51 protein-coding genes and 2 pseudogenes (2 of these 53 cut by a window edge) are annotated in these 56,396 nt (G+C 70.9%); 24 read left to right on the forward strand and 29 right to left on the reverse strand.

The window, feature by feature from the left end:
• Both ACSHXN_RS14500 and ACSHXN_RS14505 read left to right on the forward strand, forming a co-directional pair.
• A protein-coding gene (locus tag ACSHXN_RS14500) for an acetyl-CoA hydrolase/transferase family protein (protein WP_355133480.1) crosses the window boundary here: on the forward strand, window positions 1–801 show its 3' portion. 492 nt of this gene lie to the left of the window's left edge; 801 of the gene's 1,293 nt are visible here — the last part of the coding sequence; its start codon lies off the left edge, out of view; it ends in the stop codon at window positions 799–801.
• Between the two features lie 73 nt (window positions 802–874).
• Window positions 875–2,083: an acyl-CoA dehydrogenase family protein gene (locus ACSHXN_RS14505; protein WP_355133478.1), complete on the forward strand. Its 1,209-nt coding sequence runs from the start codon at window positions 875–877 to the stop codon at window positions 2,081–2,083.
• A gap of 273 nt (window positions 2,084–2,356) precedes the next feature.
• Here the strand turns inward: ACSHXN_RS14505 and ACSHXN_RS14510 are convergent, their stop codons facing one another.
• Window positions 2,357–5,152 (reverse strand): helix-turn-helix transcriptional regulator, encoded by a 2,796-nt coding sequence (locus tag ACSHXN_RS14510; RefSeq protein ID WP_438303213.1) that lies wholly within the window; start codon window positions 5,150–5,152, stop codon window positions 2,357–2,359.
• A 255-nt stretch (window positions 5,153–5,407) separates the two neighbouring features.
• Between ACSHXN_RS14510 and ACSHXN_RS14515 the strand changes: the two genes are divergently transcribed.
• A complete protein-coding gene (locus ACSHXN_RS14515; RefSeq protein ID WP_355803212.1) occupies window positions 5,408–6,607 on the forward strand; it encodes an epoxide hydrolase family protein in 1,200 nt (399 codons plus the stop codon).
• A gap of 369 nt (window positions 6,608–6,976) precedes the next feature.
• On the opposite strand, the gene ACSHXN_RS14520 is transcribed toward ACSHXN_RS14515, so the two are convergent.
• Together ACSHXN_RS14520 and ACSHXN_RS14525 are read right to left on the reverse strand one after the other, a co-directional pair.
• Window positions 6,977–8,035, reverse strand: a complete 1,059-nt coding sequence (locus ACSHXN_RS14520) for a zinc-dependent alcohol dehydrogenase family protein (RefSeq protein ID WP_438303214.1) — start codon at window positions 8,033–8,035, stop codon at window positions 6,977–6,979.
• 233 nt (window positions 8,036–8,268) lie between these two features.
• Entirely contained in the window at window positions 8,269–8,712 is a 444-nt protein-coding gene (locus tag ACSHXN_RS14525) for a hypothetical protein (protein ID WP_355133470.1), read from the reverse strand.
• 120 nt (window positions 8,713–8,832) lie between these two features.
• On the opposite strand from ACSHXN_RS14525, the gene ACSHXN_RS14530 reads away from it, so the two are divergent.
• Window positions 8,833–9,723: a LysR family transcriptional regulator gene (locus ACSHXN_RS14530; protein ID WP_356293813.1), complete on the forward strand. Its 891-nt coding sequence runs from the start codon at window positions 8,833–8,835 to the stop codon at window positions 9,721–9,723.
• A 27-nt stretch (window positions 9,724–9,750) separates the two neighbouring features.
• Here ACSHXN_RS14530 and ACSHXN_RS14535 read toward each other — a convergent pair whose 3' ends face one another.
• From ACSHXN_RS14535 to ACSHXN_RS14580, 10 genes are all read right to left on the reverse strand, one after another.
• Entirely contained in the window at window positions 9,751–10,560 is an 810-nt protein-coding gene (locus ACSHXN_RS14535) for a universal stress protein (protein ID WP_355133466.1), read from the reverse strand.
• 723 nt (window positions 10,561–11,283) lie between these two features.
• Window positions 11,284–11,676, reverse strand: a complete 393-nt coding sequence (locus ACSHXN_RS14540; RefSeq protein ID WP_355133464.1) for a hypothetical protein — start codon at window positions 11,674–11,676, stop codon at window positions 11,284–11,286.
• Entirely contained in the window at window positions 11,676–14,027 is a 2,352-nt protein-coding gene (locus ACSHXN_RS14545) for a DUF4132 domain-containing protein (RefSeq protein WP_438303215.1), read from the reverse strand. Before ACSHXN_RS14545 ends, ACSHXN_RS14540 begins: the two co-directional genes overlap by 1 nt.
• A complete protein-coding gene (locus tag ACSHXN_RS14550; protein WP_438303216.1) occupies window positions 14,024–14,524 on the reverse strand; it encodes a DUF7737 domain-containing protein in 501 nt (166 codons plus the stop codon). The genes ACSHXN_RS14545 and ACSHXN_RS14550 overlap by 4 nt, the downstream gene beginning before the upstream one ends.
• A 189-nt stretch (window positions 14,525–14,713) precedes the next feature.
• On the reverse strand, window positions 14,714–14,836 hold the full coding sequence (locus ACSHXN_RS14555) for a hypothetical protein (RefSeq protein WP_438303217.1): 123 nt from the start codon (window positions 14,834–14,836) through the stop codon (window positions 14,714–14,716).
• Window positions 14,837–14,882: 46 nt separating this feature from the next.
• A complete protein-coding gene (locus ACSHXN_RS14560) occupies window positions 14,883–15,983 on the reverse strand; it encodes a calcium:proton antiporter (protein ID WP_355133458.1) in 1,101 nt (366 codons plus the stop codon).
• Window positions 15,984–16,849: 866 nt separating this feature from the next.
• Complete coding sequence (locus ACSHXN_RS14565; RefSeq protein WP_356106921.1) at window positions 16,850–16,984, reverse strand: hypothetical protein; 135 nt, start codon at window positions 16,982–16,984, stop codon at window positions 16,850–16,852.
• A gap of 124 nt (window positions 16,985–17,108) precedes the next feature.
• Window positions 17,109–18,188 (reverse strand): WxL protein peptidoglycan domain-containing protein, encoded by a 1,080-nt coding sequence (locus tag ACSHXN_RS14570; RefSeq protein ID WP_438303218.1) that lies wholly within the window; start codon window positions 18,186–18,188, stop codon window positions 17,109–17,111.
• A 75-nt stretch (window positions 18,189–18,263) separates the two neighbouring features.
• Window positions 18,264–20,219: a metallophosphoesterase family protein gene (locus ACSHXN_RS14575; RefSeq protein WP_355133454.1), complete on the reverse strand. Its 1,956-nt coding sequence runs from the start codon at window positions 20,217–20,219 to the stop codon at window positions 18,264–18,266.
• Window positions 20,220–20,346: 127 nt separating this feature from the next.
• The gene (locus ACSHXN_RS14580) at window positions 20,347–21,552 is read right to left on the reverse strand and encodes a HupE/UreJ family protein (protein WP_438303219.1); all 1,206 of its coding nucleotides are present in this window, start codon (window positions 21,550–21,552) and stop codon (window positions 20,347–20,349) included.
• Between the two features lie 172 nt (window positions 21,553–21,724).
• Between ACSHXN_RS14580 and ACSHXN_RS14585 the strand changes: the two genes are divergently transcribed.
• Entirely contained in the window at window positions 21,725–22,411 is a 687-nt protein-coding gene (locus ACSHXN_RS14585) for a hypothetical protein (protein ID WP_355133450.1), read from the forward strand.
• Window positions 22,412–22,837: 426 nt separating this feature from the next.
• Here ACSHXN_RS14585 and ACSHXN_RS14590 read toward each other — a convergent pair whose 3' ends face one another.
• Window positions 22,838–23,380, reverse strand: coding sequence for a L,D-transpeptidase (locus tag ACSHXN_RS14590; protein ID WP_438303220.1), 543 nt, complete (start codon window positions 23,378–23,380; stop codon window positions 22,838–22,840).
• Window positions 23,381–23,559: 179 nt separating this feature from the next.
• On the opposite strand from ACSHXN_RS14590, the gene ACSHXN_RS14595 reads away from it, so the two are divergent.
• Window positions 23,560–23,796 carry a hypothetical protein gene (locus ACSHXN_RS14595; RefSeq protein ID WP_059128896.1) on the forward strand — a complete coding sequence of 79 codons (237 nt, stop codon included), beginning with the start codon at window positions 23,560–23,562 and terminating at the stop codon, window positions 23,794–23,796.
• Window positions 23,793–24,014 (forward strand): MarR family transcriptional regulator, encoded by a 222-nt coding sequence (locus ACSHXN_RS14600; protein WP_355133446.1) that lies wholly within the window; start codon window positions 23,793–23,795, stop codon window positions 24,012–24,014. The genes ACSHXN_RS14595 and ACSHXN_RS14600 overlap by 4 nt, the downstream gene beginning before the upstream one ends.
• 105 nt (window positions 24,015–24,119) lie before the next feature.
• On the opposite strand, the gene ACSHXN_RS14605 is transcribed toward ACSHXN_RS14600, so the two are convergent.
• The gene (locus ACSHXN_RS14605; protein ID WP_438303221.1) at window positions 24,120–25,088 is read right to left on the reverse strand and encodes a winged helix-turn-helix transcriptional regulator; all 969 of its coding nucleotides are present in this window, start codon (window positions 25,086–25,088) and stop codon (window positions 24,120–24,122) included.
• 14 nt (window positions 25,089–25,102) lie between these two features.
• On the reverse strand, window positions 25,103–25,789 hold the full coding sequence (locus ACSHXN_RS14610) for a TetR/AcrR family transcriptional regulator (RefSeq protein ID WP_355133442.1): 687 nt from the start codon (window positions 25,787–25,789) through the stop codon (window positions 25,103–25,105).
• On the opposite strand from ACSHXN_RS14610, the gene ACSHXN_RS14615 reads away from it, so the two are divergent.
• Complete coding sequence (locus ACSHXN_RS14615) at window positions 25,788–26,108, forward strand: EthD domain-containing protein (protein ID WP_438303222.1); 321 nt, start codon at window positions 25,788–25,790, stop codon at window positions 26,106–26,108. The genes ACSHXN_RS14610 and ACSHXN_RS14615 overlap by 2 nt on opposite strands.
• Before the next feature lie 65 nt (window positions 26,109–26,173).
• Here the strand turns inward: ACSHXN_RS14615 and ACSHXN_RS14620 are convergent, their stop codons facing one another.
• Complete coding sequence (locus ACSHXN_RS14620) at window positions 26,174–27,103, reverse strand: SDR family NAD(P)-dependent oxidoreductase (protein ID WP_438303223.1); 930 nt, start codon at window positions 27,101–27,103, stop codon at window positions 26,174–26,176.
• A 46-nt stretch (window positions 27,104–27,149) separates the two neighbouring features.
• Window positions 27,150–28,037 (reverse strand): SDR family NAD(P)-dependent oxidoreductase, encoded by an 888-nt coding sequence (locus ACSHXN_RS14625; protein WP_438303224.1) that lies wholly within the window; start codon window positions 28,035–28,037, stop codon window positions 27,150–27,152.
• A 72-nt stretch (window positions 28,038–28,109) separates the two neighbouring features.
• On the opposite strand from ACSHXN_RS14625, the gene ACSHXN_RS14630 reads away from it, so the two are divergent.
• On the forward strand, window positions 28,110–29,030 hold the full coding sequence (locus ACSHXN_RS14630; RefSeq protein ID WP_355133436.1) for a LysR family transcriptional regulator: 921 nt from the start codon (window positions 28,110–28,112) through the stop codon (window positions 29,028–29,030).
• Window positions 29,031–29,836: 806 nt separating this feature from the next.
• On the opposite strand, the pseudogene ACSHXN_RS14635 reads toward ACSHXN_RS14630, so the two are convergent.
• A pseudogene (locus ACSHXN_RS14635) lies at window positions 29,837–30,067 on the reverse strand (hypothetical protein); the annotation flags it as partial.
• 332 nt (window positions 30,068–30,399) lie between these two features.
• Window positions 30,400–31,365: a LysR family transcriptional regulator gene (locus tag ACSHXN_RS14640; RefSeq protein WP_438303225.1), complete on the reverse strand. Its 966-nt coding sequence runs from the start codon at window positions 31,363–31,365 to the stop codon at window positions 30,400–30,402.
• Window positions 31,366–31,499: 134 nt separating this feature from the next.
• Between ACSHXN_RS14640 and ACSHXN_RS14645 the strand changes: the two genes are divergently transcribed.
• The gene (locus ACSHXN_RS14645; protein ID WP_438303226.1) at window positions 31,500–32,744 is read left to right on the forward strand and encodes an MFS transporter; all 1,245 of its coding nucleotides are present in this window, start codon (window positions 31,500–31,502) and stop codon (window positions 32,742–32,744) included.
• A gap of 110 nt (window positions 32,745–32,854) precedes the next feature.
• Here ACSHXN_RS14645 and ACSHXN_RS14650 read toward each other — a convergent pair whose 3' ends face one another.
• The 4 genes from ACSHXN_RS14650 to budA all read right to left on the reverse strand — a co-directional run bounded on the left by ACSHXN_RS14650 (window position 32,855) and on the right by budA (window position 38,122).
• Complete coding sequence (locus tag ACSHXN_RS14650; protein WP_438303227.1) at window positions 32,855–33,436, reverse strand: hypothetical protein; 582 nt, start codon at window positions 33,434–33,436, stop codon at window positions 32,855–32,857.
• A gap of 257 nt (window positions 33,437–33,693) precedes the next feature.
• Window positions 33,694–35,379, reverse strand: coding sequence for an alpha-keto acid decarboxylase family protein (locus ACSHXN_RS14655; RefSeq protein WP_355133428.1), 1,686 nt, complete (start codon window positions 35,377–35,379; stop codon window positions 33,694–33,696).
• Between the two features lie 91 nt (window positions 35,380–35,470).
• Entirely contained in the window at window positions 35,471–37,156 is a 1,686-nt protein-coding gene (alsS, locus tag ACSHXN_RS14660; protein WP_355803263.1) for an acetolactate synthase AlsS, read from the reverse strand.
• 156 nt (window positions 37,157–37,312) lie between these two features.
• Window positions 37,313–38,122, reverse strand: coding sequence for an acetolactate decarboxylase (gene budA / locus ACSHXN_RS14665; protein ID WP_355133424.1), 810 nt, complete (start codon window positions 38,120–38,122; stop codon window positions 37,313–37,315).
• Window positions 38,123–38,607: 485 nt separating this feature from the next.
• On the opposite strand from budA, the gene ACSHXN_RS14670 reads away from it, so the two are divergent.
• Window positions 38,608–40,236 (forward strand): esterase-like activity of phytase family protein, encoded by a 1,629-nt coding sequence (locus ACSHXN_RS14670; RefSeq protein ID WP_355133422.1) that lies wholly within the window; start codon window positions 38,608–38,610, stop codon window positions 40,234–40,236.
• A 120-nt stretch (window positions 40,237–40,356) separates the two neighbouring features.
• Here ACSHXN_RS14670 and ACSHXN_RS14675 read toward each other — a convergent pair whose 3' ends face one another.
• Window positions 40,357–41,337 (reverse strand): Ku protein, encoded by a 981-nt coding sequence (locus tag ACSHXN_RS14675; RefSeq protein WP_438306463.1) that lies wholly within the window; start codon window positions 41,335–41,337, stop codon window positions 40,357–40,359.
• A gap of 111 nt (window positions 41,338–41,448) precedes the next feature.
• Between ACSHXN_RS14675 and ligD the strand changes: the two genes are divergently transcribed.
• Complete coding sequence (gene ligD / locus ACSHXN_RS14680) at window positions 41,449–42,330, forward strand: non-homologous end-joining DNA ligase (protein WP_355133418.1); 882 nt, start codon at window positions 41,449–41,451, stop codon at window positions 42,328–42,330.
• A 4-nt stretch (window positions 42,331–42,334) separates the two neighbouring features.
• Here the strand turns inward: ligD and ACSHXN_RS14685 are convergent, their stop codons facing one another.
• Window positions 42,335–43,138: a nuclease-related domain-containing protein gene (locus tag ACSHXN_RS14685; protein WP_356296560.1), complete on the reverse strand. Its 804-nt coding sequence runs from the start codon at window positions 43,136–43,138 to the stop codon at window positions 42,335–42,337.
• Between the two features lie 97 nt (window positions 43,139–43,235).
• On the opposite strand from ACSHXN_RS14685, the gene ACSHXN_RS14690 reads away from it, so the two are divergent.
• From ACSHXN_RS14690 to ACSHXN_RS14715, 6 genes are all read left to right on the forward strand, one after another.
• Window positions 43,236–43,742: a protein-tyrosine phosphatase family protein gene (locus ACSHXN_RS14690; RefSeq protein ID WP_355133414.1), complete on the forward strand. Its 507-nt coding sequence runs from the start codon at window positions 43,236–43,238 to the stop codon at window positions 43,740–43,742.
• A gap of 60 nt (window positions 43,743–43,802) precedes the next feature.
• A complete protein-coding gene (locus tag ACSHXN_RS14695) occupies window positions 43,803–44,516 on the forward strand; it encodes a hypothetical protein (RefSeq protein ID WP_355133412.1) in 714 nt (237 codons plus the stop codon).
• An 8-nt stretch (window positions 44,517–44,524) separates the two neighbouring features.
• Window positions 44,525–45,805, forward strand: coding sequence for a HAMP domain-containing sensor histidine kinase (locus ACSHXN_RS14700; protein ID WP_355133410.1), 1,281 nt, complete (start codon window positions 44,525–44,527; stop codon window positions 45,803–45,805).
• A 46-nt stretch (window positions 45,806–45,851) separates the two neighbouring features.
• A complete protein-coding gene (locus ACSHXN_RS14705) occupies window positions 45,852–47,231 on the forward strand; it encodes an FtsW/RodA/SpoVE family cell cycle protein (protein ID WP_355803277.1) in 1,380 nt (459 codons plus the stop codon).
• Window positions 47,228–48,742 (forward strand): peptidoglycan D,D-transpeptidase FtsI family protein, encoded by a 1,515-nt coding sequence (locus tag ACSHXN_RS14710; protein ID WP_355133406.1) that lies wholly within the window; start codon window positions 47,228–47,230, stop codon window positions 48,740–48,742. Before ACSHXN_RS14705 ends, ACSHXN_RS14710 begins: the two co-directional genes overlap by 4 nt.
• 61 nt (window positions 48,743–48,803) lie before the next feature.
• Window positions 48,804–49,295 (forward strand): DUF3291 domain-containing protein, encoded by a 492-nt coding sequence (locus ACSHXN_RS14715; protein ID WP_383356263.1) that lies wholly within the window; start codon window positions 48,804–48,806, stop codon window positions 49,293–49,295.
• A 26-nt stretch (window positions 49,296–49,321) separates the two neighbouring features.
• On the opposite strand, the gene ACSHXN_RS14720 is transcribed toward ACSHXN_RS14715, so the two are convergent.
• Window positions 49,322–50,434 (reverse strand): ferritin-like domain-containing protein, encoded by a 1,113-nt coding sequence (locus ACSHXN_RS14720; RefSeq protein WP_355803281.1) that lies wholly within the window; start codon window positions 50,432–50,434, stop codon window positions 49,322–49,324.
• Between the two features lie 136 nt (window positions 50,435–50,570).
• Here ACSHXN_RS14720 and ACSHXN_RS14725 point away from each other — a divergent pair, with 136 nt between their 5' ends.
• From ACSHXN_RS14725 to ACSHXN_RS14750, 6 genes and pseudogenes are all read left to right on the forward strand, one after another.
• A complete protein-coding gene (locus ACSHXN_RS14725) occupies window positions 50,571–51,500 on the forward strand; it encodes an AurF N-oxygenase family protein (RefSeq protein WP_355133400.1) in 930 nt (309 codons plus the stop codon).
• Window positions 51,501–51,591: 91 nt separating this feature from the next.
• Window positions 51,592–52,317 (forward strand): TetR/AcrR family transcriptional regulator, encoded by a 726-nt coding sequence (locus tag ACSHXN_RS14730; RefSeq protein ID WP_355133398.1) that lies wholly within the window; start codon window positions 51,592–51,594, stop codon window positions 52,315–52,317.
• Window positions 52,318–52,378: 61 nt separating this feature from the next.
• On the forward strand, window positions 52,379–52,693 hold the full coding sequence (locus tag ACSHXN_RS14735) for a hypothetical protein (RefSeq protein WP_220292503.1): 315 nt from the start codon (window positions 52,379–52,381) through the stop codon (window positions 52,691–52,693).
• A 102-nt stretch (window positions 52,694–52,795) separates the two neighbouring features.
• On the forward strand, window positions 52,796–53,560 hold the full coding sequence (locus tag ACSHXN_RS14740) for a coiled-coil domain-containing protein (RefSeq protein WP_438303228.1): 765 nt from the start codon (window positions 52,796–52,798) through the stop codon (window positions 53,558–53,560).
• A 27-nt stretch (window positions 53,561–53,587) separates the two neighbouring features.
• Window positions 53,588–53,728, forward strand: a pseudogene (locus ACSHXN_RS14745) (hypothetical protein); the annotation flags it as partial.
• A gap of 370 nt (window positions 53,729–54,098) precedes the next feature.
• A complete protein-coding gene (locus ACSHXN_RS14750; protein WP_438303229.1) occupies window positions 54,099–54,992 on the forward strand; it encodes a hypothetical protein in 894 nt (297 codons plus the stop codon).
• 224 nt (window positions 54,993–55,216) lie between these two features.
• On the opposite strand, the gene ACSHXN_RS14755 is transcribed toward ACSHXN_RS14750, so the two are convergent.
• Complete coding sequence (locus ACSHXN_RS14755; protein WP_355133396.1) at window positions 55,217–55,648, reverse strand: SMI1/KNR4 family protein; 432 nt, start codon at window positions 55,646–55,648, stop codon at window positions 55,217–55,219.
• A gap of 199 nt (window positions 55,649–55,847) precedes the next feature.
• Window positions 55,848–56,396: the final stretch of a styrene monooxygenase/indole monooxygenase family protein gene (locus ACSHXN_RS14760; RefSeq protein ID WP_438303230.1), read on the reverse strand. The gene runs 687 nt beyond the window's last position; only the last 549 of its 1,236 coding nucleotides appear in the window; the start codon falls outside the window, past its right edge; its stop codon occupies window positions 55,848–55,850.

Consider the following 56,396-nt stretch of genomic DNA (forward strand, 5'->3'; position numbering starts at 1 on the left):
AACCAGGTCCACATCAGCCAGGTCGCAGGCTGGTGCCGTGCCGACTACGCGCTCGAGGAGACGGTACCGGCGGTACCCGACGAGCGCGACCGGCGCATCGCGGAACTCGTCGCTGAACGCATACGTGACGGGTCGTGCCTGCAGGTCGGCGTCGGCCGGATCCCCAATGCCCTGCTGGCTGCGCTGGCAGATCACCGTCATCTCGGCGTCCATACCGAAGCGATGTCGGACGGGGTGATGAACCTGGTGGAACAGGGCGTCATCACCGGCACGCGCAAGAAGCAGCATCGCAACAAGCACGTCGCCAGCTTCTGCATCGGGACGCGCCGCTTCTTCGACTGGCTCGACAGCAACGCCTCGGTGTCCATGATGCCCGTGGACTGGGTCAACGACCCGCGTGTCGTGGGCAACGAAGCCAACATGGTTGCGATCAATGCCACGAGCGAGGTCGACCTCATGGGTCAGGCCGCGAGCGAGACCATCGCGGGTCGCTACTGGTCCGGCTCGGGGGGCCAGGCGGACTTCTCGCGTGGAGCGCTGTACTCCTCAGGGGGGCAGGCATTCCTGGTCACCCATGCCGCCACCAGCGACGGCACCAGTCGCATCAACGTCGAACTCGGCGACGCGAGCCCGGTCACCACCTTGAAGAACACCGTCGACCATGTCGTCACCGAGTACGGCGTGGCCGAGCTGAGCGGACGCAGCATCTCCCAGCGGGCCTCCGCCCTGATCGCGATCGCACACCCGGATCACCGCGACAGGCTCGCCTTCCAGGCACGTCGCGCCAGGATTCTGCACTGATCCGGGGAGGTCGCCCACCGGTGAACAGGGGCTGCTCCCAAACCGTGCACAGAGAATACGTCCAGGAGCATCGATGAGTGAGACCTCGATTCCCGTGAAAGACATCGCCGTCAAGGACAACGAAAGGGCGCACGAGGAACTGCGCACGCAAGTCCGCAAGCTGTGCCAGACCTTCGACGACGAGTACTGGCGTCGTTACGACCGGGAGCGCGCCTACCCCGAGGAATTCGTCCAGGCCCTCACGGAAGCCGGCTACCTGTCGGCACTCATCCCCACTGAGTACGGCGGGTTGGGGCTAGGGATCACCGAAGCAAGCATCATCATGCAGGAGATCAATCGATCCGGCGGGCACTCAGCGGCCTGCCACGCGCAGATGTACACCATGGGGGCTCTGCTGCGGCACGGCAGCCTTGCGCAGAAGCACCGTTACCTCCCGGAGATCGCGAGCGGTCGACTGCGGCTGCAGGCGTTCTCCATCACCGAGCCGGAGGCCGGATCCAACACCCCGCAGATCCGGACTGCCGCGGTACGTGACGGGGACGAGTACGTTGTCACGGGCCACAAGAACTGGACCAGCCGCATCGCGCAGTCCGACCTTCTGATGCTTCTGGCGCGCACCGAGCCGCTGCCGGATGATCCTGCGGAACGGACCAAGGGCATCAGCCTGTTCCTCGTCGACCTGCGCCGCATCCGCGCCGAACAGCCCGAGACACTGGTTGTCGAGCCGGTCCGGACGATGTTCAACTACGCAACGAACCAGGTCTGGTACAAGGAGATGCGTATCCCCGCCGACAGCCTCATCGGCGAGGAGGGCAAGGGGTTCCGCTACGTCATCGACGGTTGGAACGCCGAGCGGATCCTGCTGGCCTCGGAAGCCATCGGTGACGGCTACTGGTTCCTCGACCGGGCGATCGCCTACGCCAAGGAGCGCAATATCTTCGGCCACCCGACGGGAGCCGACCAAGGAGTGCAGTTTCCTCTTGCCCGCGCGTACACGCAGGTCGCGGCGGCTGACCAGATGCGTACGCGTGCCGCTGCTCTCTTCGACGCCGGTGAGAAATGCGGGGCCGAGTCCAATATGGCGAAGTTCCTTGCAAGCGAGGCGAGTTGGCAGGCCGCCAATGTCTGCCTCGACACCCATGGCGGCTACGGCTTCGTCGACACCTGGGACGTCGAGCGCAAGTTCCGCGAGACGCGCGTCTATCAGGTGGCGCCCGTCAACAACAACATGATCCTGGCGTTCCTGGGCCAGCACGTGCTGGGACTCCCGCGTTCCTACTGAGCACAAGCCCCGCTCGGTACTGTTCCAGTACCCGAGGGTACCCAAAGGCCCCGTCACCAGCGGAAACATTGAGGCCGACGTGCATGCATGCGTACGTCGCCCCGAGCGACCGTATGTCCAGATCCGCAGCCGGGCCTCGACGCGGCCTTGACGCATCGTCGCAGGTGAGCCTCTGCAAAGCGTCGGCTCCCGGACGGCCGGTCCACGACATCGGACAGCAACTGGACGACCGTGGAGGGCCCGCCCCCGACAGCGCAGGCTCTCACGACGTCGTCAGGTCCCCGACGTCCCCGTCTTCGGAGAAGACAGCGCCGAGCGAAGGTGTCTGCGGGAGGTCACGCCGAGCTTGGCGAAGACGTTGCCGAGGTGCCATTCCACCGTGCGTGGGCTGATGAACAGCTGGGCCGCGATCTCGGAGTTGGTGTGGTCTCCGGCCAGCCCGGCGATCTGGGCTTCCTGACCGGTGAGTTCGGTGTCGGCGCCTGCCGTTCGCTTGCGTACCGTCTCTCCCGTGGCCAGCAGCTCCCTGCGGGCGCGCTCGGCGAAGCCATCCGCTCCGAACCGGCTGAACGCCTCGTAGGCGGGGCGTAGTTGGGCACGGCTTTCCTGACGGCGGTTCCGGCGGCGCAGCCACTCGCCGTACAGCAGGCGCGCGCGGGCCAGTTGGACGGCGATGCGGCAGTGGCCGAGACGCTCGATCGCCTCCCGGTAGTGCGCATCGGCGGCCTGGTCGTCGCTCAGCAACGCGCGTGAGCAGGCCGCCGTGCCCAGGGCCCATTCGGTGCCGGTCGCGCGCGTACGCTCGGTGAGGTCGTCCAGTGCCGCCTCACCGACCTCCGGCTGCCCGCTGCGGGCGGCCGCCTCGATGAGTTCGGCGAGCGACCAGCCGAAGAAGCCCAGGTCCTCGTACTGGCATGCGCGCGTCGCGGCTGCCAGCGCGGCGTCGTAGCGGCCGAGTCCGTTGTGGAGCAGCGCGGTCGCGTACTCGGCCAGGCTGAGGACGCGTCCCTCACCCCTGGCACGCACTTCTTCGATGGTGGCCTCTATGAGGTCCAGTGCCGGGGACTCCTGTCCTCGCCAGGCGGCGAGAACCAGGGACGTGTACATCATCGGTACGCCGCCCACCGCCTCCGAGATCGCCGTGGCCTCGTCGATCAGGGCGTCCGCGGTGTCGAATTCGCCGGCGTGGACGTGGGAGCACGCCTGGTAGGTCAGCGCCATCGGAAGGACGGTGAGCGCCCCCGCCTCGCGGGCGAGGCCGACAGCGCCCAGCGCCATCTCGTGCCACGCGTCGTCGTCCCACAGCTCCGGTGCGAGAGGCTCGGGTGCCACGCGGAACGCCAGCCACAGCCAGTGCCTCTCCGCCTCCGTCGCACCGGCCTTCTGCTCCTGCCGGACGACGTGCATCGCATGCCTGAGGGCGGCGACTCCGGCGACGTGGCCGTCGAGGATCCGACCGACGACGCCGTCCAGAAGAACGTCCACCGTCCGCGGCGGCGTCTTCGGCGGCGGGCCGGCGCGAGCAGCCTCGGCCACCTCCCGCAGCCCGGGTCCGTCGCCCAGACGGCCGGCGAAGCTCGCCGCGCCGAGCGTTTCCAGGAGGGTGTCACGGGCAAGGGCCGCGTCGAGAGGTGCCAGCCGGTGTGCGGCATCAAGCAGGAGCCGAGGCGCTGTGCCGCCCCGCACCTGGGAGAAGACCAGCCGGGCCCGCAGTCGCTCGAGTCGGGCGCGCTGGAGGTCGTCGAGGGGGCCGGCCCCCGCGATGGCCAGCAGGGAGTGGGCCTGGTCGGCCCCGCCGGCCTCGATGTGGGCCTGAGCGGCAGCCAGTGCACGGCTGACTCTCCGTGCGGCGTCGGGGGTCAGTTCCGTCGCCTGCTGCAGGAACGAGGCCGCTGCGGCGATTCCTCCCCTGCCCTGGGCCCGGCCCGCCGAGCACTCCAGGTCGACGGCGATGCCCTCGTCGGGCCGGTCGGTGGCGTGAGCGCGGTGCCACGCTCTGCGATCGGGGTCGAGGTGGGGATCGGTGGCCTCCGCCAGCGCCCGGTGCGCCGCCCGGCGGCCCGGCGCGGACGCCCCCCGGTAGACGGCCGAGCGCACCAGGGGGTGGTGAAATCGCACCCTGGTACCGAACTCGACCAGTCCCGCCGCCTCGGCCGACGCTGCGGCATCGACCGGTATCCCCTGCAGGGCGGCTGCGCGCCGCAACAGATCCGCGTCTCCGGTCGGCTCGGCCGCGGCGGTCAGCAGAAGACGCAGGCTGTCCGCCGGAAGGGTTCGGAACCGCTGGTGGAAGGCGCTTTCGATGCGGCTAGCCAAGGGACGCCTGCCGGGCAGCCAGAACCCGCCCGCCAGCTCGGCGGGCGTCAGCGCGTGTGGCAGGTGCAGCAGGGCCATCGGGTTGCCGTGCGTCTCGGCGACGATCCGGTCCCGTACCAGCGGGTCGAGTGGCACGCGGACCGCCGAGGCCAGCAGGGCGCGCGCCTCGTGCTCGCTCAAGCCTTCGACGATCAGCTCCGGCAGGCCGGCCAGCTCATGACAGTCATCGGAATCCCTCAAGGCGAAGATCAAGGCGACCGATTCGGCCACCAGCCGCCTGGCCACGAATGCCAGCGCCTGCACGGACTCCTCGTCCAGCCACTGCGCATCATCGACGAGGCAGGCCAGCGGCCCGTCCTCGGCCGCGCCGGCCAGCAGACCGAGCACAGCCAGACCCACCAGGAACCGATTCGGCGCCTCACCCTTCCGTAGTCCGAACGCGACGGACAGTGCATCACGCTGTGGATCGGGCAACTGGTGGAGCCTGCCCAGCAGGGGTGCGCACAGTTGATGCAGGCCCGCGAAGGGAAGCTCCATCTCCCACTCGATGCCCGCGATGCCAAGGGTGCGGAACCCGACGGCCCGGCCGGCCGTGTGGTCCAGCAACGCGGTCTTGCCGATCCCGGCTTCGCCACGCAGGACCAGGACCGCACTGGTGCCCGCCCGCGCTGTGGCCAGTAGCCGCTCCAGCGCCGCCAGCTCGTGGTCCCGGCCGCGGAGCGCGAGCCGGGATTCCATGGACTGTGCACCCATAGGTCGATCTTCCTGGAGCACGGTTCTGATGCGCTTCGACGCCCTGTTTTGACCGTATTCCCTTTTGGGCGCTTTCAGTAGTTGTACGGGGGTCGGCCCGCCCCGGGGTTCGGCAGTGGTACGGGGGTCGGCCCGCCCCGGGGTTCGGCCACGGGGACACCCCGGGGGTTTCCCTGGGGCGACGCACGCGGACCTGGACGACTGTGGACGGGCCGGCGACAGAGGGTCGCCGACATCGCAAGGAGTACCCCCCACATGTCTGACACTTCCGCATCGACGGCTGTCCGCCCGTTCACGTTCGAGTTCCCCGAGGCGCAGCTCCAGGACCTGCGTGCGCGCATCGAGGCGACGCGCTTCCCCGAGAAGGAGACCGTCGACGATCAGTCCCAGGGCACCCAGCTCGCCACCGTCAGGGAGCTGGCCCGCTACTGGGCGACCGAGTACGACTGGCGCAAGGTCGAGGCGCGGCTGAACTCCTACCCGCAGTTCATCACCGAGATCGACGGCCTGGACATCCATTTCATCCACGTCCGCTCGAAGCACGAGAACGCGCTGCCGGTGATCGTCACGCACGGCTGGCCGGGTTCGATCATCGAGCAGCTGAAGATCATCGAGCCGCTCACGAACCCGACGGCCCACGGTGGTGACGCCTCGGACGCCTTCCATGTGGTGATCCCGTCGATGCCCGGCTACGGCTTCTCCGGCAAGCCGACCGCGTCCGGCTGGGGCCCCGAGCGCATCGCCCGCGCCTGGGGCGAGCTGATGAAGCGCCTCGGATACACCGAGTACGTCGCGCAGGGCGGCGACTGGGGCGCGGTCGTCACCGACCTCATGGGCGTGCAGGAGCCCGAGGGCCTGGTCGGCATCCACACCAACATGCCCAAGGTGATTCCGCCCGCCATCGAGCAGGCCGTCATCGCCGGCAACCCGCTGCCGTCCGACGTCGTCCTCGCCGACGACGAGCAAAAGCGCGCCGTCGAGCAGCTGGACTTCGTCTACCGGCACGTCTACTACGCCTACATGATGGCGTCGCGTCCGCAGTCCCTCACGGCGCTCGCGGACTCCCCCGTCGGCCTGGCCGCCTTCCTGCTCGACCACGACAAGGCCAGCCTGGAGCTGATCACCCGGTCCTTCAACGGAGTGAGCGAGGGCCTGACGCGGGACGACGTCCTGGACAACATCACGCTCTTCTGGCTGACGAACACGGCGATCTCCGCGGCCCGCCTCTACGCGGAGAACACGACTCCGTTCTTCGGTTCGAAGGGCGTCAAGCTCCCGGTAGCCGTGAGTGTCTTCCCCGACGAGCTCTACCAGGCCCCCAGGAGCTGGTCGGAGCAGGCGTACCCGAACCTCGTCCACTACAACAGGCTGCCCAAGGGCGGGCACTTCGCCGCCTGGGAGCAGCCGGAGCTCCTCGTCGGGGAACTCCGCGCGGGCTTCCGGTCGCTTCGATAGTCGACCGTGTCCCGGCCGCCTGCACAGCTGAAGGCCGGAGGGGCGGCCGAGGGTACTCGACCCCGAGTCACTCGGCCGCCCCGCTCAAGGCCCCGTCACCGGCGTTTTCGCCAGTGACGGGGCCTTGAAGCCCGTGCAGCGCCATGCCCCCCGGAAGCGGCCCTGTGCCGAGGTCCGTGACGAGCCGTTGACGGGATCCTGGTCCATCGCCGCGGGTCGCCGACCTCTTCGCACGGTCGGTCCCGGGCCACCACAGAGACAGGGTTCCCGCTCGTCCCCCGGCCGGCCGATCTCATGCGGCCGCCGACTGCTCGGATCACTGGAACGACGAACCGGTCCGAGCGGCCGCGGCCGCCGGCAGACCCCTTGCTACCCACCGTCGTTGTCGCGGCCGTCTTCGAAGACGAAGAGAGGCTTGGCGCCACGTGCGGGTGTTTCGGCGAGCGCGATGGCCTCGGTGAAGCGTTCGAGCGGGAACGGCCGGCCCTGGGGGATGCTCAGCACGCCGTCAGCGACGAGACTGCGGACCTCGGACAGCGCGCGCAGCGCATCCCCGGATGAGGCAGTGCCGAACCAGCGGTTCAGCCAGAAGCCGCGGACCGCCTTGGTCTCGTAGATGACCGAGCGTGCCTGCAGCGGGATCGTCAGCGCCGCCGGGTCGGTCTGCCGATGGGTGGAGAGCGCGCCGTAGACCACGACCTCCCCTCCTGGAGCCAATGCCTGGGACACCTGGGCACCCACATGTCCCGCGACACAGTCGACGGCCTTGCGCACGCCGGCCCGTCCTGCGATCTCAGCCACGCGCCGCACCAGGTCCTCGTCCTCGGTGCAAATGACCTCGTCACCACCGAGCTCTTTGATCTCCTCGACGGCATCGCGTCGCCGCACGACATTGATCGTGCGAATACCCAGATGCCCGGACAGCTGGATGACGAGCCGGCCGACGGTGGAGCCCGCGGCCGTCTGCACCAACCATTCGCCCGGCTCTACGTCGAGTTCGCGCGTCACGAGGAGCAGCGCGGTCAACGGGTTCACGGCGAGTTGGCAGGCGCTGGAGTCGCTCAGATGGTCGGGGACCGGCAGAAGCCTTCGTGTATCGGCTGCAAGGTATTCCTGCCAAGTGCCGGCAACAGGGGGCCCGGGTACCGCCGGGACCGCAACGGCCACCACACGCTCGCCGATCTTCAGCCCCTCCGTATCCGGGCCCAGGGCCTCGATACGACCCACGCACTCCATGTGACCACCCACGGTGGGGAACTCGGGGGCGAAGCCGTAGCGGCCACGCAGCACATGCAGATCGCTGGCATGAATCGGAGTCGCCTTCACCCGGATCAGCGCCTGACCGGCTTCCGGCGTGGGAACGGGCCGGGACTCCAGCCGCAGGACATCGATCGGCTCGCCGACCTTTCCGGCTACGAGCGCGCGCATGGATCGAGGCATGAGAGACCTTTCATCTCCCGGCGCCCGACAAATTCGACGGGCGTTCCGGACAAGAACGATGGTGGGGCCGGATCCACGTCGGCGCTCAGGCTCCGGACCCTTCCTTCTCGATGGAACCGGGCCGTGTATTGAGGGTCATCGACATCGGGCACCCGCCAGCCCTTTACCGACTCACTCGATACGTGAAGCGGTGGGTCAGTGCGGCTCATGGGCAGGACCCGTCAGTCGCGGTCGGCATCCGACGGATCGGCGCAGTACTTCGCGTACTCGGTCCCGGCGAAGTGCTCGCCCAGCTTCCTGGAGAAGTACTGAAGCATCGGCAGCGGACGGTGGTTCATCACAAGGTGCTGCGTCTTGCCCTCTTCGTTCTTGTAGACGACAGCGATATTGGCGATCGGCCTGCCGTCCACAGTCGCCGCGTAGTCCTCGACGAAGCCGTTCTCTCCGTACTTGCCGATGTAGATGAAGTCCTGGAATTCATACAGAGTGCGCGCGTAGGAAAGTATCGCGCGAACGTCCTCGGCCCCGTGAACGGTCCCGTTGAAGACCCCGGCCTCCAGCGTCACATCGTCGGCGAGATTGTCCAGCCAAGGGGGGTAATAGTCCTTGCGCTGCCGTACCGGGTCACCGCTGCCCAGATATGTCGGTGGCGTTCTGTAGGTCATTTTCGGCCTCCTGTATCGGTTGAACTTCCAACAGAATCACTGGACGGAACGGGCACTGTCCAACAGAAGTCATAGACCGCCGCCATCTCGCTGAGAGATACCTCGAGGGATACTCGGAGAGTGGAACTGCGCCAGCTCGAGTACTTCGTGGCCGTCGCGGAGGAAGCGAACTTCACCCGTGCCGCCGCACGGGTGCACGTCGTCCAGTCCGCGGTCTCCACCACGATCAAGAACCTCGAACGAGAACTCGGCACGCCGCTGCTGGAACGCACCCCCAAACGCGTACTGCTCACCGATGCCGGTGCCGCCCTGCTCCCGCGCGCCCACGCCGCACTCGACGCCGCCCGCGACGCCGCAGACGCGGTGGCCGAGGTCCGCGGCGGACTGCGCGGCACACTGCGGCTGGGCGCGATCACCACGATCGGGCTCATCGACCTTCCCGTGTTCCTGGGTGAATTCCACCGGCGTCATCCCGGTGTGTTCCTGCAGACCAGCGCCGCCCCCTCCGGTTCCCGGGGCCTGATCGAAGCCCTCCTCGAACGGCGGCTCGACCTCGCCTTCGTCTCGGGGCCCGGACCGTGCCCGGCCGGCATCACACTGACCGACCTCGCCGCCTCGGTGCTCGACCTCGTCGTGCCCGCCGACCATCCGCTCGCGAAACGCCGCACCGTGTCGATCACCGAACTGGCCGGCCTGGACTTCGTCGACTTCCCCCTGGGCTACAGCAACCGGACCGTTGCCGACCGGGCCTTCGACGCCGCCTCCGTCCCCCATCGCGTCGCCATCGAGATCACCGATCTCACCTCCGGGGTGGCCTGCGTCCGCAACGGACTGGGTGTGGCACTGCTGCCACGGGTCGCCCTCGGCGAAGGGCAGGGCGTCGCCACGCTGGCCGTCGACGACGCCGACCTGGACTGGCAGTTCTCCCTGGCCTCCCCGTCCGACCGCATGCCCGGTGCCGCGGCCCGCACCGTGATCGCGATGGCCCACGAGATGCTCCGGCGAGGGTGAGCGTTCCCTCGAAGATCGCGGCCCTCGTCACGCACCACGGCGGACGACGGCGACCGGGCAGTGTGCGTGGTGCAACAGCGCCTGGCTCACCGAGCCCAGGAGCAGCCCGGCGAAGCCGCCGTGCCCTCTGGCGCCGACGGCCATCAGCTGGGCGCCGCTGCTCGCCTTGATCAGGACCTCGCGGGTTTCGCCGCTCAGCACCTCCTGTGCGACCGTGACGTCCGGATATCTCTCCCGGCGACCGACGACTGCCTGGGCCAGCAACCGCTCCGCGCTCTCGACGCCCATACCGGCCGGCGCGTAATCAGGCAGCCACGCATGCACGGCCCTGATCTCGGCCCCCCGCAACGCCGCCTCGGCGAAGGCGAATTCGACCGCGTTCTCACCTTCGGGGGAGCCGTCGACGGCCAGCACGATCGGCCCGGCGTCATCGGGTTCCTCGCTGACCACGATCACCGGACACCGGCTGTGAGTGGCCAGGGAGACCGCCGTCGAACCCAGCAGCATGCCGACGAAGCCCCCGATGCCCCGCCGGCCGACGACCATGAGGTCCGCGTCTCGCGACTCCGCCGTCAGCACCGCTACCGCACCGCCGGTCATCACGGCATCGGTGACCTCCACCTCCGGCGCGACACTCCGGGCAAGCTCCGCGGAGTCGTGTGCCAGGCGATTGAGCGGCGACGGGTCCAGCGGTGTGTACATGGGCCCGACAGGCCAGCTGAAGCCGTGCACCACACGAAGCGTCGCACGACGCCGCTGTGCTTCCCGTGCGGCCTGCACCACCGCCGCGTCACTCGACGACGAGCCATCCACTCCGACGACGACCAGGCTGCCCACGGCTCCTCCACAGTCACATCAGCGTTCGCTTCCCCCTTGACCACCTCGGTCTCCAAAGCTTTACCGCCGCCGGACGTCGCCGCCAGCCGACCGGGCAACCGGCGGCGGTCGCACCTCTCCGGCCCGGGGCACATCGGCATCGGCGGCTGCGTAGGGTGTCGGGACGGATTCCTTTTGTGCCTTTTGTGGCCAGAGGCGACCGGCTGGTTGCCCAGCCCTCGAGCTATCGGTCGTTCTCGCAGGTCATGAGGCCCTTAAAGGGTCTCCTCATGCCGGCCGGCGGTTCCGGCCCGCTCGGCCGGGCGCGTTGTGCGGGCGGGGATCGTCCGGTCGCGAGGACGACCCCGAGGCGTTGTCCGCCTGCCGGCACCTCACCCGGCATCTGAAACAGGTACTGCACCGCAGTGCCGACTCGTCGGTCGGCCACGGATGACGCGGCGCTGCTGGACGCGCTCCTCCAGCGGCCTCGCCGCGTGGCTCCCGCCGACCCCTGACGCTGTGCCGGCGGTCCTGGGGTCCGTCCGGGGGCGGTCCCGCGGTCCGCCGCCCGGACCACGGGTTGGATCGGCGGCGGCTGGATGCCCCGGACGCACGGCTTCCCCGTGTCGGAGTCTGCGCTTCCCGTCGAGGACGCTCGCCGCCGACCACGTCCCCGCGGCCTCGAACGCTGTCGGTCCGAGGCAGCCACGGACTCCCTTCCCCGCCCTGCGAGCCACCGATCCCTCAACCACCCACCAGCGCAATCAACTTGATGAAGACCAGGTCGGGATCGACGGCCAGATCCACGACTTCGTCCAGGTCCTCGACCTGGCGGTCGCCGGCCAGTACGAAGAAGCCGTTGGCCAGGAAGGCGCGTTCGGCGGTGTCGGCCTGGCGCTGCCGGTCGATGCGGCGCGGCTCGCGAAGTCGGTAGCCGTTCAGTTCGACCTCGGCGTCGTCGGGGCGGACGAGGCCGTTGAAGTGGGTGCTCGGGCGGCTGTTGTGCCGGGCGACCTCCTCGCGGACCCTCAACCGGATCAGCTCCCGTACGGTCATCCGCTCCGGCAGCCCGGCGATCTCCCATGCGGCGACCGGCTTGCCCGTCGCGGTCTCGTCCCGGAACGTCACAGTGGCCATCAGGCACCTCGCTCGATCTGGCGGAGGATCGTCTCGTCGGTGATCTCGGTGTCGGCGGCGAGCAGGAACGCCTTGCTGAGGATCAGGCTCAACCGCTCGTCCTCGAACGGCAGGAACACGTTGCCCGTGCTCTTGCCGCGCGACGGCACGATGCACAGGTAGGAATCGTCCGGTTCCATCAGGATGTTCGCCGAGCCCAGATGGATCCGGTACGAGCGCAAGTCCCCCCGCACGACCAGGAAACGGCCGTCCAACGCGCACCGGGCAGCGATCTTCAAGCGCGGCAGGATCCGCTCCAGCGCCTCCCGGCGCACCTCGGCGCTCGCCGTCAACGCACCGAACGTCGCCGTCCGCCAGTACGCGGCGTAACGGTCCTCGCCCCGGTCGGTCCAGTCGGGATCGGCGGCGATCGACGTCACCCCCACGAACAGATCCACGTCCCGCATCGCCTCGCTGAACACCAACGGGGGTACCTCCGTCAGCGGAACCTCCCGCCATGCGCCCTCCACCCGACGATCGAAGCGCACCTGGTCGGTGGAGGCCAGTTCGTTCTCGCCCGCCCAGTCCGCCCAGCTGTGGAAGAAGCGGACCCGCCACTCCCCCGCCGCGAAGGTGCGCTCGGCCTCGTCGTTGTCGCCGCCGTCCCAGGGTCCCAGCAGGTCGCTGCGCCATCCCCGGGCCCGGAACAGCGCGAACATCCTGCGGTAGTGGACGAGGTGCGCGGCGAATCGGTTGGAGTAGACACGGGTCTGCTCCTCGGCCGGGGTGAGCAGATAGATCTCCCGGAACGCCTGCTTGAACGGCTGCCGAATGTGCCGCTCGCTGAGCAGGTCCCGCCAGGCCCGCACGGCTCGGGTGTCGGAGCGGAGCGGGTGCCACAGCCGTACGGAGGCGTCGTCGGGCGCATCGGGAAGGTGCTCGTCCGTCTCGGGCAGCACGGCCCGCCACTCGCCAGGGGCGACCTCGATCTCCCAGATCAGCCTGCGTACGAGGGTCCGGGCGAGCGGGTGCCCGGCCAGCTCGCTGCGCCACCAGCCGTACGGGTGGACGGCATCGACGGCGAGACCACCCTCCAGCGCTCGGACGAGGGTGACGAGTTGGGCGTTCACCCGCTTCACCAGGTCGCGCAGCTCCTTGACCAGGGCCGCGTGGTCGCGGCGGACCGGAGCCGGGACGCTGCGCAGCGGGCGGCCGTCCTTCTCCCAGGCCAGCGTGGCGGTATCGGTGACCGTGACGACGGCCTGGTAGTCCCCGGCCGTCCGGCGCAGGACGCCGACCGCGGCCGAACCCCCGGGGGAAGCAGTGTCGAACTCCAGCCTCGGCAGCCGCAGTGCCACCTCGGTGCGCTCGGCCAGGGCCGCGTCGACCTTCTTGAGCATCTTGTCGAGTTGCTTGGGCACCCCGGCGTGCCGGACGGTCCGGCGTACGGTGCGGATGGCGGTCACCAGTTCTGGCGTCGGGAAGTCCTGTGCCGCCCGGACGATTTCGTACAGCAGGGCCTGGGACGGAAGTGTCCGTGCCGCCGTCGGGGCGAGGGCGATGCCCGGCAGCAGCCGGTCGAACAGCGCCGGCAGCCAGGGCTCGTCACGCAGCAGCGCCACCCGCAGGACCTGTCCGAGGGAAGCTATTTCCCGGTCCGTGAACGCCTTGTCCGCACGGTACGGGATCTCGCCCGCCCGGATCGCGTCGGTCCGGTCGGCCGCCGCTTCCAGCGCACGGCGGGCAAACGCCACGTAGGCGGGGTTGTCGGCCGACCCGCGCCAGGTGTGCGCGAGCGGCGGGACGAACCTGTGGTCCAGGTCTCTCTCGGACAGCAGCATCCGGTCGGCCGGGGAGAGGCCGGCGATGACGGCCATCTCGTCGGCGACGATGGGGCCCGCATCTCGGGAGAGGCGCTCCACCGCCGCGCACAGTGTCCCCTCACCGGCGAGCCCCGCGACCGCGAGCAGCGCGTACGGCTGACGCACGGTGTCCTTCTTGAGCCAGAACTCGACCAGGGTGCGGGCCGGTCGGGACACGTCGGGCAGGGGACCTGCACAGTGCTCCAGCGCGCCCAGGCCGAGGGCGAGGTCCGCCCAGCCGTGCACCTGGCACTTCTGGACGAGTGCCTCGAACATCGTGCGGCACGCGTCGGGCGTATAACGCGGCTGCCGTTCCCGGGCGGTGCGCTCGACCACGAAGCGGACCATCGTCATGGCGGGCGTGGCCGAGGCGTCCAGCCTGTAGGCCGCCACGAGCAGGCTGCCGAGGTCCTCGTCGGACACCTGCGACAGGTCCGGGTGCCTGTCCTCGTCCTCAAGGATGTGGTCCGGGTCGGTCAGCACGCGCATCAGCCGGGCTGCGAGGTTCATCGGGCGCCCCTCTTGATCTGGCGGAGGATCGTCTCGTCGGTGATCTCGGTGTCGGCGGCGAGCAGGAACGCCTTGCCGAGGATCAGGCTCGACCGCTCGTCCTCGAACGGCAGGAACACGTTGCCCGCGCCCTTGGTGGCGCGGAGCAGCATCACGGCGACCTCGTCGGGCGTCCAGCCCCGCACCCGTGAGATCAGCGACCCGATTTCGGCCTCGTACTGCCACAGGCTCGTGTCGTCGAAGCAGGCGGCCAGCATGAGGCACAGGACCGCGGCCCTGCCCTCCTCGTCCGTGCAGGCCGCGAGTCGTCCGTCGATCTCGGTCCGGGTCGCCGCGCCCTGCGCCCCGGACCGCCGGTACTCGTGACCCATGGAGCGCCGGAACTCGGTCCGTTGATGTTCCAGGAGGTCGACGAGCGAGCGGTCGAGCGCGGCCGACCGCACTGCGTCCAGCCCGTCGTTCCTGCGGGATTCGGCCACCAAGGCGTCGTACAGCATGGCGGGATGATGGCAGGGGGGACTGACAACGCGATCAACTCAGTGAGGCTCCCTGTCCGTTGGCACGTGGTGCTCGGAGCGCGGAGAGGTGTGTGCCGTCGGGCGCGGCCGTATGCCGGGGGTCGTGGACGGGATTCCGGGACATCACCGCCGGTCAGGGCAAGCAAAGATCCTTTGCCGCACCCCGGTTCAGCCGGCCTCGGCCGCGTTGCAGCACCGCGGGTAGGCGGCCGGCTGTGGCACGTCGGCGTCGCCCCGGTGGGTGAACCGCTGCTCGAAGGACGCGCGGCGCCGGCGGTCGGCGCCCTTCACTCGCGCAAGGCCCTTGTCGGACGCCTTCAGGATCTGCTTCCCGGGTCTAGGGGGCGATCGCCAGCTCCAGATACGCCGCGAACACCACCAGGTGGACACCTCCCTGAAGTGGTGTGGCCCGGCCGGGTACCACCGTCAGCGAGCCCAGGACCACGGTCAGGGCGAGCAGCACCATGTGGACGGGGCCGAGGCCCAGCACGAGCGGTCCGGAGAGCCACAACGACGCCAGGGCGACGGCGGGGATGGTCAGGCCGATACTGGCCATCGCGGAGCCGAGCGCAAGGTTGAGACTCGTCTGGACCCGGTCGCGGCGCGCCGACCGCAGGGCGGCGATGGTCTCGGGCAGCAGCACGAGCAGCGCGATGACCACGCCGACGACGTCCTGCGGCATGCCTGCCGCCGCCACGCCGGACTCGATGGTGGGTGACACGCCCTTGGCCAGTCCGACGACGCCGACGAGGGCGAGGCCGAGCAGGGCGAGGCTGAAGGCCGTGGCGCGGACGGAGGGCGGGTTGGCGTGGTCCTCCGCGGTGATCACCTCTCCGTGCCGGGTGATCGGGAGGAAGTAGTCGCGATGGCGCACGGTCTGGGTCGCCACGAACAGCAGATACATGACCAGTGAGGACAGCGCGGCGAAGGTGAGCTGCGTCGGGGAGAACTCGGGGCCGGGCCTGCTGGTGGTGAAGGTCGGCAGGACCAGGCTGAGGGTGGCCAGGGTCGCCACGGTGGCGAGGGCGGCTCCGGTGCCCTCCGCGTTGAACACCGCGATGCCGTGCCGCAGCGAGGCGACGAGAAGGCTCAGACCCACTACCCCGTTGCAGGTGATCATCACCGCCGCGAACACGGTGTCGCGGGCCAGGGTCGCGCTCTTGGCACCACCGTCCGCCATCAGTGTGACGATGAGCGCCACCTCGATGACGGTGACCGCGACGGCGAGCACGAGTGAGCCGAAGGGTTCGCCGACCCGGTGCGCGACGACTTCGGCGTGATGGACCGCGGCCAGTACGGATCCGGCCAGCACCAGCGTCACCAGGGCGACGACCCCGCCCGGCAGGTCGCGCCCCCAGGTGAAGGCCAGCAGGACCACCGCGATCACCGGCACGGCGGCCGTCCACCCCAACGCGAGTGACCGGATCCCGACGATCATGCAGCGATCCTCGCAGACCCGCCCGGGGCCCGCATTCCATCGGTGCGCGGTGGGGGCGTGCGCCTCGGCACCGGGCAGGACCGCCTTCGAGCGGACCGTGTGCGGCTGCCCGCGCGCTCGCCGGTGCGCCCTCGGACGCCTGTTCGCCCGGTTGCACTCCGCCGGCCAGGGGCCTCGGCGATGTGGGCTGCGTCACTGCCATGGAACGCACTGTCCCAGGATCGGCCTCTCCGGGTCATTCAACAAAAAAGGCACATCAGCCCAAAGGCCCATGTCGTCGACTTCCCCGAAGGTGGGGAGCGCGATCGACGTCGGACGGCAAGGTCGTCCGGGCCGAACAGGACCTCCCGCGTGTACCGGGCCCCGGTCGGTGCGCGCCCGAGGCGGGCCCGCCGGCTTCCGGAGCGCGGGCGCGTCTTCGGCACGCCCCTTGACGGACGTCACCCCGGTCGGCCCGCCACAGGCCGGGCTGTGGTCCCTGCCGGCACGGCGGCCCGTCCGGTGGCCGGGCACGTCGTCCGCGCGAAAGCGTCGGTACGCCCGCACCCGTCGGCGCGGCGCGTCCGACGGCGGCGGCCGGCGAAGGCGGGTGCGGGCGCCGCACCGGAACAAGGCGAAGGCGGGGCGGGCGCCGCACCGGAACAAAGGGCGGGCCGTACGGATCGGACGGCGACCCGCCGTGCTGCCGACCCCGGCCGGGGTCGGCCCCGAGCGGGTCCCGGCGTGGCGCTGTTCGTCCGCCACACCGGGCCCCGGGGTGCGACGTCGGACGGACACGGGGGGGCGGCCGTGCCGGGGTCCGGCCGACCCCTGGCGGAGGGACTCGAAGGCCCGGAGTCCGCCCCTGTCCTCTGCCGGACCTGCGGTCAGGCCAGCAGCTTCGCCCGCAGGGCGTCGATGGTGGCGTCGTCCAGCATCAGGCCCTTGTGCAGGTAGGTGTTGATGTCGCCGTAGATGTGGATGCCGAGGGGCCAACGGGGGCGTGTGCCGCGCTCATCCACTCACGCCCACTTGTCGTCGGCGGGGCAACCGGGCCACCGCCGGGTGAAGTTCAGGGCCCGGGCACCGACGGCGGCTCGGCTCCCGGGGAAACCCCGGTATGACGGGCCACCGCCGGTACGGCGTTCAGCTCTTCTGCGCAGTCCGGCTGGTGAGGGCCTGCTCGACGGCGGTCCGTACGCGCTCGTCCTCCCGCAGCTTGCGGCGCTTGCGGTTGCGGCGGGTGAGGACGACGGCTGCGACGACCGCCGCGATCACCACGACGAGCAGCAGCAACAGCGTCCACGGCACGGCCCACCCGTGGGTCGTCGCCCGGACGGGCTCCAGTGAGGTGGTGGATCCGGAGGCGTCGGTGAGGCGGGGGGTGAGGGTGGCCGTGGCGGTCAGGCTCACTCCGGGTGCCACGCCGTGGACGGGCACCGTCACCTTCCAGGTCTCGCCGGGCAGCAGCTCCGGGGACGGGGCGACACGGCCGGCCTCGGTCCGCAGCCGGCCGAAGGGGCCCTCCAGGGACACCTGCTGATGGGCGGACAGGATGGCGTTGCCGGTGTTGTGGATCGTGTAGGTGACGGTGGCGTCGCCCTTGGCGAACGGATCGAAGGAGCCCGCGTATCCCACATGGAGGTTTTCGATCGTGAGGCGTGGGCTGAGCTTGCCGCTGACCCGCAGCTTGATGCGGATGCCGAGGCGCCGGTCCACGTTGACGCCCTCGGCGTCGTCGGCCTGCCGCAGGGAGGTGAGGATGCCGCCCACGTAGTCGCCGGGCACGGCATGGTCCGGAACGGTGACCGTGAAGGGGATCTGGGCCGACTTGCCCGCCGGGATCACGACACGGTCGCGGTCGGCGCGGACCCAGGCGCCGATACCGACGGACTTCTTGTCCTTGGTGAGCAGGTCGAGCCGGCCCGTGTCGGTGGTGAACCCGTCGGCGGCGTAGACCGCCAGGCTGAGCGGGGTCTTGCTGTGGTTGGCGACGACCATGACGTCCTTGACGTCGCCACCGGGGTTGAGGTCGTAGGCGAAGCTGGACCGGTCGTCGCCGTACCCGTTCGCGGCCGTCCTGACCGTCCAGGTGACGTCGCCGTCCGCGGCGCGAGCGGGTCCGACGCTCAGTCCGGTGATCGCGCATGCGACGAGCAGGGCGAGGACGGCGGTGCGGACGAGGGAGACGACGGTGGTCTTCCGGCGTGGTGCGAGCGCGTACATCTGAGGGTTCTCCTGGCACGGGAGGCGGGGCAGGCCGGCCCGAAGGGGCCTGCCCCGCCGGTGGAACGGGCTGGATCAGCTGCTCAGTGCGGTGATCGTCAGAGTGGCCCGGTAACCGCCCTTGGTGACGGTGTCCGGGATCTTCAGGTCCAGGTCGGCGCCGAGCTTGGCGGTGCCACGGGCGTGGCCCTGGTCCGCCGAACCGATGCCGCGCGAGATGGACAGACCCAGACCGTGGTCGTCGTAGCCGGAGGCCACGGGGTCGCCGGCCTTGGCGCCCGCGCCACCGTCGAGGACGTACGGCGTCCAACCGAGGTAGGAGCCCGAGAACGTCTTGTCGGCGTCACGGAAGTCGCTCACGTTGGCCGAGACCGACCACGGGGCGAGCGAACGGCGGGTGTCCGACACCAGGATCGGGTTGATCTTGCCGCCGGCCTCGAAGTGGTCGCCGTTCTTCTCCGCCGCGGTGCCGAGGTCGACCAGGCCGTTGTAGCCGTCGATCGTCCAGCCGAACTCACCCGGAGCCGGGTTGGGGACGTTGACCTGGAGGTCCTGCTTGTCACCGTGGTACGGGTGCACCGTCACCTTGTCGACGACCGAGCCCACGGGCTGGTCGGCGGAGCACGGCGCGGCATCCGAGTTCGGGGCCGCGCAGGTGCCGCTGCGGAGGTTCTCGACGACGAGCTTGTCGTTCCGCACCTGGACCTTCACGTAGGAGCGGACGTGCTCCTGGTTCTGGACCGAGTTGTACCAGTAGTTCTTCGGGTTGAGCGGGTCGGCGCCGTTGCCGGCACCGCTCGTCCCGCTGTTGTCCGGCGTGGTGATGTCGTAGTACTTCGAGCCCGAGGCCGAGTTGCCCGTCACGTAGAGGACACCACCGGGACCGGGGTAGACATCGGCGGCGCCCGGCTGCTCGGCCGGGTTCGCCTTCTCGCCGTTCTTGATCAGGTAGCTACGGGAGTAGCTGTGGTCGTGACCCTGGAGGACCATGTCGACGCCGAGCTTGGAAAACGTTGTCGGGAAGTCGACACGACGCGTCTTGTTGTCGCCGTCCTTGGCGTGACTGGCCGGCGAGTAGATCGCGTGGTGGTAGACGAGGACCTTCCACTTGGCCTCGTTGCCGTGCTTGTTGATGACGTCGGTGACGTAGTTGATGTGCGCCGCGTCGCCGCCGCCGTTGGCGGAGTTGTAGCTGTTGCTGTTCAGGTCGATGAACAGGACATCCTTGTAGATGTACCAGTAGTCACCGCCGGACTTGGTGCCCGCCGGGTTCCCGTTGTCGTAGTACGGGGCCGAGCGGTCGGTGTTCGGGGTGGTGAAGTGCTGCTCGTAGGCCTTGCCGCCGACGTCGTGGTTGCCGATGGTGGCGGCCCACGGGTACTGGCGCAGCTGGTCCGGGGCGAGGAAGGCGTTCCACTGGGACTCGGTGTTGGCGCTCTCGACCTGGTCACCACCCGACACCAGGAGCTCGGCGTCGGGGTTGGCCTTCAGCGAGACGTCGACCGTGTCCTGCCAGCCGGCCTGGTCCTGGGCGAGGTCGCCGGAGGAACCGATCTGCGGGTCGCCGTAGAACAGGAAGTCGTAGTCGCCTTCGAAGTCCTGCGTCTTGAAGGAGTACGCCGAGGACCAGTTGCCCTCGGTGCCGACACGGTAGGAGTACGCCGTGTGCTCCTTCAGGCCGGTGATCGTCGCGTGGCGGTTGAAGCCGCCGCTGGTGGCGATGTTCGCCGCGCCGGAGGCGTCGAAGACGGCCGCGCCGGCGGGGAACTCGCCGTTGACCACCTGGGCGGTCGGCGCGACCTGGACGACCTGGGTGGTGTCCGCCGACGAGTACCAGGTCACGGTGCGCTGGGTCTCGTTGGCGCCCACCCCGAGGACGATGCCGCTGAGGGTGGCGGTGTCGGCGGCGCTGGCGGGAGCCGCCAGGGTGCCGCCCAGGGCTACGGCCAAGCCCAGGAATGCCGCTGCGGCTCCGGTGGCCGCGCGGTGCCGCGCAGACCTGGAGGCCTGCGTGGAGGGTCTGGATCTCATCACTTTCGTTCCTTATGAGGCACAGAAGTGCGTGATTGGAGGTCAAAAAGCTCTCTTGGGCCGGTAAACCAGATGTAAATGAGATCTTGGGGATTATTGAACTTCGAACGAGAGCTGCACTCTCGTCTCAGATGCCGAACACCCGTTGCGTGAACCACACGAGACCCATCACCGCCACTCCCGCCGACAGCGCACCGGTCACCCAGAGGCCGGCCGTCGGCGCCCGGTGGCGCAGCACGGCCAGCAGCGGGAACACCAGGGCGATGATGGCCAGCTGCACGGCCTCGATGCCGACGTTGAACACCAGCAGCGACCACAGCAGGGTCCACGACCAGGCCGTCTCGATCCCCAACGCGCCCGCGAAGCCGAGGCCGTGGACCAGACCGAAGCAGAACACCACACCGAGGCGGGTCCAGCCCGCGCGGTCGAGGCTGAAGTGGCCTCCGCCGGCCTCCAGGTCGCCGGCGTGACCGCCGCGCCGCCGGATCCGCCACAGGTGCCAGCCCGCGACGACGGCGATTGACAGGGCGATGACGGGCTCCACGACCCGGCCCGGCACATCGACCAGACCGAGCGCGGCGAGCAGGAACGTCACGGAGTGGGCGAGGGTGAAGCTCGTGGCCGCGAGCACGATCTCCCGCAGCCGGCGCGATCCCGCGATGAGCGCGAGCAGGAACAGGATGTGGTCGATGCCGGTCAGCAGATGCTCGGCGCCCAGCCGGAAGAACTCCCAGAACCGCTCGTACCAGGGCTGTTCGAGGGAGAAGGCGGGATGCGCGGCGTCGAGCGCGGCGCTGCCCGAAAGGCCGTCCAGCTGATAGGTGGCGATCGTCTTGACGCCCTTGACGTAACCCTCGGAGTCCGGGAACAGCGCACTGCGCACCTGGCGTTCCCCGCCTCCCCCGGGACAGGTCCAGTCGAGGTGCAGAACGGCGTAGGGCACGCCCTCCCGCCGGCCCATCGTGAAGCCGCCCACCTGCGTCGGTGTGCAGTTCTCGGCGCCCGAGACGACCGAGAAGCGCTCGGTCGCATACGCGACCGCCGACCGTGCGTGGGCGTTGAGCGCCGCGGCCTGCCCTGCGGTGTCACCGGCGTCGAACGCGGCGTCGCCGGTCCGGAAGAGGGCGTCGTCCTTCTCGTAGTCGGCGGCGGAGACGACGAACAGGTCGTACTCGAGCTCCAGCTTCGTGCGGATGCGGTTGTCCTCGCCCGCGGTGACATGGACATACACCGTCGAGGTGAACCCGTGGGCGGACGCCGGCCCGGCCAGGCTCAGGAAGGTGATCACCGCGAGGGCGATCCCGATGACGGCGCGACGGAAGTGTCGTGACATGTGGCTCCTTAGAGTTGCCAGGGCACCGTCCATGTCACGGGTGAACTCGACTCGGCTCGTCGACGAACCGTACGAAAACAGGTTCGACGAAACGCCCTTTCAGGGGCGACTTGCGGGAGTGGGCATCGCAGGATGGGGACGCACCACTCACACCACTCGGAGGACGAACACCTTGCGCCCCCCGCTCAGGACCCTTGCCGCGCTCCTCGCGTCCGCCGCCCTGGTCACCGGATGCAGTTCCGCCGACGACTGGTCACGGCCGCACCCCGAGCCCACCGCCGTCGGCGCCCTCGGCGCCGGGTTCGTCGACGCCTCCTCCTCGCCCGTTCCGGAGTCGACGACCACACCCCGGCCGGGGTCGTGGAGCGGCGTCCATCCGCCGAAGGACTACCGGGTCGTCCTCCTCACCACGGGTGGCGACCGGCCGACCAAGGCCCTTGTGAAGGCCGTCGAGGACTGGGCCGACGCCGAGCACGTCGACCTCAGGACGGTGCGGGCGAAGGGCACCTCCGACCTTCTTCCCGCCGTCACCGAGGCCCTCGACATGGGCCCGGACCTCGTCGTCGGCGCGGGCAACGACCTCATCGACCCACTGGCGACGGTCACCCCCAACCACCTGTCGCAACGGTTCCTCGTCGTCGGCGCGGAACTGGCCGAACCCACCTACAACGTCACGGCCGTCGACTGGCCGGGAGCCTCGTTCCGCGGTGAAGGCCTCGGCATGTCGTCCACCTACGACCCGGCCTCGTTCACCGCGGCGCGCTGTGCGGCCGCCATCAGGGCGGGTGTCGCGGCGGTACTCCACGACCTGACCGGAATCGTGGTCTGGCTCGACGACACGGACACACCCGACGCGTAAGGAGTTGTGCGGCCTCCCGGCGGGCCGCATGCCCGAGTACGACGGCACGTCGGCCGGGGGCGAACCGGAGCTACGGCTTTCTCGGCTCCTCGGTGCGTGCGGGGCCCGAGGCCGCGGGACTTGCCCGGCGCCGCCGGCCCGCCCGGCCGGTACAGGATCCGCTCCGCCCGCCGGGGCGCCGGGACGACATGCTCACGACCCGCGCAGCGGCGCCGGGAGCACGGGGACACCGCCGCCGACGGCGGCCCGATCGAACGACCGGACCTCAACCGCGTTCGGCTGGACGAGATCCTGGCCGATGCGGCCGGCCGCAGCCGCGAACCGAGGCCGGCAGCCGGGCCGACACGCATCGTGTGCGCGGACCCCGGGGCCGAGTGGATCAACGGCGCCGCCGGCCGGGGCAACCCGCCGCCTGCGTCCCGGGTGTCACGGGCCGCTCGGACCCTCGCCGGCACCGCCCGTGTTCTTGACGATCACCGTGTCGCCGACCCGGCTGAATTCGTAGAAGCGCTGGGCGTCCGGCGTGTTCAGATGGATGCAGCCGTGGGAGATGTCGGCCCGGCCGACGGCGTGGTTCCAGGGCGCCGCGTGGACGTACACGCCGCCGCCGGTCAGACGCACCGCCCAATGGACCGTGAGGTCGTAGTAGTTGGGGCTGGCCGGATCACATGTGATGTGCGCGCTGCACGAGGTCATGTCGACGACCGCCTCCTTGCCCAGCACGTGGAACGTCCCGGACGGCGTGCGGAAGCCGGGCTTTCCGAAGCTCACGGGGAAGGTCATCACCGTTCGGCCGTCCTCCCTGACGGTCATCCGGTGTGTCGCCGCGTCGATCGTCGTGACACGGCCCGCGGAGGCCGCCCGGGCGGGACCGGCGACCAGCGTCAGGACGGCCACCAGGGCGCCGACCAGGGCGAGCAGTCCGGTGTCACGAAGGCGCGGGCGTGGGGCTTGGCGGTGGTGGGCCATGTCTGATCACCGTCGCTCTCCTGTGCGCAGCAGAACACTCCGAGGCCCCTCGCATACCGAGGCAACTTTGCCCTATATCTGATGGTTTCCGCCATTCGAGGAGCTTGACCACAGGCCGGCGCCGGAAGGCCGGCGCCTGCCCTCGCCCTAAAAATCGAACACATGATTGAATTCAAGGCATGGCGCACAGGACGTTCCCACCCGAGTTGATGCAGACCCAGCGCGACTGGAACCGCACCTACGAGGCGCTCGCCCGGCGGCCTCGGCAGACCGCGGCGCTGCGCAGGCGCCTGCGGGAACTCTCCGGCCGGCTCGCCGCCCATCCGTACTGGAACACCCGGGCCGGCCGATCACCGGCGGCCAAGGTGGAACTGCGCCTGCAGGTCCGGTCGCAGGAGGAAGCGGAATCCTCGTGAAGGACCACCTGACCGAGCGCCAGGAACGCATCCTGAAGTGCATCAGGGACTGGATCGCCGAGCACGGGGAGGCCCCCTCGGTACGGGAGATCGGCCGTGCCGTGGGCCTGTCGAGCAAGTCCTCCGTGGCCTACCAGCTCGACAGAATGGAGCAGCTCGGGGTGATCGACCGGAGTGTGCGCCGCGGCCGGGGCCGGGGGATCTCGTTGCCGCGATAGCCGGCGCGGCGGGCATCCGCGGAGGCGGTCCGCGGGCGCACCTCGGACCAACTCCGCGCATGCCCGGACCGCAGCACCGACCGGGCGCGCCGGGCCGTCCGGCCGTCACTCAGGCGGACGGAGGCCGCCACGGCGGGCTGTGGCTGTCGACGTACCAGTCGAAGCCCTCCGCCACCAGCGCGGTGATCTGCCCCATGTCGATCTCCTCGCCTGCGGGGCCGGGCTCACGCAGATGGAACGGCGGTGGGTAGAAGCAGTCATCACCCCGGAGTCGGGGACGGCCACAACCGTGGAGTCCGGTGCGTGGCGGCCGCCCACATGCCGGACCTCGATCCCGCCCGGGAGCACCAGCCGGTCGGCGAAGGTGCGGGTCGGAGGCCGCACGGCGAAGTCGGCCCAGCTGCCCATGGCCCGTGCGCGGGCCGTGAAGCTCGGCCCCAGGCCGGGTTCGGCGGCCACCTGCTCCTTCAGATACGCATGGCTCCACGGGCGGCGCGCCTCGGCGGACAGCAGTGCCGCACCCGATTCATGACCGACGATCTCCTCGGCCTCCCAGGCGCAGGCGCCCCAGGTGTGGTCCCAATGGTGGTGCGTGTACACCAGCCGGCGGGCGGCGGGCAGTCCTGCCTCCGCCATGGCCGCCTGCACCGATCGGGCGTGCGCCGGACTCCGACCGGCATCGACCACCGTGCTGCCCGCGTCGTCGGCGACCACGGCGACACAGGGCTTGACCGCCTCGGGATCCGGATCGCCGGGGTGGATCCACACCCGGCCGGACAACCGCCTCAACGGAGTTGTCATCCCCGCAGCGGTCAGTTCGTACTCCACACGCGGCGGCACCTCGGGGTGGACGATGCGGCGCACCACCCCGTCGGCCTCCAGGGCGCGCAGCTGCTGGATCAGCATTTTCTGGGTCACCTGGGGAACGGCACGTTCGAGGCCGGAGAAGCGGCGCGGCTGGTGCACCGCGAGGTGGTGAATGATCAGCACTTTCCATCGGCCCCGGATGATGCCCATCGCGTGCTCGACCCGGTCGATGGAGCAGTCCGGGCCGGGCGCGTCGGCGGAGTTCACGGCGCGCTCCCTCGCTACCGAGGTGTGCCGTCGGTGTCGCGGGCGCCATCCGGACGTCCGGCCGTGAGCGCCGACACCAGCCGGCGGTTGGCCTCCTGCGCCGTCATGCCCCAGTCCCATTCGTCCTTGTGCAGACGCAGCGAGACGACGCCGTGCCAGACCGACCACAGCAGGAGGGCGGCGGGGAAGGGGGCGTCCGGGTCGACCCTGCGGGCGAGTTCCACGATCCGCCGCTGCAGCCTGGGGCCGTACTCCGCCCTGCCGGCCGGGAGTTCGTCGCCGCTCTCGAAGAGCAGCTGGTAGGCGCCCGGGTGCTCGAGCGCCCACGAGATATAGGCGTCACCCGCGACCACCAGCGCGTCGGCGCCCAATCCCGCCGAGTCCAACGCCGTTTCGACGGCGTCGATCAAAGAGGTGTACTCGGCGTCGAGCACGTCGGACCGGAGGTCGGCTTCCGAGGGGAAATGCCAGTAGACCGCCGACGGAGCGACCCCGCAGGCCTTCGCGATCGACCGCAGCGACGGGACGGCGACGGGCTGCGGCTGCGCGAGCATCGCCACCGCGGCGGCGACGAGCTCCGCCCGGAGGTCCCGGCTGCCCTTGGCTTCGCTTGTAGTACCCACCGGCCCATTGAACACCTGTTCATTGTAAAATCCAATGAACAGGTGTTCAGGAATGAGGACAGCGATGTTGACGCTCATGACGGTGATCCGTAAGCGGCCCGAGATCTCGACGGAGAACTTCCGGCACTTCATGGAACACGAGTACGGCCCGACCTATGCGGCCCTGCCCCAGGTGCGTGAGTACGTGCAGTACTACCTGTCGGACTCCGGTGGAGACGGCGCTGAGGAACCGATCGACGCCATCGTGCGGATCAGTTTCGATTCGGAGGCGGCGATGCGGAAGGCTCTCGCGACGGAGGAGTACCGCAGGGCGCACGGCCTGCGGCAGGCGTACCTGCGCGACACGTCGGCCGGCATCCACTCGGCCGTGCTCGATCGGCAGGTGCGGCTGGTCTAGGAACAGGTGCGGCTGGTCCAGGAGCACGGCGCCGAGCGGACGCCGTCCCGAGGACTTCGGACGGTTCAGCCGGCGTGGGCGAGCAGTTCCCGCGACAGAGCCCACAGGCGACGGCCGTTGTCCGGGTCGACGGCGTAGCGGGCGACGCCGTCGAGGGTGCCGGAGCGGCGGTCCACGACCTCGCTCTCGTTGCAGTCGGCGAAGTACCGGCCGCCCACGCCCTCGAGAAGGGGCGAGGTGGCGAGCAGGACGGAGGTGGCGGCGCCCTGTTCGACGGTCTTGATCAGATGGGCGGGGACCCTTCCGCTGCCGCGGCCGCCGGTGTGGCGCTGGAGATGGGTGTAGACGGCCCCGGGCATCAGGGCGTTGGCCGTGATGTTGTCGTCGGCCCAGCGGCGGGTCGCCTCCACCGCGAAGAGGACGTTGGCGGTCTTGGACTGGCCGTAGGCGAGCCAGGGATCATAGCGGCGGAAGGCGAAGTCGACGTCGTCCCACACGATCGGTGACTGCTGGTGGCCGGTGGAGCTGACGACGACGATGCGGGCGGAGCCGTCGGCGGCCAGCGCCTTGTGCAGGCCGGTGGCGAGGGCGAAGTGGCCCAGGTGGTTGGTGGCGAACTGCCACTCCCGGCCCTGGTCGGTGTACCGCTCGGGGCAGGCCATGACGCCGGCGTTGTTCACCAGGACGTGCAGTGGTCCCCGCCAGACAGCGGCGAAGGCCGCGGCGGACGCCGGATCCGTCAGGTCCAGATGCGTGACACGCACCTCCTGATTGCCGGTCGTCGCGGTGATCTCCTTGGCGACCCGCTCGCCCGCCGCCGTGTCCCGCACGGCGAGGGTGACCTCCGCCCCCGTGCCGGCCAGGGCGCGGGCCGTCTCCGCCCCGATACCGGAGGAGGCGCCGGTCACCACGGCCCGGCGTCCCGTGAGGTCGATCCCCTCCGCGACCTCGGCGGCGGTGCTGGAGAAACCGAACGGGGTGGTGATGGCACTCATACGTGAACTCCTTGCTGTGTGCGGAAACCTGCCTGCCGACCCGTGCTCAAGGCGTGACCAGCCCGTCCTGCTCGACGAGGGGTGTGCCGTCGTGCCACGGCAGGACCTTGCCGAAGCGGACCAGCTCGCCGTGGAGGGCGGGATCGACATGCTCGGCGAGGGCGAGGTCCAGCACGGCGCGTGCGGCCTCGGAGGGGGACTGCGCCTGGCTGAAGTCGCTGAACCAGGGGCGCGAGGTGGCGGTATCGACCATGCCGGGGCAGACCGAGGCGATCAGGATGCCGGCGGCGAGGTCGTGTTCGCGGCGAGCGGCGGCGACCGCGCGGACGGCGGCGACCTGGGCCACCTTGGAAGGCACGTTCAGCCAGACCGGCCAACCCGCGTCCGCTGCGGTGCCGTTGTGGACGGCGCTGCGCCAGGACTCGACGGCGTACTCGACCTGGTCGAGGTCGGCGCCGTCGAACAGGTGGTGCAACCGCGGATCGAGGTGCCCGAGGGTGCCCAGGCTGCTGGCCACGACGAGCAGCCGACCGCCGGGGCGCAGGACGGGGCCGAAGGAGCGCAGGATCGCGTGGGTGGCCGTGTTGGAGACGTTGATGAACTCGTCGGCCCGATCGGCCTGTGATTCCCCGGGCAGCAGGCGGGCGACCGCGTTGGAGACGACGATGTCGACCCCTCCGTACCGCGCCCCCATTTCGTCCGCGAGGCGGGCGACGGCCTCGGTGTCGGTGACGTCCAGGACCCGGCCCTCCACGCGGGCGCGGGTGCCGGACAGCCCGGTGACCTCGTCCGCGGCGTCCGCCACACGCCGTTCGTGGCGTCCGGTGAGCAGGACCAGGTCGTCCGGGTCCATCCGGGCGGCCAGTCCTTCGACGAGGGCACGGCCGAGCCCCTGGTTGGCGCCGGTGACGAGGGCGATGCGTGAAGCGTTCATGCATGCCACGCTAGGAACGCCCGGGACCATGAGTCCAACGAAAGTTGCGCACGGCTGGTATGCGAGATCGTCATGGACTTCACCGATGTGTCGCTGACCGCGCTGCGGGTCTTCCGCGCGGTGGCCGAACAGGGGACCTTCACCGCGGCCGCGGCGTCGCTCGGCTACACCCAGTCGGCGGTCTCCCGGCAGATCGCCGCGATCGAGCGGGCGGCGGGCTCGGAGTTGCTGGAGCGGCGGCGCGACGGGGTACGGCTCACCGCGGCCGGCCGTGTGGTGCTGCGTCGCGCGACGACCGTGCTCGACGAGATCGAGGCCACCGCGCGGGAGCTGTCCGGACTGCCCGAAGGGGCCGGGACGGTACGTCTGGGCTGGTTCCCCAGCGCCGGTGCCGTCCTGGTGCCCCGGGCCCTGACCTCGCTCCGCGCGTCGGACCCCGGCCTGGACGTCGTCGGACGGGAGGGCAGTACACCCGCGCTGGTACGCGCCCTGCGGGCCGGCAGCCTGGACCTGGCCCTGCTCGCGTCGGCGCCGCCTTTCAGGCCGCCGGACACCGAGTCTCCCCCGCTCGCGCTGCAGACGCTCACCGAACGGGCGCTGTGCCTCGCCGTACCCGCCGTCCACCCTCTTGCCCGCGGCGACTTCGTCGATGTGGCCGACCTGCGCGGGCAGCGCTGGATCGCGGGCTCCTCCTCCGGGGAGGACCGGCTGATGGGTGTGTGGCCGGGACTGGACGAGCGTCCCGAGATCGCCCACACCGCGCGCGACTGGCTGGCCAAGCTCCATCTGGTGGCCGCCGGCCTCGGGTTGACCACCGCGCCCGCGACCCTCGCCGCCGCCGCGCCGCCCGGCGTCCGCATCCTCCCGGTCCGCGGCGGCCCCCAGGAACAGCGGCGACTGCTCCTGGCCCGGCTCCCCCAGCCGCCGACCGAGCCGGTCATCCGGGTCGCGGCGGCCCTCCGCGCCGCGGCGCTCGACACCGACACCCGCTGACCCCCCGGATGCCGGCGCGCCTGTCGGCGTGACGGGATCCGGACCGGCGAGCGCTCGGCCGCGGCGCGCAGATGACCGTTCCGCGGGCCGACGGGCGCACGGTCCCAAGACCCCCGCGGCTCAGCGCCGCGCCGGCGGCCAGCCGCCCGGGCAGGGCACCCGCAGCGACGCCACCCGGACCGGCGTGTACTCAGCCGCCGCACACACGCGGCCGTCCCGCAGGACGACGGCACCGCTGACCGCCACCACCTCCGTCCAACCCGACGGCATACGACCCAAAACCCCCGCGGCTCAGCGCCACGTCGGCGGCCAGTCGCACGGGCAGGGCACCCGCAGCGACGCCGCCCGAACCGGCGTGTACTCGACCGCCGCACACACGCGACCGACCCGCAGAACAACCGCACCACTGACCGCCACCACCTCCGTCAACCCGACGGCATACGACCCAAAACCGCCACGGCTCAGCGCCACGTCGGCGGCCAGTCGCACGGGCGGTGCACCCGCAGCGACGCCGCCCGAACCGGCGTGTACTCAGCCGCCGCACACACGCGACCGACCCGCAGGACGACGGCACCGCTGTCCGGCATCGCGTCGATCGGCTCGGCGGCGAGCGTCCCCGGCGTACGGCCCAGAAGCCGTGCGGCGTCGCGCAGCCAGGCCCGTGCGTACAGGTAGGTCTCGGCCCGGTCGGCCGGGATCCCGTCACGGATCGTCAGGGCGAACGTGAAGATCCGCCGGGCGCCGTACCAGACCCCTCCCTCCGGGTCGTCCACGAACCGCTGGGCGCGTCGCAGCGCGGCGGCGAACGCCGCATCGGGATCCGCCGTGGTGGCGCCGGCATGGAAGTAGCCGTGCTGCTGGGTCACTTCGGGCCGGCTCGGGAGCACGATGTGCACGCGGCCCGGCGCGATGTGTGCAATCCGCGCACCGAGGTGGCTCATACGGCGGTGGGACGGGTCTCTCGGCCGGCCGGGCCTTCCACCGGTGGGAGACCGCCGTCGGCGATCATCGTGGCACCGGAGACGCCGGGGGACCACCCGGCCCTGGAGGAGCGGGAATTGAGCAGGGTGGGTCGCACCCACCGTGGGCTGCGGCGCGGGGACGATCGGCGGGCATCGGGGTCATACGGAAACCGCCCGGTTCGTCCCGAAAACGGCCGATGACGCGAAGACCCCGAGGGCAGGGACTGCCCGCCGAGCCCGTGGGACGCGGCCCGGCGCAGGCATTTGGCCCCCGCGCGGCCCGCCGTCCCGGTACCGGCGGGCCGGCGCCTCGGAAAGCGCCGTCGCGGGGTATGCGGAACGTACGCCTCCGCCGGCCGGAACGGAAGACCCCTGCGGTATCGGCCCATCCCTTGAGACGGGAGCACTCAGCCTGCGGCCGTCACCGGGCGGTCCGCATCCGGTCGCCTCGCCCAGGCCGGTGTCCAGGTCCCGGTGCCTGAGCGGTCGAACCGCCCGGAGCCGAGGTGGGCACGGAGCGCGGCGAGCGCCGGATGCGGATTGCCCCGGCGCCACAGCAGCGAATGCGGATAGACCGGTGTCGGACCGTGCACGGCGATCCGCCGCAGACCGTGGTCGGCGGGCCAGACGAGCCGTGTCCGCTCGCCGACGAAGGTCGCCGTCGACCGGGAGTCGGCGATGGTGTCCAGCAGGGGTTCGGTGCCGAAGTCCGGGCCGGTGATCTCGATGGTCAGCTCGAACTCGGCGGCGAGGGCGTCGTAGTAGGCGGCCCACTCGGTTCCGGGAACGAGGCCGGGCATCCAGATGCGGTGTCCGGCGAGCTCGGCCGGCCCGACGGTACGGGCGGCGGCGAGCGCGTGGGCGGGGCCGGTGAGGAGCTGGACGGGCTCGTCGAACGCCGGGACGGCCCCGATGTCGTCGGGGAGCCGCCGGCCCGGCATGGTCACGGCGCGGAAGGACGTGTCGATCGTGCCGGACCGGATGGCGTCGACGGCCGCGTCGGCGTCGAAGAGGGTCACGACGTCGAGCTCGACCTCGGGGTGCGCGCGATGGAAGTCGCCCAGCACGGCGGCCGGGGCGAGCCGCCGGCCGATCACGTCGACGCGCAGCGCCCGGCGTCCGGGGCGCACCGAGGCGACCGCCCGCTCCTCGGCCCGCAGGAGATCCCGGGCATGGGGCAGGAACGCCTGACCGTCGATGGTGAGCTGCGCTCCTCGCACGGTACGGGTGAACAGCCGCACACCGAGGATCTTCTCCAGCGTGGCGATGCGTTTGGAGACGGCCTGCTGGGTGATCGACAGCTCGGCGGCGGCGTCCTGGAACCGCCCCGCGTCCGCGGCGGCCACAAAGGTGCGTACGGCGGCGAGATCCACCCGGCCACGGTATCGACACAACGCATGGTTGTGCTTCCCTGGCTCTCCGGTTGTTTGATCAGGCGGCCTGCCGCTCGCTTTGATACCGGTGGTCAGCATGTGGTTGTCGAGATCGGGCGAGAGGTGCGGTGGGGATGCCGGGCAGGCGGGCGCTGGGGCGGCAGTTCGGCTGGCTGTGGGCGGCCTTCGCCGTCAGCTCGTACGGCACATGGCTGGGGTTCGGCGCGTTTCCGCTGATCGCGATCGTCGTACTGCACTCCGGGCCGACCCAGGTGGCGGTACTGGCCGCCGCGGGTCGGGCGGTGGGGGCCGTGGTCGCGGTACCGCTCGGACCGTGGGTGGAGTTCCGCCGCAAGCGGCCGGTCATGATCACGATGGACCTGGCCCGGTGCGCGGCGATGGTGAGCGTGCCCGCCGCGTTCGCGTTCGGTGTGCTCGGCTTCGCCCAACTGCTCCTCGTCTCCGTCGTCGTGGCCGCGGCCAACATCGCCTTCAACGCGGCCGGCGGCGCCTTTGTGAAAACGCTCGTGGCGCGGGAGGACCTGCTCATCGCCAACGGACGGTTCGAATCCACGATGTGGACGGCGTCCATGGTCGGGCCGCCGCTGGGAGGCGCGGCGATCGGGATCTTCGGCCCGATGACGACCGTGGTGGCCGACGCGGTCAGCTATCTGCTCTCGGCGCTGGGCATCCGCGCCATCGGCGGGACGGAACCACGTCCGGAGCGGACCGGTACACCCCGGCTGCGCGCCGGCGACCTGCTCGAAGGCTGGCGTCACATCCTGGCCCACCCCACACTGCGTCCACTGCTCCTCAACGCGATCGCGGTCAACGGCCTGATCATGGCCTCCGAGCCGCTGCTCGCCGTCCTGCTGCTGGGCCGTCTCGGGTTCGCACCCTGGCAGTACGGTCTCGTGTTCGCGGCCCCCTGCGCCGGTGGCCTCATCGGCTCTCGTCTGGCGCACCGGTTCGTGACGCGGTTCGGGCAGCAGAAGGTGATCCGCACCGCCGGTGCGCTGCGGGCGTGCTGGCCCGTCGGGCTGGCCTTCGTGCGGCCCGGTGTCCCCGGGATCGTGCTCATCATCGCCGTCCAGTTCGGACTGGTGACCTGCTGCGCCCTGTACAACACGGTGCTGTCCACCCACCGGCTCGAACACACCGCACCCGACCGGGTCGCCCGCACCCTGTCCGCGTGGTCGGTCAGCACCAGCGCCTCCATCGCGGCCATGACCGCCGTGTGGGGTCTGCTGGCCGCGGTCACCGGCCCCCGCACCGCGATCGCGATCGCGGGTGTCCTCCTCCTGGCCACTCCGCTGCTGCTCCCGCGCCGCGAGAAGACCACCGGGGACAGCAGGGAACAGGCCGCGAGCCTCACATGACGAGCCGGGCCCCGACCCGACCCGACCGCACTGCTTCTCCCGGTCCGTCGGGGTGTCCTGACGGTTCGCCCGTCATGTGCCGCACATACCGGAATGTCCGTACAGGGCCGTCAGGACGGCGGGTCCGGTGCACGAACGGGCCGGATCGCCGCCGGATCCCAGCGGTACATCCGCTTGAACGCGACCCACGCCCCCCACCCGGGCTCGTACAGCGAGGTCATCACCAAGGCCACCGCCCGGTTGCGCGGCCCGCGGTAGATGCAGCGCAGCCGGCCGGGGCGCCAGAGCCCGCCGACGCGCACCTCGACCTCGCGGTGCGGCCAGTACGTCGTGTGATCACCCGTGAAGCAGTCGAGCATCTGGCCGGTGCCGATCGCATGGGCGTCGCCCTCGCGCGGCTGCGCCTCCGCCGTCGCGAGCACCTCCCTCGAGGTGTATTCGAGGCTCATCCGGTCCGGATCCCATGCGACCCACACCATGGGGATCGACGGCGACGGCCAGTCGACGATCGTGAGGATCGCCCGGGTTCCGTCCGGCAGATCGCGGTACTGGATGACCTGGGTCCGCTGCCGTCGCCCATCGCGGCTGAGCGTGAGCCAGAGGCCGGTGCGGTTGAACTCCACCTCCTCCCTCGCCGGCACGCGGACCGGTATCGGCAGCGGGACCTCTTCCGCATCACGCCATTCGCTCATGTGTTCGAAAATAGCGCCGAGTCTCGGTTCTGACGAGGCGGCAGCGCGAGATTCACCCGAAGGTGGCACCGGGCGGCCGGAGAGCCCCCCGCGGTCCGGCGGCGGGCGGGCCCGGACCGGGCGGGCAGCGCCGCCCGGCGAACGGACCGCCGTGTCCGGTGAGCCTCTCACCAGGCGGAACGCGGTGCAGCCGGTCGCCGGTCGCCGGTCGCCGGTCGCCGGTCGCCGGTCGCCGGTCGCCGGTCGCCGGTACACGATCAGGAGATGGGCGCGTGGTGGTAGTCGGAGGTGGAGAACGCCCTGCCCAACTGGACGAGGGACTCCGGCGCGTCCAGGCGCTCCATGAACGCCTCGACGAACACGAGCCGGTCGCGGTTGGCGCCCGCCGTTTCGAACGCGGCCGCGAGTTCGTCCTCGGTGGTCGCCTTGACGGTGACGGCCAGGCCCAGCGGGTCGAAGGCCTCGACCAGCCGGTCGTACCGCCAGGTGGCGATGTTGTTGTAACCCGCGTTCGCGCCCAGGATGCAGCGCTCGACCGTGTAGCCGTCGTTGTTGATCAGGATGACGACGGGGTTGAGGCCGTGCCGCAGCACCGTGGACAGTTCCTGCGCGGTCAGCTGGAAGGAGCCGTCGCCGATCAGCAGGATGTGACGGCGCTCGGGTGCGGCGAGCATGCATCCCAGCAGCGCCGGGAGCGTGTAGCCGATCGAGCCCCACAGGGGCTGACCCACGAAGGTGCAGCCGTGCGGGAAGGGCAGTTCGGCGCATCCGAAGTACGAGGTGCCCTGGTCGGCGATCACCACGTCACCCGGTTCGAGGAACTCCTGGAACTGCTCCCAGAAGCGCTCCTGGACGAGCCGGGCCGAGCGGGCGGGCTCGTGGGGCGTCGCTCCGCCGACGCACCGCCGGAACTGCGAGGTGATGTCGGAGGGTTTGCGGATGCCGGCGCCGACGAGAGCCTGGATCGCGTCCTTCATGGACACATGGGCGTGCTGGATGGAGCCCACGACGGCGGCCGTCGGGTGGAGTGCGATCAGCCGGGAGGGGTCGATGTTCTGGGAGAACCCCCCGGTGACCGAGTCGGTGAACTGAGTTCCGACGGCCACAAGGCAGGCCGCGTTCTCGATGGTCTCCCTGACGTAGGAGTCGCTGAGCTTTCCCGCGTACCCGCCGATGAACTGGTCGTGGTCCTCCGGGAAGACGCCCTTGGCGTTGCTGAGGCAGGCCACGGGGCAGCCGATGGCCTCGACCAGTCGGACCAGTTGCGGGGCGAGACGGTACCGGTCGACCTCGGGGCCGAGCAGCACGGCCACCGAGTCCGCCGAGCGCAGCAGGTCCCGTGCCTGGTCGGTGAACTTCGCGAGCCTGCGGGGGTCGCTGGACGGCTCGGCGAGGACCAGCGGCTCGCCCGGCGGCTCGATCGCCTCGTACGCCAGGTCCGAGGGCAGCATGATGTACACGGGACGTTTGAGCAGCCAGCAGAAGCGCAGCACCCGGTCGATCTCCGAGGCGGCGTTGTCGCGGGTCAGCATCGCCTGGGCGACCGTGTACTCCTCGGCGCACCTCGCCGCGCGCCGGAAGTCGCCGTCACCGGCCGTGTGATGGACCTTCTGCTTGTCCTCCATGACGAAGGTCGCCGGCGTTCCCACCACGGACACGACGGGCACGGACTCGGCGTACGCGCCGGCGACGCCGTTCAGGGCGCTCAGCTCCCCCACGCCGAAGGTGGTGACCAGCGCCGCGATCCCGTTGAGCCGGCCGTAACCGTCCGCGGCGTAGGCGGCGTTGAGCTCGTTGCAGTTCCCGATCCATTCGATGCCGTCCATCGCCTCGAGCTGGTCGAGGAATTCCAGCTGATAGTCGCCGGGTACTCCGAAGACGTGCCCGACCCCGATCTCCCGCAGACGGCGCAGCAGGTAGTCGCCAACGGTGCAGGTGCCCATGTCATGGCCTTTCTCGTGCCGGGTTTCGGATCCGGGAGCCGTCGGACCGCGGGGCTCGTCGGGGGGATCCGGTGGTGCGCGGTGGAAGCGCCTACTCGAGGACCCCTTCGTGGAGTTGGGCGAAGAGTTCGGTGTTCCGCGTGTAGTCCACGAGGACGTCGATGATCGTGATGCCCGGCTGGACCCGGGCTTCGCGCGAGAGGGCCTCGCCGAGGACCTTGGCGAACTGCTCCTCGGTCTCGACGCGGTAGCCGTGGGCGCCGAAGGCTCCGGCGTACTGGGCGATGTCGTAGTCGCCGAGCTGTACTCCCGAGGTGCGCCCGTACTTCAGCTCCTCCTGGAAGCGCACCATGTCGTAGGTGTTGTCGCGCAGGATCACATGGGTGAAGTGCAGGCCGAGGCGGGTTGCCGTCTCCAGTTCCTGGGCACTGAACAGGAATCCCCCGTCGCCCGACACGGACACGACCTGCTTGCCGGGCCGTACCAGGCAGGCCGCCATGGCCCAGGGCAGGGCCACGCCGAGCGTCTGCTGGCCGTCCGAGAACAGCAGGTGCCGGGGCTCGTAGGCGCGGAAGTGCCGGGCCGTGTAGATGTAGTGCGAGCCCACGTCGCAGGTGACGGTGGCGTCGTCGTCGATCAGGTCGCGCAGCGTGAGCAGGACCGACACCGGATTGAGGCCGGCCCGCGTGTGGCTCGCCGTGCGCGCGGTGTCGTCGGCCTCCTTCAGCGCCTTCCGCTGCTCGGCGAGTTCACCGAGGACCTCGGGGTCGAGACGGAGCCCCGGCAGGTGTCCGGCCAGGGCCCGGACCGTGGCGGCGACATCACCCTGCAACTCGATGGCCGGCTGGTAGTGGTTGTCGATGTTCGCGGGCACCACGTCGATGTGGACGACGGTGCGGGACGGGTCGGTGTTCCACAGCTTCGGGTCGTACTCGACGGCGTCGAATCCGATGGTCACCAGCACGTCCGCGTGCGAGATGACGATGTCGCCCGGCTGGTTGCGGAACAGGCCGACCCGGCCGAGGTAGTGCTCGTCCAGCGTCCGGGAGACGACCCCCGCGGCCTGGAACGTCTCCACCACCGGCAGGTCGGTGTCCTCGAGGAGGGTGCGCAGGGCGGCGCAGGCCTCCGGATCGGCGCCCCGCACACCGGCGAGGATCACCGGCCGCCTGGCGTCACGGATGAGGCGGGCCGCCTGCTCGATGTCCTCGGCCGGTGCGGGCCCCAGGCGGGGTACGGGGCACGCCCTGGTGATGCCGGCGGCGATGGGCGTGGTCAGTACGTCGGAGGGCAGGATCACGGCCGCCGCCCCCCGGGGCTGGGTGACGGCGGCACGCAGGGCGTTGGCGACCGCTTCCGGGACGTTGTCGGCGTCGTTCACCTCGCCGGTGTACTTGGTGAAGGCCGTGAGGGCGGCGGTGGCGTCCATGGACTGGTGACTGCGCTTGAGGCGGTCCGCGCGAGGTACGGCCCCGCACAGCGCGACGACCGGGTCCTGCTCGGTGTTGGCGGTGAGAAGGCCGGTCGCGGTGTTGGACGTGCCCGGTCCCGAGGTGACGACGACGGCTCCCGGTGTTCCGGTGAGCCGTCCGACCGCCGCGGCCATGAAGACCGCGTTCTGTTCGTGGCGGCACACCACCAGTTGAGGGCCACTGTCCACCAGGGCGTCGTAGATCGAGTCGATCTTCGCGCCGGGCACTCCGAAAACATGGCTGACGCCGTACGCCGACAGCACCTCGACCGCGCGCTGGGCGGCACGCGCTTCAGACTCGGACATGGAATGCAGCCTCTCGTTGTGGTGGGAGAGAGCTCCTCGGCCACCGAAGTCCGAAGCCCGCCGGGCCCGTTGCCGAGCTGCGGGGCCGGTGGCGGAAGCGCACGCCCGCCGGTCGCGGGCAGCGGTTCCCGCGCGCCGGGTTCCGCAGGCCGCCGCTCAGCCGCCCTCGGCCCGGCGGATCTGATCCGTCAGGTTGCCGGGGGTCAGATCGGAGCTGAGGAACTGCTGTGTCGTCGGCAGACTGAGGTGGAGTTCGGAGCGCTCGCCGAGCGCGACGGTGCCGTGCTCGACGCGGAAGTCCAGGCAGTGACCGCCGTGTTCATGGGATGCGTCGATGAAGTGCAGGTGGTAGCCGGCCACCGAGATGCCCTGTTCGTAATCGGGTGTGCGGTAACCCGCCAAGGTCCCTTCCAGATCGGTGAAGTCGGTCTCCGCCTGTCCCTCGGCGGCCTCGGTCAGCGGGGGATACGGCGGCTCCTGCCTCCGCACCGTCCGGGTGCGGATCTCGCCGAAGCGTCCGGTGATCCGGATCGCGTAGATCAGGTTGGGGCTGCGGGCCAGGTCGTCCACGAGCGCGATCACCTCGGCACGGGTCATGGGCGCCGTGATCTCCTCGGTGATCTCCGGTGTGAACCACGTCATGGCCGCGAAGGGCGACAGATCGCCTCTGCCGGCGGTCTCCACGGAGCCGTCGGCGCGCAGGTGGTAGCAGACGCCGTCCAGGACGAGCATCTCGCCGTCGAGGTGGTTGAACGTGCCGAGCCCGAAGTCCCCGTGCTCGAGCAGGTGCCCCACGGAGACGTCGCCGTCGTAGACGCCGTCTATCAGCGCACCCATGGTCGAGCTCTGGTACACCTCGCGCGCTCGCCCCGCGTCGTGACGCACGCCGCCCCCGCCGTTGCGGTGCGCCAGGACCGTGCGGACGAACTTCCGGAGGCGGTCCGCGGGGGCCTCCTCGCTACCCATCCCTCGTGCCTCCCATCGCCCTGGGCGAGAGCAGGATCACCCGGGGGCGGACAAACCCGCTCCGGGGCGCCGTCCCGCCGCCGCCGGTGCGCTGGGCGTCGCGCAACGTCACCACCGCCGCCCGGATGCACAGGGCGCGGCGAACGTACCTCCCACAACATGCTGCCTGCATCCGGGCCGCACGCAACCGGAGGACCGCGCCCGGCCCGGCACTCGTCGGCGGCCCGCTTCTCCCGCGGGGCCGCCGTCCCGAATCCGCGCCGAGCGTCGGACAGGGGCCGCCGTTCACCCCCGGTACCGAGGGACCCCGGGGCCGTTCGAGGCCGCGTTCACGGGCGCTTGGCAAGTGCTGTACCTGCCGGCCAACTTCCCGTCACTCGAACTCCGGCTTTCGTCAAGTCCCGCTTGTCATGCCGGACATGTAGCGGAAAGAGGCTCGCCAGTCGTGCGCCCGCGAGGAGACGCACGGACTAGGAGGGGAACTCATGTCTCGTCTGAGGATCGCGACCGCCGCAGCCACCGCTGTGGTGCTGTCGCTGGCCGGCAGCAGCCTGGCCACTGCCGCACCGACGGCTCACGGCGGTCGGGGTCCGGTACTCAAGGCACGCTCCGACCGTTTCACGGCCCACGCAGGCCGGACGTTGACCGTCCGCGGCAAGGGCTTCCTGTCCAACGACAGCGGCAGACCGGCCACGCTCGTCTCGCACACCGAGACCGCACACGGCTCTCTGACGGTGCGCCAGGACGGTTCGTTCGACTACACCCCGAACCCGGGCTTCAAGGGCACCGACGGCTTCGACTACACGGTCAGCGATGCCGTCAAGCTCTACCGAACCCATCTGCCGGCGCTCACCACGATCGACGGGGTGAAGATCTCGGGCGGGGCGTACGGTTCGTCGCTCTACCCCGTGCCCGGCTCGAAGGACGAGTTCTACGGGATCACCGACCGCGGCCCGAACGTCGACACCCCTGACGGCCGCAAGGCGCTGCCCCTGCCGGACTTCCACCCGGCGATCGCCAAGATCCGCCTCGTCGGCACCAAGGCGGAGGTCCTGAAGACGATCCCGCTGCGCGCCGCCGACGGCACCCTGTACAACGGGCATGTGAACACCCAGGCGAACACGGGTGAGTCGCTGATCGACCTGGCCGGGAACGCGCTGCCGGCCTCACCGAACGGCTACGACCCCGAGGGCCTGGTCGCCCTGCCGGACGGCTCCTTCTGGGTGTCCGACGAATACGGCCCGTTCATCACCCACTTCTCCCGCGACGGCCGGGCGCTCCAGCGCCTGTCCCCCTTCAACGGCTCGCTCCCGGCCGAACTGGCCAACCGGGTGCCGAACAAGGGAATGGAGGGGCTGGCACTCACGCCCGACGGCAGCACGCTCGTCGGCATGATGCAGTCCGCGCTCCAGCAGCCCGACCTGCCGGCCGGCGTCAAGACCAAGAACGTCACCGTGCTGCGCATCGCGACGTACAACCTGCGTACCCGCGCGACGCACGAGTACGTCTACCTCCTCGACGACCCCAAGGTGACCAGCGGCGCGGTCAGCGAGATCACCGCGCTCAGCAACACCACGTTCGTCGTGGACGAGCGGGACGGCAACATGGAGCCCGGCGCGTTCAAGAAGCTCTTCAAGATCGACATCAGCCGGGCGACCGATGTCGGCCCCGCAGCCAGGGTGCAGGGCGCCACGTACGACGGGGCCGAGGGCGGGCTGCTCATCGGCCCGAAGCACCAGACCATCGACGCCTACGTGGGCGAGGACGACACCGCAACGGCCCGGGCCGCGCTGAAGACGGCCGGGATCACCCCGGTCGCCAAGAGCCCGTACCTGGACCTGGGCGCCCTGGTCACCCGCCTCGACCCGACCGGCGCGTTCTTCGGCCACGACAAGGTCGAGGGTGTCGCCACCACCGACCACGGCCGCACCTTGCTCATCAGCAACGACAGCGATTTCGGCATCGACGGCGTCACCAACGGGGCGGCGCCCTACACCCTGCACTCCAAGATCCTCCCGGGCGGACAGCAGGACGACGGCGAGTACCTGGCCGTCGACACCACCAAGCTGCCCGCCGCGACCAGCACCGCGCACGTCACCTTCACGGTGCGCTGACGGCGCCTCGCACCGACCTGCACAAGTGCACGACGGCGGGCTGTCGCCGCGGACCGATCCAGCGGTCCGCGGCGGCGGCGCGCCGGCACACGCGCGGGTTTGCGCCGAAGAACCGCCCCCTCACGCGGTCCGCTTGCGCGCCGCGGTCTTCTTGGCCGCGGTCTTCCCGGCCCCGGCCTTCTTCGCCGCCGTCTTCTTCGCAGGCGTCTTTGTGGCGGGAGTCTTCTCGGCCGCGGTCTTCTTCGCGGGCGTCTTCGCCGCCGCCGTCTTCTTCGCCGCCGCCGTCTTCTTCGCCGCCGCCGTCTTCTTCGCCGCCGCCGTCCCGCCCCCGGACTCCTTGCGCGCCTTGCCGCCCGGCAGACGTGTCACCTCCGCCCCTCCGCCCGCGCCCCGCGACTCCTTCGCCGCCCGCACGCTTTTCTCCAGGGCCGCCATCAGGTCCAGAACCTTGCCGCCCTCGGGCTCGGGTGCCTGCGGAAGCTCCCTGCCCTCCGCCTTCGCCGCGATCAGCGCCTCCAGCGCCTCGCGGTACTCGTCGTGCAGGTCGTCCAGGTCTACGTCCCCCAAGGTGTCCATCAACGCGTCCGCCAGGTCCAGTTCCTTGTCCCTGACGGTCACACTCGCGTCGGGCGCCACGCCGTCCGCCTCCCGGATCTCGTCCGGCCACAGCAGCGCGTGCATGCCGATGACGTCGCCGACCACGCGCAGCATTCCGAGCCGCTCCCGCCCCCGCAGGGCGTACTTCGCGACGGCCACCTTCCCGCTGCGTCTCAGTGCCTCCCGCAGCAGCGCGTACGGCTTGGCGGCCGGGGCCCCGTTCACGGAGAGGTAGTACGCCGTGTCCAGCTGGAGCGGGTCGATGCGGTCCTCCGGCAGGAAGGCCAGGATCTCGATCGTCCTGCTGGTCGGCAGCGGAAGCTTCGCCAGGTCCTCGTCCGTGATCGGGATGACCGTGCCGTCCGCGTCCTCGTAGCCCTTGCCGATCTCCGACGAGTCGACCTCGCGGTCCTCCAGCTCGCAGAACTTGCGGTAGCGGATCCGGCCGGCGTCCTCCAGATGGATCTGGCGGAAGGAGATCGAGTGGCTCTCGGTGGCGTTCATCAACTTGACCGGGATGCTGACCAGGCCGAACGAGATGGCGCCGTTCCAGATCGATCGCACGCTCCGCCCCTTTTGCTGATAGATCGGGTGATTTCATGGGATTCTCATCGTATGACGCCGATCACAGAGGTGGAGGGGCGGCGGCTCGCGCTCAGCAACCTGGAGAAGGTGGTCCATCCGGCGACCGGATTCACCAAGGGCGAGCTGCTGCACTACTACGCGACCACCGCGGAGGCCCTGCTGCCGCACCTGCGTGATCGCCCGGTGTCGTTCCTGCGCTATCCGGACGGACCGGACGGCCAGGTCTTCTTCACCAAGAACGTGCCGCCCGGTACGCCCGACTGGGTCGTCACGGCCCAGGTGCCACGCTCGGAGGGCCCGGCCCGCATGGTGCTGATCCAGGACCTGCCCAGCCTGATGTGGGCGGCCAACCTCGTCACCGAGCTCCACACCCCCCAGTGGCGGATCGGGGCCCCCGACGAGGCGGACCGGCTGGTCTTCGACCTCGACCCGGGCCCACCCGCCACCGTCGTCGAGTGCTGCGAGGTCGCGCTGTGGCTGCGGGACAGGCTCGCGGCGGACGGAGTCGGCGCCTGTGCGAAGACGTCCGGCTCGAAGGGGCTGCATCTGCTGGCGGCGGTGGAGCCGACGCCGTCGCGGGCCACGACGGACTACGCCAAACGGCTCGCCGTGGCGGCGGAGAAGGCGATGCCCCACCTGGTCGTCCACCGCATGACCCGCAGCCTGCGGCCGGGGAAGGTGTTCGTGGACTGGAGCCAGAACGCGGCCCGCAAGACGACGGCGGCGCCCTACACCCTGCGCGCCCGGGCGGAGCCGACCGTGTCGGCGCCGGTGACCTGGCAGGAGGTCGCGGACTGCGCGTCCCCGGACAGCCTGGTCTTCCGGGCGCCGGACATCGCCCCCCGCCTCCGGGCGCACGGCGACCTGCTGGCCCCGCTCCTCGACCCCGCCGGTGCCGCCCCGCTGCCCTGACCGGTCACACCCTGGACCAGATGTGCCGGTCCCGCGCCATCGCGTGCAGCGCCTCCACGTCCGCGGGCTTGAGCAGACCGCCGAGCCGGGCGAGGCCGGGAAGATCCGTGTCCTCGAGGATCCGGATCTCCCGCGGCGGTGCGGTCGTCTCCAGACGGGCGGGCTCCACCAGGACCAGGACCGGACGGACCTCGGCGGTCAGCGCGTACGACGCCCGGGCCGCGTCGGCGCGCACCCGGCGCAGCAGCGGCCGCGCGTCGTGGCGGCCCACCGTCACCATCGGGTCGGCGACGAGGACCCGCTGCCTGCGTGCGTCGAGCGAGCGCACCGCGAAGAGGCCGCCCGGGCCGATCACCAGATGGTGGATGCGGTCCCCGCCGGGCAGCGGTACCGAGTGCAGCGTGCGCCAGCCCCCGCCTTCCAGCTGGTCGAGGGCCTCACCGGTCCGCTGTTCGACCAGCAGCGCCCTGCGCCGTGGATCGGTGCGCAGCCGGTGCGCCGACTTCGGGTCCCGGTCCAGGTCGATGAGCAGTGCCTCGCCGGGCCGGTTCGGGGCCAGGTCGTCGTCCGGGTGCAGTGTGAGCCGGGCCAGCTCCGCAGGGGTGGGGACGGGTGGCGGCCCGACCGCCACCGGACCGGTCAGGAACGGGCCGAGCACGGCGAGCACGTCCTGCCGCAGATCCACGCTGAGCAGGTTGACCCGGCCCGCCTCCCGGTCGTACCAGGCGACGCTCCTGCCGTCGGTGGCGCACACGTACAGGCGTTCCTGCCCATGCCGCCAGGTCGGTATGACGCGCAGTCCACTCATGCACCATCACCCCTCGACCATGGGACCAGGCGGGGTGCTCCAGGGGCAAGAACCCGGTTACCTTTGTGAGCAGTTGGGGAGTCGGTGGGAGGCGCCGTTGCGGATCCGCGGAAAGCAGCCCGATGTTCCCGCTCCGGACAGCCCGTGGAGCGAGATCGTGCCCGGCCTGTGGATGGGCGGCCACGAGTTCGCGGGGCGCTCCGAAGGGCTGGAACTCGCCGTCGTGCGCGATGAGTTCGATCTCGTGCTGACCCTCTTGCGGCTGCCGGGGTACGGCCCGGACGCCGGTGTCGAGCACCGTGTGTGGCCGATACCGGACGGTCCGCTCGACGGGACCCAGATCGCCGGGGTGCTGCGGCTCGCCCGGGCGGCCGACGACGCGCTGGAGGACGGCCGCCGGGTCCTCGTCCGCTGTTACCACGGGTACAACCGCTCGGGCCTGGTCGTCGCCCACACACTGATCAGGGCCGGGCACCCCGCCGACGAGGCGATCCGCATGATCCGCGCCCGCCGCGGACCCTGGGCCCTGCACAACCAGCTGTTCGTGGAGTACCTGCGGGCGGGACTGGACACGGTCCGCCTGCTGGAGGAACTCGCCGAGTGACCCGCCGTCCGGTCATAGAGTGAGCAACCGGCCAGCAGGTGACCAAAAGGACGTGCCCCCGTGTTCCCCAGCCGCCGTGTCCGCGCAGCCCTCGGTCTCGCCGCGACCGCCCTGCTCCTGGCGGGGTGCGGCAACGCCGGCGCCCTGCGCTCGGCGGGCCCGACCGCCACCGCCGTCGGACCGGTCGAGCTGTGGCCGCAGCTGCCGCCCGCCTCCACGCCCGCCCTGGACTACGGCGTGGCGGACACCGAGACCATGGACGGCATCACCGTTCCGGGTGACAACGTCCACCGGGTGCCGCCGCTGGACGTCTTCCGCGCCGAGGTCGCCGCCCACGCGGACGCGTACTCCGGGCCGAGCGCGCTGTACGCGCTGACCCGCAAGCAGCTCGCGGACTGCGGCAAGAAGGGCGCGAAGGGCCGAAGGTGCCCGCTCCTCAACGCCTACTACCGCGATCTCACCGGGGACGGGCGGGACGACATGGTGCTCGGCGTCCGCTTCCCGGGCGATCAGCTGGCGGTGCGCGTCTACACCGTCGCGCACCACCGGCTGGTCCAGGTCATGGGCACCTCGGACAGTGTGATCAGCGTGGAGCTCGCGGGTCGCGACGTGCTCATCCGCTCCCCCTCGACGCTGCCCGGGTACGAGTTCCGCACCGTGTGGACCTGGGACCCGCACCAGCACGCGATGCTGGCGAGCCGGGACGAGATCCTGCGGACGGGCGCCGCGCCGCCGCACCGGCGGGTGCCGCCGGTTCCGTCGAAGAGCGCGTGATGACCGCCATGGCCAGAACCCTGGGCCGGCTGCCCGACTGGACCGCCACCCTCACCTGGAAGGCGGCCGCGTTCATCGCGGTGATGTGCTGCGGTCTCGCCGCCCTGCTCGGCGTGCTCGTCCATGTCCAGGTCACCGACCGGACCGTCGGCGAGGCCCGGGGCCGGGCGCTCGACCGGCTGACCGAGGCCGCGCGTGCGTACGAGGCGGGCGACCGGCTGCCGCTCGGTGCGGGCGTCGGCCTTCCGGGACTGCCGGCCCGGCTGCGGCACCTGGCGGCGGGCGGGCGTCGCGGCACCATGGTCGGCACCGGCGACACCCAGCCCACGATGTGGGCGGCGGGCCCGGCCGACGGCGGACGGGTGCTCGCCGTACAGGTCGACTACCGGCAGGGAGCGCGCATCATCGCCGCCCTCGACCGGGCGATCCTGTGGTCCTCGGCCCTGGCGATCAGCGTGACGCTGCTGGTGGGGGCCTTCGCCGTGACCCGGGTGACCCGGCGGCTGCAGACCACCGCGCAGGTGGCCCGGCGGATCAGCGCGGGCGACCTGGACGCACGCGTGGACGACCCGCGCACGAAGGACCCGTCACGCCCGCAGGACGAGGTGGCCGCGGTCGCCGGTGCGCTGGACACGATGGCGGCCACGCTGCACGGCAAGCTGCTGAGCGAGCAGCGGTTCACCGCCGATGTGGCGCACGAACTGCGCACCCCGCTGACGGGGCTGCACGCGGCGGCCGAACTGCTGCCGCCCGGACGGCCGACCGAGCTGGTGCGCGACCGGGTGGCCACACTGCGCACGCTCACCGAGGACCTGCTCGAGATCTCCCGTCTCGACACGAAGAGCGAGCGTCTGGACCTGGACACCGAGCACCTCGCGCCCCTGGCCGAACGGGTGGTGCGGGCCTCGGGAACCGGGACGCGGGTGCGGGTGGTGCGGGACGCGCGCGTCGAGACCGACCGGCGCCGACTGGAGCGTGTGCTCGGCAATCTGGTGGCGAACGCGCACCGGCACGGGCGGGGTCCGGTGGTGCTGACCGTCGACGGCCGGCGGGTCACCGTGCGGGACCACGGGGACGGCTATCCCGAGTACCTCCTGGCCCACGGACCGCAGCGCTTCCGGACCGAGAGCGGCGGCAAGGGCCACGGCCTCGGGCTGACGATCGCGCTCGGGCAGGCGCGGGTGCTGGGCGCCGCGCTGGAGTTCGCCAACGCACCGGACGGCGGGGCGGTGGCCACGCTGAGACTGCCGGGGCCGACGCCCCCAGGTGTACCGGAACGGGCTGATTGAGACGACATAACAGGACATCACTGTCGCCGCTTGCTACGTTCCGCACATGATCGAGCCCGGAACGCCAGGACTGCCGGGGACGAGGACGGAGACGGCCGACGCCCCCGCTCCCGCCCTGCGGCTGCCCCGGCGCCGCGGCGTCGAGTTCGCCCTCATCGTCCTCGCCGTTCTGATCTCCATGTACGGCTACTGCGCCGTCGGGCTCGCCACCCAGGGCACCGTCCCGCCCGGAGCCGCACGCTACGGCGCCGGGCTCGGCGTGCTCGCCCTGCTCGCGCACTGCGCGGTGCGCCTGCGCGCCCCGTACGCCGATCCCCTGCTCCTGCCGATCGCCGTCCTGCTCAACGGCGTGGGTCTGGTCCTGATCTACCGGCTCGACCTGGAGACGCCGGGCGACCGGGCCGCCCCCACCCAGTTGTACTGGTCCACGGTCGGCGTGGCGCTCTTCATCGCGGTGGTGCTGCTGCTGCGGCACCACCGGGTGCTCCAGCGCTACTCGTACGTCTGCGTGGTCGCCGCTCTGGCGCTGCTCATCCTGCCGATCTTCTTCCCCGCGGTGAACGGCGCCCGGATCTGGCTCAGGATCGCCGGGTTCTCCATCCAGCCGGGTGAGTTCGCGAAGGTGCTGCTCGCGGTCTTCTTCGCCGGATACCTGGCCGCCAACCGCCATGCACTCGCCTACACCGGCCGGCGGGTGTGGCGGCTGCAACTGCCGACCGGGCGGGTCCTGGGCCCGGTCGTGGCGATCTGGCTGCTGAGCGTCGGGGTGCTGGTGCTGGAGCGCGACCTCGGCACCTCGCTGCTGTTCTTCGGACTGTTCGTGGTGCTGCTGTACGTCGCCACGGGCCGCACGGGCTGGATCGCCGTGGGCCTGCTGCTCGCGGTCGCCGGTGCGCTGGCGGTGGGCCGGCTGGAACCGCACGTGCATGCGCGGGTCACGGACTGGCTGCACCCCTTCGCCTCGATCGACGCGGGCATCGGACCCAACCAGCTCGCCCAGTCCCTGTTCGCGTTCGCCGCCGGGGGCGCCCTCGGCACCGGGCTCGGCCTCGGCCATTCGATCCTCATCGGCTTCGCCACCAAATCGGACTTCATCCTGGCGACGGCGGGCGAGGAACTCGGCCTCGCGGGTCTGTCCGCCCTCTTCCTGGTCTACGCCCTGCTGGTGGAGCGCGGTTACCGGGCGGGCCTGGCGCTGCGCGACCCCTTCGGGCGGCTGCTCGCCATCGGGCTCGCGTCGATCGTCGCGCTCCAGGTGTTCGTGATCGCGGGCGGGGTGACGGGGCTGATCCCGCTCACCGGCATGGCGATGCCCTTCCTCGCCCAGGGCGGCTCGTCCGTCGTCACCAACTGGATCATCGTGGCGCTGCTCATCCGGATCAGCGACTCCGCCCGCAGCCAGTACGACGGGACGGCCGTGCCGTGAACCTGCCCCGGGGCCTCGACTCCGCCCGGCCCGGCGGAACCCCCACCATCCAGCGGGCGGCCGCCCTGTGCGCGCTGCTCCTGGTCGCCCTGCTGGTGAACGCCACCCGGGTGCAGATCTTCGAGGCCTCGCGCTACGACGACAACCCGGCCAACCGCCGGCAGATGATCGCCCGGTACGGCGCGCCGCGCGGCGACATCATGGTCGACGGACACCCGGTGACCGGCTCGCGGGACGCGGGCGGGATGTTCCGCTACGAACGCACCTACACGGACGGTCCCCTGTTCGCACCGGTCACCGGCTTCGCCTCGCAGGTCTACGGGACGACCATGCTGGAAAACACCCAGGACGCCACTCTCGCGGGCACCGACCCCGATCTGGCGCCGTTCCCCCTGTGGAACGACGTCACCCGGACACGCAGCTCCGGCGGCAATGTCGTCACCACCCTCAACGGGGCGGCGCAACGCGCGGCGTACCGGGCACTGGGCGGGCGCAGCGGCGCCGTGGCCGCCGTCGAGCCGTCGACCGGGCGGATCCTGGCGCTGGTCTCCGCGCCGTCGTACGACCCGGGTGAGCTGTCCGGTTCGAGGGACTCCGTCGCGCGGGCCTGGGAACGGCTGAACGCGGACGCGGGCAAGCCGATGCTCAACCGGGCGATCCGGCAGACGTATCCGCCCGGTTCGACGTTCAAGGTGGTGACGGCCGCGGCCGCACTGGACGCGGGGGTGGTGCGGGACCTCGACGAGTCGACGGACTCCCCGGACCCCTACCTCCTGCCCGGCACGACGACCCAGTTGACGAACGAGGCGAGGGGCTGCGCCGACGCGTCCTTGCGCTACGCCTTCGAGTGGTCGTGCAACACGGTGTTCGCCAAGCTGGGCTTCGAGGTCGGGCTGCGGAACATGACGCAGACCGCGGAGCGGTTCGGCTTCAACGACCAGAAGCTGAGGATCCCGTTCTCGGTGGCGCAGAGCACCTTCGACCGGAAGCTGGACGGTCCGCAGCTGGCGCTGTCCTCGATCGGGCAGTTCGACACACGGGCGACACCGCTCCAGATGGCCATGATCGCGGGCGCGGTCGCGGGTGACGGCTCGGTGAGCGCGCCGTACCTGGTGGACAGGACGACGACGAAGGCGGGCGACACGGTCTCCGCCGCCGAACCGCGCACCCCGCGCCGGGCGATGAGCCCGGCGACCGCGGCGGCGCTGCGCGAGATGATGGTGAACGCCGTGCAGGAGGGCACGGGCAGGAACGCGATGATCCCCGGCGCCACGGTGGGCGGCAAGACGGGCACGGCCCAGCACGGAGTCGGCAACTCGGGCACGCCGTATGCCTGGTTCATCTCCTGGGCGCAGGCGGACGACGCGATGGAGCCGGGAGTGGCGGTCGCCGTGGTGGTGGAGGACGCCGCGGGTGAACGGGGGGAGATCAGCGGCGGCGGGGATGCGGCGCCGATCGCCCGGGCGGTGATGCAGGCGGTGCTGGAGTCGCAGCGGAACACAGGCCGTTGACCGGTCCGTCAGCCGAGACGGGGCTGTCGCATCCCCTCGGGACCGACCTACCGTCCGGTCCATGACGGACACCGAGCAGCCCGCATCCGTGTACGAACTCGCCCAGGTGAACATCGCCCGTCTCAAGGCCCCGCTGGACTCACCGCAGTTGAAGGACTTCGTCGACGCCCTGGACCCCGTCAACGCGGTGGCCGACACCTCGGACGGGTTCGTCTGGCGCCTGCAGGAGGCGTCCGGGAACGCGACGGACGTGCCCGTCCTCGGCGACGACTGGCTGATCGTCAACCTGTCGACCTGGCGTGACGCCGACGCACTGACCTCCTTCATGTACCGCGGACAGCACCGGGAGTTGCTGTCGCGGCGCCGCGAGTTCTTCGAGCGTCTGCAGGAGGCGGTCACGGCCCTGTGGTGGGTGCCGACGGGCCACCGCCCGACGGTGGCGGAGGCGGAGGAACACCTGCTGCACCTCCGCTCCCACGGACCGACGGGGTACGCGTTCACTCTGCAGAGGTCGTTCCCCCCGGGGGAGGTGCGACCGGGGACCGGCGCCTGACGGCGGCAGCAGGGCGGTCCCGGTGATCAGCCCGTGAGGCGCCGGCCCTCCTCGACGGCCTCCCGCACCTCCGTGACCCGTTCCCGCTCCTCCACCGCAAAACGCTCCGCGTCCAGTTTCTCGGCGATCTCCTCGTCCTGGGCCATCAGCAGGTCGAGACTGGAGTCGCCCATCTCGAAGACGCCCATGTCCACGTAGGCCTGCTGGAGGCGCTTGCCCCACAGGCCGATGTCCTTGACGCAGGGAACGATGCGGCTGAAGAGCAACTGGCGGAACAGGCGGAGGAATTCGGAGTTCTCGCTGAACTCCTCCGCCTCCGCCTTCGGGATGCCGAAGTTCTCCAGTACCTCCACCCCGCGCAACCGGTCGCGCATCAGGTAGCAGCCCTCGATGACGAACTCCTCGCGTTCGCGCAGTTCGGCGTCGGTGAGCTGCTTGTAGTAGTCGCGCAGCGCCATGCGGCCGAACGCCACGTGCCGGGCCTCGTCCTGCATGACGTACGCCAGGATCTGCTTCGGCAGCGGCTTGTCCGTGGTGTCGCGGATCATGCCGAAGGCCGCCAGCGCCAGGCCCTCGATGAGCACCTGCATACCCAGGTACGGCATGTCCCAGCGGCTGTCCCTGAGGGTGTCGCCGAGCAGGGACTGGAGGTTGTCGTTGATCGGGTAGAGCATCCCGATCTTCTCGTGCAGGAAGCGGCCGTAGATCTCCGCGTGCCGCGCCTCGTCCATCGTCTGGGTCGCGGAGTAGAACTTCGCGTCCAGGTCGGGGACGGACTCCACGATCCGCGCCGCGCAGACCATCGCGCCCTGCTCGCCGTGCAGGAACTGGCTGAACTGCCAGGAGGCGTAGTGCTTGCGCAGCTCGCCCTTGTCGCTGTCGGTCATCCTCGCCCAGTACGGCGTGCCGTACAGGGTCACCGCCTCGTCAGGGGTGCCGAGCGGGTCGTACGGATCGACCTCCAGATCCCAGTCGATCCGCTTCTGCCCGTCCCACTGCTTGTCCTTGCCCTTCTGGTACAGGGCGAGCAGCCGATCGCGCCCCTCGTCGTACTCCCAGCTGAACCGCGCCGCACCGCTCGCGGGCACCTGCCAGAGGGTTTCTCCCGGTTCCTTGGCGTACAGCTCATGCGTCGACATACAGTTCACGCTCACACGTGGTAGACGGTCCGTCAACAAGTGGCGCACAGGGGATTGACGTCCTTGCTGACAAGCAGTCTCATAAGACGTGACCGCCGGTAACAGCGGCCCGTGCGACAAGGTGGTGGGGACAGCGATGACGACCGTGACCGAGGCCGAGGTGCTGCGCGACGCGCTCGGACTGCTCAAGGACCGGGAGCAGGTGGCCGAGCGGCTGCTCGCCTCCTCCGCCAAGCACTCCTTCGATCCCGACAAGGAACTGGACTGGGACGCGCCCTTCGAGGACGGCAAGTGGTTCTGGCCGCCGGAGCTGGTGTCGCTGTACGGCACACCGCTGTGGAAGCGGATGAGCGAGGAGCAGCGGATCCTGCTCTCCCAGCACGAGGCGGCGTCGCTCGCCTCGCTCGGCATCTGGTTCGAGCTCATCCTGATGCAGCTGCTGGTCCGGCACATCTACGACAAGGCGGCGACCAGTTCGCATGTGCGCTACGCACTGACGGAGATCGAGGACGAGTGCCGGCACTCGAAGATGTTCGCCCGGCTGATCGCGCACGGCGGGACACCCTGGTATCCGGTGAGCCGGGTGCACCAGAACCTCGGCCGCCTCTTCAAGACGATCTCGACGACACCCGGCTCCTTCACGGCGACCCTCCTGGGCGAGGAGGTCCTCGACTGGATGCAGCGGCTGACCTTCCCCGACGAGCGGGTGCAGCCGCTGATCCGCGGGGTGACCCGCATCCACGTGGTCGAGGAGGCCCGGCACGTCCGGTACGCGCGCGAGGAACTGCGCCGCCAGATGCTGACCGCCCCGCGGTGGTCGCAGGAGTTCACCCGGATCACCTCCGGTGAGTTCGCACGCGTCTTCTCGGTGGCGTTCGTGAACCCCGAGGTGTACACGAACGTCGGCCTGGACAAGCAGGAGGCGGCCGCCCAGGTCAGGGCGAGCGGCCACCGCCGGGAGGTCATGCAGACGGGTGCGAAGAGGCTGACGGACTTCCTCGACGACATCGGCGTGCTGCGGGGCGTCGGGCGGCGGCTGTGGCGGTCGTCGGGGCTGCTGGCCTGAGGACGGACCCGTGGGACCCCGGGGACCGGCCGCGGAGGCCGCCCCGGCCTCGCCCCGCCGGTCTGTACGACGACACGGTTACGCTGCCCACATGACCTCCGAGGCCCCCACCCGCGCGTACCGTCGGCTCAGCGTCGAGGAGCGGCGGAGCCAGCTGCTCGGCGCCGCGCTGTCCCTGTTCGCGCAGCGCGCGCCCGAGGAGGTCTCGCTGGACGACGTGGCGGAGGCGGCCGGGGTCTCGCGCCCGCTCGTGTACCGCTACTTCCCAGGCGGCAAGCAGCAGCTGTACGAGGCGGCGCTCCGCTCCGCCGCCGACGAACTCGAGCAGTGCTTCGCCGAGCCCCCGGAGGGACCGCTGACCCGGCGCCTGGGCCGCGCCCTCGACCGCTACCTCGCCTTCGTCGACCAGCACGACGCCGGGTTCAGCGCGCTCCTCCAGGGCGGCAGCGTGGTCGAGACGTCCCGCACCACCGCCATCGTCGACGGGGTGCGGCGGGCCGCCGCCGAGCACATCCTCAGCCATCTCGACGTGGCGGAGCCCGGGAGACGGCTGCGGATGACCGTACGGACCTGGATCACCGCCGTGGAGGCCGCCTCCCTGATCTGGCTCGACGAGGACAAGCAGCCGCCCGTGGACGAACTGCGGGACTGGCTCGTGGAGCAGTTCGTGGCGTGCCTCGTGGCCGGCGCGGGACGCGATCCGCAGACCGCCGCCGTGGTGCGCGGCGCACTCGCCCTGGAGAGTGCCGACGGACCGATCGGCGCCCTGCTCAGACACGTCCTGTCCGTGGTCGGCGACGCGGGCCACCTGCTGTGACACGGCGTCCCGCACCGGGACCCGCACCTGCGCAGGCCCGCCCGAAGAGGACACTGGTGTCGTGAAGAGCCAAGACACCCCGTTCGTGGGCGGCCCCCTGGACGGGCGCGTCCTGCCGGTCCTGCTCGGCCCGACCGGCCACCCGCCGAAGTGGTACCGCGTCCCGGTCCCGGACGCGGCCGGCGGCCCGCCGACCGTGCTCGTCTACCGGCGCGTCGAAGCGGGCCGGAGCAGCAGACTCGGCCTTCACCAGGGCTGGAAGTACGAGTACCGGCCCGAGGGCCGAAGCCGGGACGGCCTTCGGTGGCCGTGGTCCAAGCCGCGCCGGACGCCAGGCGCCACGCCGGACGGCGGCCCGGACACCGCCGACGAGTGACCTCCCTGCGCCGAACCGACCACCCGGCGGGCGGCCGGGTTGCGGGCACCCGATCCTGCCGGTGCGAGGTGGAAGGACCACCCCCGCACCGGAGGTGATGAGATGCCGGAAAGGTTGCTGCGCCTGGCGTGTACGGCGGCGGTGACCGTCTCGGCCGTGCTCGCCCCCGCACCCTCGGTGGCCGCCCCCGACCCCGGCACCACTCCGGCGGCGCAGCCGGACCCCCGCCCGGTCTCCGAGCTGCTGACGGATCTTCAGAAGCGCTACCGGGAGACCGAGCAGGCCACCGAGGTCTACAACGCCACGACCGAGAAGCTGGAGAAGCAGCAGGACGAGGTCGAGCGGCTGGACGAGGCACTCGCCAGGACCCGGCTCGCCCTGCAGACCAGTCGCGGCGACGTCGGCCGCCTCGCCCGGCAGCAGTACCAGAGCAGCACACACATCTCCGCGTACGTACGCCTGCTGCTCGCCCGCGATCCGCAGCACGCGCTGGACGAGGGGCATGTGATCGGGCAGTTGGCGCGGGAGCGGGCCGAGAGCGTGCAGAAGCTGGTCGGCACCGAGCAGCAGGCCGACGCGCAGGCCCGTCGGGCACGCAAGGCCCTCGACGACCAGCTCACCCTCGCCGACCAGCAGAAGAAGGCGCGGGACGACGTCGAGCGGCAGCTGAGGAACGTCGAGAAACTGCTGTCCGCCCTCACCCCCGAACAACTGGCCGCACTGTCCGCGTTCGAGCAGAGCCAGACCGCCGCGCAGGACACGTTCGTGTCCTCCGGGGCCCTCGGCGCGCCCGGAATCGCCGCGCAGCCGTCGGCGGCGGGCGACCCGGCTCCGAGCTACGCCCTGGATCAGATCGGCGAGCCCTAGCAGCGGGGCGCCGTGGGTCCGGCGTGCGTGGACTGCTCGGGGCCGACCTCACCGGCTTGGCAGCGGGCCGGCCGGCCCGTCCCCCGGACGAGCCGGGAGCAGTGGGCCGAACTGCCGCACGTGCCGCCGAACCGGCTGCGGCCCGGGGATCCGGTGGTCCACTTCCCCGAGGCCACGCAGGTGGCGATGTACCTCGGCAACGGCAGGGTGGCGCAGGCACCGCGACGCGGCGCCACGACCAGGGCGTGCCCGATCGCGGTCGAGCCGTGCTCGGGGCGGTGCACCCGGATCCGACGGCAGGGTCCCGAGCGCCTCCGCGTCCCCGCAGCTCCTCCGGAGCGCCACGGACGGCTCCGACACCGGCTGTCCGACCGCGGGCCCTCCGACCGCCGCGGGGCAGCCCTCCCGGCCGCCGGTGCGCGACGGCCGCGTCGGGCCGTGTGGCGCCCCCGCACCCCGGACGACACGGCTGATCGGGGCGGCTGGCAGTATGCGACGGCGGCAGGGGCATCCAGGACGTCCTGCAGGGGGAGAAGACATGACGACGCACGCCACGGAGCCTCGCCACGACCGACGGCCCGACTCCGGACAGGCGCGGGGGCGCGGCACCGGATCCCGGGTGCTGCTGGTCTCGGTGACCGCACTCGTCGCCTGTGCCACGGGGGTGGCCGGCACGCTGCTCCTCCAGCGGACCACCGCCCCGGACACCTCCGCCGTCGACGCCCAGGCAGCCGGGCTCGCCGAGGACCTGCGCAAGGAGCTGAACGCCGGCTTCTACTCCGGGGGCGGCACCTACGGGGGGCAGTTCACCGAGGGCACGCTCGTCGCCCGGGTCGAGACGCACGGCGGAGCGCTGCTGAGCGCCGGCACGGCGCAGGACGGGCCCGGCGGCACCGTCCACACGGCAGAGGTGATGCTGGGACTGGTTCCACCGGGCACCGGGACCGTCGCCGCGAACGCCTATCCGGTCCGCTGCTACCGCTACACCTTCGGAGTCGGCACGTACAGCGTGAAGCAGTCGGCCACGCCCTGCCCGGCCACACGGACCGACGGCAGACCCGGCAGCCTGGCGGCGCAGATGGGCGTACTCCTCACCCGGCACCCCACCGGCCCCAACGCGTACCGGCAGACCGCGACCTCGGGATATGCGCACACCCCGCAGGGCGCCCTGGGCTTCCTGAAGGACAAGCACCTGGTCACCGCCGGGGACACCGTGAACGCGGTCTCCGGCACGGCCGACGGCGACGGCGTCTACGTGCTCGCCCTCCGGATCAACGGTGCCTGCCAGTACCTGCGCATGGACTCCGCGCCCACGTCGTCCCGCCTGGTACCACTGTGGACGGCCCCGGCCGACGAACAGGAGCCATGCACGGTGAAGCGGGCCGTCGCCGCCGCGGGGCTGTACGGGATCGATCCGGCGAAGGCGGGCTGACCCCCGGACAGCGCGCCAGGCCTTGTCGTCAACGCGAAACCCTGGGCTCGCCGAAGCAGTGCATGGATGGATCCGGCCGGTGGCGAGTGCCGCCACGCCCGATCCCACCAGCCCCGGAGCGCAGGCCATGACGGCCCACAGGACCACATGGATCATCACGCCTCCGGACGAAGGGACTCACCGGGAACAACGGCGCCGAGCGCCCTGCGGCCCGGGTCGGCCGCCTACCGGTACCGGTCGCCGTCGCCCGCGAGGGAACGGTGCAGGTAGTCCTCCAGTTCGCGTGCAGCCCACAGCCGACTGTCGTCCTCGTGCTCCCAGACGAAGATGTCCGGACGCGCGGGCGTCAGCACAAAGGCGAACTGGTCGCCCCCGCCGTTGTCGCCGAAGAACAGCAGCGGGTCGAAGGGCATGTACAGGCCCGGGAACGTGTCGGGGGACCAGAACAGCAGGTTCTGCTCCACCATCCGATCCAGGGACCACACGACGTCGGTCCCGTACTCGCCGACCACCCCGTCGGTCTCCATCAGCAGAGCGGTCAGCTGCGCCGGCAAGCGTCGGCCGAGGCGTCGCTCCGCCTCGGCCGGAGCAGCCGCGTCGACCGGTGCGCGGAACTCGACCTCGGGCAAGGCTTCCGCAGCGGCTTCCTTCCACATGGGCACAGCGTAAGCCGAGGGTCCGACAGCCCCGACTGCGCACGCCGTGCAGCAGCGCGGTACTGCGGCCACCGCGCCCGTGACGGACCTCGGGCGGCCCGACCGGCCGTCTCCGGTGAGACGCCGACGGCCCCGGCAGACAGAGCCGGGGCCGTCCGAAGCGACCGGCAGCGAACAACGACCGCAGGCCAGAAGCCCGTCAGGCTCCCGCGACCGAGGCCAGGTACGCCCCCGTCTTCTCCGGGTCGTAGAAGTAGTTCTCGAAGTCGGCCGGGTTGTTGAAGCCGTTCGCGAAGCGGTCGGCGACCGGCTGCAGGGTGCCCGCGGCGCCGATCAGGTTGAGGACGTGCTCCGGCGGCACGCCGAGCATCGCGTTGGTCCACTTGGTCACGTGCTGGGCCGTGTCCCAGTAGCGGTCGAAGGTCTGCTGCATCCAGGACTCGTCGAACTCCTTGTCCCCGTGCTCGAAGACGGAGGCGAGGTAGGCGGCGGCGCACTTGGACGCCGAGTTGGAGCCCTGGCCCGTGATGGGGTCGTTCGCCACGACGACGTCGGCCACGCCCAGGACCAGCCCGCCGCCGGGCAGCCGGCCGATCGGGTTGCGCACGGTGGGTGCATAGCGGCCCGACAGTGTGCCGTTCGCGTCGGTCAGTTCCACCTTGGTGGCCCGCGCGTACTCCCACGGCGTGAAGCGTTCCATCAGCTCCAGCGTCAGGGACAGGTGCTCCGACGGGTCCTTGACGCCGTT

The organism is Streptomyces sp. HUAS TT11 (assembly GCF_051553595.1).
Classification (GTDB): domain Bacteria; phylum Actinomycetota; class Actinomycetes; order Streptomycetales; family Streptomycetaceae; genus Streptomyces.

Excerpts from the sequence above, each read along its gene's own strand:
- ACSHXN_RS14590 (WP_438303220.1), bottom strand. The coding sequence starts at position 23,380 with ATGGCCCACCACCGCCAAGCCCCACGCCCGCGCCTTCGTGACACCGGA.
- ACSHXN_RS14560 (WP_355133458.1), bottom strand. The coding sequence starts at position 15,983 with ATGATCGTCGGGATCCGGTCACTCGCGTTGGGGTGGACGGCCGCCGTG.
- ACSHXN_RS14625 (WP_438303224.1), bottom strand. The coding sequence starts at position 28,037 with ATGAACGCTTCACGCATCGCCCTCGTCACCGGCGCCAACCAGGGGCTC.
- ACSHXN_RS14700 (WP_355133410.1), top strand. The coding sequence starts at position 44,525 with ATGGCCAGAACCCTGGGCCGGCTGCCCGACTGGACCGCCACCCTCACC.
- ACSHXN_RS14730 (WP_355133398.1), top strand. The coding sequence starts at position 51,592 with ATGACCTCCGAGGCCCCCACCCGCGCGTACCGTCGGCTCAGCGTCGAG.
- ACSHXN_RS14740 (WP_438303228.1), top strand. The coding sequence starts at position 52,796 with ATGCCGGAAAGGTTGCTGCGCCTGGCGTGTACGGCGGCGGTGACCGTC.
- ACSHXN_RS14570 (WP_438303218.1), bottom strand. The coding sequence starts at position 18,188 with ATGTACGCGCTCGCACCACGCCGGAAGACCACCGTCGTCTCCCTCGTC.
- ACSHXN_RS14705 (WP_355803277.1), top strand. The coding sequence starts at position 45,852 with ATGATCGAGCCCGGAACGCCAGGACTGCCGGGGACGAGGACGGAGACG.
- ACSHXN_RS14520 (WP_438303214.1), bottom strand. The coding sequence starts at position 8,035 with ATGCGCGCGCTCGTAGCCGGAAAGGTCGGCGAGCCGATCGATGTCCTG.
- ACSHXN_RS14650 (WP_438303227.1), bottom strand. The coding sequence starts at position 33,436 with ATGAGCGAATGGCGTGATGCGGAAGAGGTCCCGCTGCCGATACCGGTC.
- ACSHXN_RS14610 (WP_355133442.1), bottom strand. The coding sequence starts at position 25,789 with ATGAGCGTCAACATCGCTGTCCTCATTCCTGAACACCTGTTCATTGGA.
- ACSHXN_RS14575 (WP_355133454.1), bottom strand. The coding sequence starts at position 20,219 with ATGAGATCCAGACCCTCCACGCAGGCCTCCAGGTCTGCGCGGCACCGC.
- alsS (WP_355803263.1), bottom strand. The coding sequence starts at position 37,156 with ATGTCCGAGTCTGAAGCGCGTGCCGCCCAGCGCGCGGTCGAGGTGCTG.
- ACSHXN_RS14540 (WP_355133464.1), bottom strand. The coding sequence starts at position 11,676 with ATGGCCACTGTGACGTTCCGGGACGAGACCGCGACGGGCAAGCCGGTC.
- ACSHXN_RS14670 (WP_355133422.1), top strand. The coding sequence starts at position 38,608 with ATGTCTCGTCTGAGGATCGCGACCGCCGCAGCCACCGCTGTGGTGCTG.
- ACSHXN_RS14725 (WP_355133400.1), top strand. The coding sequence starts at position 50,571 with ATGACGACCGTGACCGAGGCCGAGGTGCTGCGCGACGCGCTCGGACTG.
- ligD (WP_355133418.1), top strand. The coding sequence starts at position 41,449 with ATGACGCCGATCACAGAGGTGGAGGGGCGGCGGCTCGCGCTCAGCAAC.
- ACSHXN_RS14685 (WP_356296560.1), bottom strand. The coding sequence starts at position 43,138 with ATGAGTGGACTGCGCGTCATACCGACCTGGCGGCATGGGCAGGAACGC.
- ACSHXN_RS14550 (WP_438303216.1), bottom strand. The coding sequence starts at position 14,524 with ATGCTGTACGACGCCTTGGTGGCCGAATCCCGCAGGAACGACGGGCTG.
- ACSHXN_RS14515 (WP_355803212.1), top strand. The coding sequence starts at position 5,408 with ATGTCTGACACTTCCGCATCGACGGCTGTCCGCCCGTTCACGTTCGAG.
- ACSHXN_RS14545 (WP_438303215.1), bottom strand. The coding sequence starts at position 14,027 with ATGAACCTCGCAGCCCGGCTGATGCGCGTGCTGACCGACCCGGACCAC.
- ACSHXN_RS14630 (WP_355133436.1), top strand. The coding sequence starts at position 28,110 with ATGGACTTCACCGATGTGTCGCTGACCGCGCTGCGGGTCTTCCGCGCG.
- ACSHXN_RS14510 (WP_438303213.1), bottom strand. The coding sequence starts at position 5,152 with ATGGGTGCACAGTCCATGGAATCCCGGCTCGCGCTCCGCGGCCGGGAC.
- budA (WP_355133424.1), bottom strand. The coding sequence starts at position 38,122 with ATGGGTAGCGAGGAGGCCCCCGCGGACCGCCTCCGGAAGTTCGTCCGC.
- ACSHXN_RS14645 (WP_438303226.1), top strand. The coding sequence starts at position 31,500 with ATGCCGGGCAGGCGGGCGCTGGGGCGGCAGTTCGGCTGGCTGTGGGCG.
- ACSHXN_RS14755 (WP_355133396.1), bottom strand. The coding sequence starts at position 55,648 with ATGTGGAAGGAAGCCGCTGCGGAAGCCTTGCCCGAGGTCGAGTTCCGC.
- ACSHXN_RS14525 (WP_355133470.1), bottom strand. The coding sequence starts at position 8,712 with ATGACCTACAGAACGCCACCGACATATCTGGGCAGCGGTGACCCGGTA.
- ACSHXN_RS14675 (WP_438306463.1), bottom strand. The coding sequence starts at position 41,337 with ATGAACGCCACCGAGAGCCACTCGATCTCCTTCCGCCAGATCCATCTG.
- ACSHXN_RS14655 (WP_355133428.1), bottom strand. The coding sequence starts at position 35,379 with ATGGGCACCTGCACCGTTGGCGACTACCTGCTGCGCCGTCTGCGGGAG.
- ACSHXN_RS14620 (WP_438303223.1), bottom strand. The coding sequence starts at position 27,103 with ATGAGTGCCATCACCACCCCGTTCGGTTTCTCCAGCACCGCCGCCGAG.
- ACSHXN_RS14750 (WP_438303229.1), top strand. The coding sequence starts at position 54,099 with ATGACGACGCACGCCACGGAGCCTCGCCACGACCGACGGCCCGACTCC.
- ACSHXN_RS14580 (WP_438303219.1), bottom strand. The coding sequence starts at position 21,552 with ATGTCACGACACTTCCGTCGCGCCGTCATCGGGATCGCCCTCGCGGTG.
- ACSHXN_RS14595 (WP_059128896.1), top strand. The coding sequence starts at position 23,560 with ATGGCGCACAGGACGTTCCCACCCGAGTTGATGCAGACCCAGCGCGAC.
- ACSHXN_RS14615 (WP_438303222.1), top strand. The coding sequence starts at position 25,788 with ATGACGGTGATCCGTAAGCGGCCCGAGATCTCGACGGAGAACTTCCGG.
- ACSHXN_RS14720 (WP_355803281.1), bottom strand. The coding sequence starts at position 50,434 with ATGTCGACGCATGAGCTGTACGCCAAGGAACCGGGAGAAACCCTCTGG.
- ACSHXN_RS14505 (WP_355133478.1), top strand. The coding sequence starts at position 875 with ATGAGTGAGACCTCGATTCCCGTGAAAGACATCGCCGTCAAGGACAAC.
- ACSHXN_RS14715 (WP_383356263.1), top strand. The coding sequence starts at position 48,804 with ATGACGGACACCGAGCAGCCCGCATCCGTGTACGAACTCGCCCAGGTG.